At 58.0% G+C, this 57671-nt stretch carries 43 protein-coding genes and 2 pseudogenes (1 of these 45 only partly in view); 33 read left to right on the forward strand and 12 right to left on the reverse strand.

Annotation, left to right across the window (positions count from 1 at the left end; genetic code table 11):
• The first annotated feature begins 196 nt into the window (after positions 1 to 196).
• The 10 genes from EN808_RS28545 (at position 197) to EN808_RS28590 (ending at position 12586) form a co-directional block, all read left to right on the forward strand.
• Complete coding sequence (locus EN808_RS28545) at positions 197 to 1744, forward strand: ABC transporter substrate-binding protein (protein WP_135917377.1); 1548 nt, start codon at positions 197 to 199, stop codon at positions 1742 to 1744.
• A 41-nt stretch (positions 1745 to 1785) separates the two neighbouring features.
• The gene (locus EN808_RS28550; RefSeq protein WP_210235463.1) at positions 1786 to 2814 is read left to right on the forward strand and encodes an ABC transporter permease; all 1029 of its coding nucleotides are present in this window, start codon (positions 1786 to 1788) and stop codon (positions 2812 to 2814) included.
• Positions 2811 to 3671, forward strand: coding sequence for an ABC transporter permease (locus EN808_RS28555; RefSeq protein ID WP_210235464.1), 861 nt, complete (start codon positions 2811 to 2813; stop codon positions 3669 to 3671). The genes EN808_RS28550 and EN808_RS28555 overlap by 4 nt, the downstream gene beginning before the upstream one ends.
• Positions 3672 to 3673: 2 nt before the next feature.
• Positions 3674 to 5464, forward strand: a complete 1791-nt coding sequence (locus tag EN808_RS28560; RefSeq protein ID WP_135917378.1) for an ABC transporter ATP-binding protein — start codon at positions 3674 to 3676, stop codon at positions 5462 to 5464.
• 9 nt (positions 5465 to 5473) lie between these two features.
• Positions 5474 to 6847: an NAD(P)/FAD-dependent oxidoreductase gene (locus EN808_RS28565; RefSeq protein ID WP_135917380.1), complete on the forward strand. Its 1374-nt coding sequence runs from the start codon at positions 5474 to 5476 to the stop codon at positions 6845 to 6847.
• The gene (locus tag EN808_RS28570; RefSeq protein WP_135880866.1) at positions 6844 to 7269 is read left to right on the forward strand and encodes a Rid family hydrolase; all 426 of its coding nucleotides are present in this window, start codon (positions 6844 to 6846) and stop codon (positions 7267 to 7269) included. The genes EN808_RS28565 and EN808_RS28570 overlap by 4 nt, the downstream gene beginning before the upstream one ends.
• 121 nt (positions 7270 to 7390) lie before the next feature.
• Entirely contained in the window at positions 7391 to 8005 is a 615-nt protein-coding gene (locus EN808_RS28575) for a MarR family winged helix-turn-helix transcriptional regulator (protein WP_135880865.1), read from the forward strand.
• A gap of 694 nt (positions 8006 to 8699) precedes the next feature.
• Positions 8700 to 10454: a thiamine pyrophosphate-binding protein gene (locus EN808_RS28580; RefSeq protein WP_135917382.1), complete on the forward strand. Its 1755-nt coding sequence runs from the start codon at positions 8700 to 8702 to the stop codon at positions 10452 to 10454.
• Positions 10455 to 10516: 62 nt separating this feature from the next.
• Positions 10517 to 11779: a CoA transferase gene (locus EN808_RS28585; protein ID WP_135917383.1), complete on the forward strand. Its 1263-nt coding sequence runs from the start codon at positions 10517 to 10519 to the stop codon at positions 11777 to 11779.
• A 9-nt stretch (positions 11780 to 11788) separates the two neighbouring features.
• Complete coding sequence (locus tag EN808_RS28590; protein WP_135917385.1) at positions 11789 to 12586, forward strand: citryl-CoA lyase; 798 nt, start codon at positions 11789 to 11791, stop codon at positions 12584 to 12586.
• A 720-nt stretch (positions 12587 to 13306) separates the two neighbouring features.
• Here EN808_RS28590 and EN808_RS28595 read toward each other — a convergent pair.
• From EN808_RS28595 to EN808_RS28640, 7 genes and pseudogenes are all read right to left on the reverse strand, one after another.
• Positions 13307 to 14227, reverse strand: a complete 921-nt coding sequence (locus tag EN808_RS28595) for an NAD(P)-dependent oxidoreductase (RefSeq protein ID WP_135880861.1) — start codon at positions 14225 to 14227, stop codon at positions 13307 to 13309.
• Positions 14224 to 14613 (reverse strand): YciI family protein, encoded by a 390-nt coding sequence (locus EN808_RS28600; protein ID WP_167531263.1) that lies wholly within the window; start codon positions 14611 to 14613, stop codon positions 14224 to 14226. The genes EN808_RS28595 and EN808_RS28600 overlap by 4 nt, the downstream gene beginning before the upstream one ends.
• 17 nt (positions 14614 to 14630) lie before the next feature.
• Complete coding sequence (locus EN808_RS28605; RefSeq protein ID WP_135917387.1) at positions 14631 to 15029, reverse strand: hypothetical protein; 399 nt, start codon at positions 15027 to 15029, stop codon at positions 14631 to 14633.
• A 495-nt stretch (positions 15030 to 15524) separates the two neighbouring features.
• Positions 15525 to 16346, reverse strand: a pseudogene (locus tag EN808_RS37220) (IS66 family transposase); the annotation flags it as partial.
• A gap of 6 nt (positions 16347 to 16352) precedes the next feature.
• On the reverse strand, positions 16353 to 17780 hold the full coding sequence (locus EN808_RS28630) for an aldehyde dehydrogenase family protein (RefSeq protein WP_135917393.1): 1428 nt from the start codon (positions 17778 to 17780) through the stop codon (positions 16353 to 16355).
• Between the two features lie 84 nt (positions 17781 to 17864).
• Positions 17865 to 19340, reverse strand: coding sequence for an amidohydrolase family protein (locus EN808_RS28635; RefSeq protein WP_135917395.1), 1476 nt, complete (start codon positions 19338 to 19340; stop codon positions 17865 to 17867).
• A 26-nt stretch (positions 19341 to 19366) separates the two neighbouring features.
• On the reverse strand, positions 19367 to 20881 hold the full coding sequence (locus EN808_RS28640) for a UbiD family decarboxylase (protein ID WP_189522238.1): 1515 nt from the start codon (positions 20879 to 20881) through the stop codon (positions 19367 to 19369).
• 140 nt (positions 20882 to 21021) lie between these two features.
• On the opposite strand from EN808_RS28640, the gene EN808_RS28645 reads away from it, so the two are divergent.
• From EN808_RS28645 to EN808_RS28660, 4 genes are all read left to right on the forward strand, one after another.
• Entirely contained in the window at positions 21022 to 22569 is a 1548-nt protein-coding gene (locus tag EN808_RS28645; protein ID WP_135917400.1) for an ABC transporter substrate-binding protein, read from the forward strand.
• Between the two features lie 298 nt (positions 22570 to 22867).
• Positions 22868 to 23338, forward strand: a complete 471-nt coding sequence (locus EN808_RS28650) for a (2Fe-2S)-binding protein (RefSeq protein WP_135917402.1) — start codon at positions 22868 to 22870, stop codon at positions 23336 to 23338.
• A complete protein-coding gene (locus EN808_RS28655; protein ID WP_135917404.1) occupies positions 23335 to 25440 on the forward strand; it encodes a molybdopterin cofactor-binding domain-containing protein in 2106 nt (701 codons plus the stop codon). The genes EN808_RS28650 and EN808_RS28655 overlap by 4 nt, the downstream gene beginning before the upstream one ends.
• Positions 25441 to 25517: 77 nt before the next feature.
• Complete coding sequence (locus EN808_RS28660) at positions 25518 to 26471, forward strand: amidohydrolase family protein (protein ID WP_189522237.1); 954 nt, start codon at positions 25518 to 25520, stop codon at positions 26469 to 26471.
• Positions 26472 to 27190: 719 nt separating this feature from the next.
• Here the strand turns inward: EN808_RS28660 and EN808_RS28670 are convergent.
• From EN808_RS28670 to EN808_RS28680, 3 genes are all read right to left on the reverse strand, one after another.
• Positions 27191 to 28621 (reverse strand): aldehyde dehydrogenase family protein, encoded by a 1431-nt coding sequence (locus EN808_RS28670; protein ID WP_135917410.1) that lies wholly within the window; start codon positions 28619 to 28621, stop codon positions 27191 to 27193.
• A gap of 500 nt (positions 28622 to 29121) precedes the next feature.
• On the reverse strand, positions 29122 to 30156 hold the full coding sequence (locus EN808_RS28675; RefSeq protein WP_135917412.1) for a C-terminal binding protein: 1035 nt from the start codon (positions 30154 to 30156) through the stop codon (positions 29122 to 29124).
• A gap of 60 nt (positions 30157 to 30216) precedes the next feature.
• Positions 30217 to 31980, reverse strand: a complete 1764-nt coding sequence (locus EN808_RS28680; RefSeq protein WP_210235465.1) for a thiamine pyrophosphate-binding protein — start codon at positions 31978 to 31980, stop codon at positions 30217 to 30219.
• Between the two features lie 475 nt (positions 31981 to 32455).
• Here EN808_RS28680 and EN808_RS28685 point away from each other — a divergent pair, with 475 nt between their 5' ends.
• The 7 genes and pseudogenes from EN808_RS28685 to EN808_RS28715 all read left to right on the forward strand — a co-directional run bounded on the left by EN808_RS28685 (position 32456) and on the right by EN808_RS28715 (position 38842).
• Entirely contained in the window at positions 32456 to 33643 is a 1188-nt protein-coding gene (locus EN808_RS28685) for an alpha-hydroxy acid oxidase (RefSeq protein ID WP_135917414.1), read from the forward strand.
• Between the two features lie 313 nt (positions 33644 to 33956).
• A pseudogene (locus EN808_RS37225) lies at positions 33957 to 34103 on the forward strand (pseudoazurin); the annotation flags it as partial.
• Between the two features lie 25 nt (positions 34104 to 34128).
• Positions 34129 to 34998: an MBL fold metallo-hydrolase gene (locus EN808_RS28695; protein ID WP_135917415.1), complete on the forward strand. Its 870-nt coding sequence runs from the start codon at positions 34129 to 34131 to the stop codon at positions 34996 to 34998.
• A 550-nt stretch (positions 34999 to 35548) separates the two neighbouring features.
• Entirely contained in the window at positions 35549 to 36841 is a 1293-nt protein-coding gene (locus EN808_RS28700) for an amidase (protein WP_135917417.1), read from the forward strand.
• 31 nt (positions 36842 to 36872) lie between these two features.
• Positions 36873 to 37532, forward strand: coding sequence for a DUF2848 domain-containing protein (locus EN808_RS28705; protein ID WP_135917419.1), 660 nt, complete (start codon positions 36873 to 36875; stop codon positions 37530 to 37532).
• 1 nt (position 37533) lies between these two features.
• Positions 37534 to 37905: a cupin gene (locus tag EN808_RS28710; RefSeq protein ID WP_135880847.1), complete on the forward strand. Its 372-nt coding sequence runs from the start codon at positions 37534 to 37536 to the stop codon at positions 37903 to 37905.
• A gap of 10 nt (positions 37906 to 37915) precedes the next feature.
• On the forward strand, positions 37916 to 38842 hold the full coding sequence (locus EN808_RS28715) for an ABC transporter substrate-binding protein (protein WP_135880846.1): 927 nt from the start codon (positions 37916 to 37918) through the stop codon (positions 38840 to 38842).
• Positions 38843 to 38860: 18 nt separating this feature from the next.
• Here EN808_RS28715 and EN808_RS28720 read toward each other — a convergent pair whose 3' ends face one another.
• On the reverse strand, positions 38861 to 39469 hold the full coding sequence (locus tag EN808_RS28720; RefSeq protein ID WP_135917421.1) for a MarR family transcriptional regulator: 609 nt from the start codon (positions 39467 to 39469) through the stop codon (positions 38861 to 38863).
• Between the two features lie 793 nt (positions 39470 to 40262).
• Between EN808_RS28720 and EN808_RS28725 the strand changes: the two genes are divergently transcribed.
• The 12 genes from EN808_RS28725 (at position 40263) to EN808_RS28780 (ending at position 56767) form a co-directional block, all read left to right on the forward strand.
• Positions 40263 to 41774, forward strand: coding sequence for an aldehyde dehydrogenase family protein (locus EN808_RS28725; RefSeq protein WP_135880844.1), 1512 nt, complete (start codon positions 40263 to 40265; stop codon positions 41772 to 41774).
• Positions 41775 to 41777: 3 nt separating this feature from the next.
• Positions 41778 to 42203 (forward strand): RidA family protein, encoded by a 426-nt coding sequence (locus tag EN808_RS28730; protein WP_135880843.1) that lies wholly within the window; start codon positions 41778 to 41780, stop codon positions 42201 to 42203.
• 313 nt (positions 42204 to 42516) lie between these two features.
• A complete protein-coding gene (locus EN808_RS28735) occupies positions 42517 to 43956 on the forward strand; it encodes an FAD-dependent oxidoreductase (protein WP_135880842.1) in 1440 nt (479 codons plus the stop codon).
• 37 nt (positions 43957 to 43993) lie between these two features.
• Positions 43994 to 44965 carry an ABC transporter permease gene (locus EN808_RS28740; RefSeq protein WP_135880841.1) on the forward strand — a complete coding sequence of 324 codons (972 nt, stop codon included), beginning with the start codon at positions 43994 to 43996 and terminating at the stop codon, positions 44963 to 44965.
• Positions 44962 to 45864 carry an ABC transporter permease gene (locus EN808_RS28745; RefSeq protein ID WP_135880840.1) on the forward strand — a complete coding sequence of 301 codons (903 nt, stop codon included), beginning with the start codon at positions 44962 to 44964 and terminating at the stop codon, positions 45862 to 45864. The genes EN808_RS28740 and EN808_RS28745 overlap by 4 nt, the downstream gene beginning before the upstream one ends.
• Positions 45861 to 47699 carry an ABC transporter ATP-binding protein gene (locus EN808_RS28750; RefSeq protein WP_189522236.1) on the forward strand — a complete coding sequence of 613 codons (1839 nt, stop codon included), beginning with the start codon at positions 45861 to 45863 and terminating at the stop codon, positions 47697 to 47699. The genes EN808_RS28745 and EN808_RS28750 overlap by 4 nt, the downstream gene beginning before the upstream one ends.
• Positions 47700 to 47731: 32 nt before the next feature.
• Entirely contained in the window at positions 47732 to 49396 is a 1665-nt protein-coding gene (locus EN808_RS28755; RefSeq protein ID WP_281041833.1) for a thiamine pyrophosphate-binding protein, read from the forward strand.
• A 141-nt stretch (positions 49397 to 49537) separates the two neighbouring features.
• The gene (locus EN808_RS28760) at positions 49538 to 51094 is read left to right on the forward strand and encodes an ABC transporter substrate-binding protein (protein ID WP_135917425.1); all 1557 of its coding nucleotides are present in this window, start codon (positions 49538 to 49540) and stop codon (positions 51092 to 51094) included.
• A gap of 49 nt (positions 51095 to 51143) precedes the next feature.
• Positions 51144 to 52940, forward strand: a complete 1797-nt coding sequence (locus EN808_RS28765) for a thiamine pyrophosphate-binding protein (protein WP_135917427.1) — start codon at positions 51144 to 51146, stop codon at positions 52938 to 52940.
• Positions 52941 to 53075: 135 nt separating this feature from the next.
• Positions 53076 to 54572: a 4-hydroxyphenylacetate 3-hydroxylase N-terminal domain-containing protein gene (locus tag EN808_RS28770; protein ID WP_135906878.1), complete on the forward strand. Its 1497-nt coding sequence runs from the start codon at positions 53076 to 53078 to the stop codon at positions 54570 to 54572.
• Positions 54559 to 55158 (forward strand): flavin reductase family protein, encoded by a 600-nt coding sequence (locus EN808_RS28775; protein WP_272483028.1) that lies wholly within the window; start codon positions 54559 to 54561, stop codon positions 55156 to 55158. Before EN808_RS28770 ends, EN808_RS28775 begins: the two co-directional genes overlap by 14 nt.
• A 184-nt stretch (positions 55159 to 55342) precedes the next feature.
• On the forward strand, positions 55343 to 56767 hold the full coding sequence (locus EN808_RS28780) for a UbiD family decarboxylase (RefSeq protein WP_135917429.1): 1425 nt from the start codon (positions 55343 to 55345) through the stop codon (positions 56765 to 56767).
• 640 nt (positions 56768 to 57407) lie between these two features.
• Here EN808_RS28780 and EN808_RS28785 read toward each other — a convergent pair.
• Positions 57408 to 57671: the 3' portion of an aldehyde dehydrogenase family protein gene (locus EN808_RS28785; RefSeq protein ID WP_135917431.1), read on the reverse strand. It continues 1197 nt past the right edge of the window; the window shows 264 of its 1461 coding nt (coding positions 1198-1461); the start codon falls outside the window, past its right edge; its stop codon occupies positions 57408 to 57410.

Below are 57671 nucleotides of genomic sequence, written 5' to 3' on the forward strand. Positions count from 1 at the left end.
TCCATGCCCTGGTTGTCGAGCGCCTCGATGAACCCTCTCAGGTCTGCGTAACTCACGAGAAACGTCTCCTCTGTGCGCAGTTCCCCGCGGCTCGCGCTCATCGATGCGCTTCGCCCGGGAGCAATCATTGAGTGAATTAAACACACTTGACTACCTATTGTCTATAGCAATATTCTATGTGTAGGGAGGAACGCACATGTCGAAAATACGCATGCTTCGGAACACACTGGACCGCCGTCAGCTGATGGGTGGCGCGATTGCCGCGATGGCTCTTGGTTATGCGGGCTCCGCACTTGGGCAGAGCAGCCCAAACCCCCAGAAGGGTGGGTCCCTGCGCGTCGGCATCGCCGGCGGCGGCCCCATCGACTCACTTGACCCGCATTCCCCGATTACCCCGGCCGACATCGCCCGTGTTCTCAATCTCTACGACGGTTTGGGGGATGATAACGAACAGGCCGAGTATCGACCGCTTCTGGCTGAGGAGTTCGAGGTAAATCCCTCGGCAACCGAGTGGACGATTCGGATCAAGCAGGGAGCTGAATTTCACAACGGCAAGACGATCGGCGCGGATGACGTCGCCTATACGATTCGACGGATCATCGATCCGAAGAACCCTCGCAATGTAGCGCCGCTTATGCGCTCCATCGATCCAACGCAGATCGTCAAGCTGGACGACCGTACGATCCGTCTTAAGCTTCGCCGTCCCGATGCGGCACTGCGGGACGCTTTCCGCGTACTAAGCACCGGTGTCGTGCCTGTCGATTTCGACCCTAAGAGCCCCGTTGGTTCAGGCCCGTTCAAGCTCGACCAATTCGTTCCGGGTGAGCAATCGACTTTCAAGCGCTTCGAGAACTATCATGGACAAGCGCCTTACGTAGACGAACTGGTCCTCATCGATCTCCCCGACGATGTTGCGCGGGTGAATGCTCTTCTCGGAGGGCAGGTTCACGCGATCGAGGGTCTTCCCTACTCCCAGATACCGGTGGTGAGTGCCAACAGTAGCTTCAAGGTCCTGACGAGCAAAGCGGGGTCGTTTCGGCCATTCACGATGCGGGTCGACAAGCCTCCTTTCGACGACGTCAGGGTGCGGCAGGCTCTGCGGTTGCTGGTCGATCGCGAGCAGCTCGTAAAACTGGCCTTCTCCGGCCACGGGCGTGTCGCATACGACGCGTACTCGCCCAATGATCCCTGTTTCGACACATCTCTGGTTCGGGAGCGCGACGTCAAGGAGGCTCGGTCGCTGCTTGCCCGCGCGGGTCATTCCAATCTGCAGTTGGAATTGGCCACGACCGCGGCCGCACCGGGTCTGCTCGAAGCTTCACAGATCTTTGCCGAACAGGCGCGGGAAGGGGATGTGACAATCAACGTCAAGCGGCTCGACCAGGGTGGCTTCTTCGCGGAGTATACCAACTGGCCCTTCGCGGTAGATTACTGGACCCACAATCCTTACCTGAACCAGGTTGCCTTGGGGGAACTCGCCACTTCACCCCTCAACCCGACCCGGTTCTCCGACGAAGAGTTCACGCGTCTTAACGACCTTGCCCGCGCCGAACTTGATCAGAACCGCCGGTGCGAGCTTGTCCATCAGATGCAGCGGATTTCCTTTGAGCGGGGCGGGCTGATCATCTGGGGCTACCCCGACACTATCGATGCTCACTCGGCCCAGATTGGAGGCTTGGAGCCCGACCTTACGGGTTGGGGTCTGAACCGTTACAAGTTCAAGAAAGCATACTTCGTCGCCTAGTGACGCTGGCGAGGCCGACCTTCAAAATAGGAAATGACGTGATGCTGTATCGTTCCGCGATGAGCACAGAGGACGCTGATGCGGCACCGGCAGACCTGCCGGTGCCGTCCGCCCCATCGCGCTGGGCCTGGATCTTGCGGCGGTTGGGTTTCGGACTTCTGGCTCTATGGCTTGTCTCCGTCTTGGTATTTGCCGCTACTCAGGTGCTTCCAGGTGATCCGGCCCAGATTATCCTGGGCCGGGATGCGACACCTGCGCGCCTGGCCGCCCTTAGGGAGGAACTTGGCCTGAATGCCGCGCCGCTAGACCAATATATACAGTGGATGAAGGGCGTTCTCACGTTCGACCTTGGGCAGTCGTTGGCCACCCGTCAGCCCGTAGCCGATCTCATCAGCCGGCGAGCCGCGAACACGATGATCCTGGCCGGTGCGGCCGCCATTCTAAGTCTCCTGATTTCAGTAGGCCTGGGGCTGCTCGCGGCAACGAGGCAGAAGGGAGTGTTCGATGGAGTGTTCAACGTTACTGCTATGGTACTGACAGCGTTGCCGGAGTTCGTTGTCGGTATCGGCCTCGTCCTGGTCTTCTCGACCGCAGTGTTCCATCTGCTTCCTGCGATCTCGATTGTGACGCCTGGGATGAGCCCTCTCAAGGTGCCCGAGGTCCTGGTCCTCCCTGTTGCTACTCTGGTTCTGGTGACAGTTCCTTACCTGGGCCGTTTCGTACGTGCCACGATGCTGGCTGTGCTCGAAACAGATTACGTTCAGATGGCGCGCCTGAAAGGCTTGTCCGAGTGGCGCGTCATCTTCGTGCACGCGTTCCCCAATGTGCTTGTTCCCACGATCCAAGTAGCTGCCGCAACACTGGCGTATCTGGCGGGCGGTGTGGTCGTGATCGAATACCTGTTCAGCTATCCAGGGTTGGGTCAAACCCTCGTTGAAGCCGTCGCATCTCGCGACCTTCCCGTACTCCAGGCAGCCACATTGTTGCTGGCCAGCGTCTACGTGGCCCTCAACCTTATCGCAGATATACTCAGCGCGTTTGCGAACCCGCACATGAGGGGGGCATCATGACATCCAACGTTCTAACGTCACCACAGCGCCGTAAAAGGCCCAGACGTTTACCCGACGCCGGAATGGGCTTTGGAGTGGTCCTCGTCGGTTTTGTCCTCGCCCTCGTTCTGCTTGGCCCCTGGCTCGCTCCCCATACATCGACGGCGCTCTTGGCTGCGCCCTTCGAGCAGCCGTCCGGTGAGTTATGGTTTGGCGCCGATTTTCTTGGGCGCGACGTTCTCAGCCGCACTCTGTGGGGTGGTCAAACGGTGCTTGGACTGAGCTTGACGGCGACGGTTCTGGCACTCGTCGCCGGGGTAGCTGTCGGCCTCGCGGCGGGTGCGTCGAACAGCTGGGTCAGCGACGTCATTATGGCAGCGATGGATCTGATCCTCGCCTTTCCGCAGATTGTTCTTGTCGTCCTTTTCGTTTCGATGCTCGGTCCGCAACTGTGGCTGATCACCCTCGTTACGGCGATTTCGCACGCCCCGCGGATCGCACGGGTGACCCGCGGCCTAACTGCCGAGCTCATGCAGCATGAATTCATTCAAGCAGCTCAAGTGATTGGAACGCCGAGCCGGGTTGTCCTGACCCGCGAAGTTCTACCGAGCCTGCTTACGCCGCTGGCCGTGGAGTTTACGACCCGACTGACGTGGTCGGTCGGCCTCATTTCCGGCCTTAGTTTCATTGGCTTCGGACTACAACCGCCGCAAGCCGACTGGGGGCTGATGCTCAATGAAAACCGCAATGGGCTACTCATCCAGCCCTGGGCCGTCGTGCTCCCGGCGTTCATGATCGCGGTCCTGACAATCGGCGCCGGGCTCATCGCCGATTCTCTGGCGCGAAGAGCATCCGGATCGGGCCAGCAAGGACGTTGACGATGTTAGCTGCAGAAGTAGTCAAGCTAAGGGTTGAGACGATTGGTCGACGCGACGAAATCGTGGACGATATCAGTTTCACGCTCCGCCCTGGTGAAATTGTCGGCCTGGTCGGTGAGTCAGGATCCGGCAAGAGTACGGTTGCCCTCTCTCTTCTGGCATACGCGCGAAGGGGAGCGACCATTGCCAGCGGTCGGGTCATCATCGACGGAAAAGACATTCTGTCGATGCATCGGAGCTCATTGCAGGGGATCAGGGGGCGTCTCGTCGCTTATATACCTCAGGATCCCGCTGCAGCCATCAACCCCTTCCTCAGCATTGGCACCCAGCTCAGAGAGGTTTTGGCGGCTCACCGCGACAAACTGACCGGGAGCGAACGTAATGAGCTGGTCGGCACGGCGATGCGCGACGTTCAACTGCCCGGCGATGCCGCCTTTCTTTCACGCCTTCCGCATCAACTATCGGGAGGACAGCTCCAACGGGTCGCCATCGCGATGGCATTCATGTGCCAACCCAAGTTGATCGTTCTCGATGAGCCGACCACAGGGCTCGACGTGAGTACCCAGGCCTACGTCCTTCGCACCGTTGCGAGGCTCTGCCAGCAGAGCAATGCAGCTGCGCTCTACGTGACGCATGACTTGGCGGTCGTCTCATCTCTCGCTGATCGGATTTTGGTCATGTACGGAGGGCGGATCGTCGAGGCGGGTCGATGCGAGGATGTTTTCACGCGTCCGCGTCATCCGTACACCCGCAAGCTTCTTCGGGCGACTCCCGATCGCCATGCGCGTTATGCTCTCGAAACCATGCCGGGGCGAGCCCCGCGTCCGGGGTCTCGTGATCCCGGCTGTCGCTTCGCTCCGCGCTGTGCACAGGCCCAAGAGCGCTGCCATGTCGAGGAACCATCGCTCGACTTGGTCGCCGAGGCTCATCAAACCCGGTGCTTCTTCCCGACCGAAAACCTGCACCAGGCGCGTGTAACTGCACCGATTGGACCCGAGGTGATCGGCACCGAGCTCCTCAATGTGTCTGGTCTCTCGGCAAGCTATGGCAACATGCGCGTCCTGGATGGCGTGAGCTTTTCCGTTCGCGAGGGCGAGTGTGTTGCGCTCCTGGGCGGCTCAGGATCCGGCAAAACCACCCTGGCGCGGTGCATCATGGGCTTGGTCGCAGCCTCTGACGGAACGGTCCGGTTTGCAGGACAGGTTCAGGCCCGTGATGCGCGAGGTCGACCCGCCTCCGTTCGGCAGCAGCTTCAGTACATCTTTCAAAGCCCATTCCGGTCGCTCAACCCTCGCCGTACGATCGGCGACATTGTTGCTTCACCCCTTGAAACGCTCTTTAACATTCGAGGAGCGCGGGCACGTCAAGAGGTCCTGACAGCGCTCGAGAGAGTATCTTTGACCCCCGCGGTGCTCGGACAGTATCCGGGAGAACTCTCGGGCGGAGAGCGCCAACGCGTCGCGATCGCCCGTGCGCTCGTGTGTCGACCCAAGCTCCTCATTTGTGATGAGATTACGTCAGCTTTGGACGTATCGGTGCAAGCGAACGTTGTCGATCTGCTACGGCGATTGCAGCGAGAAGATCGACTCGGGCTCTTGTTCGTCACTCACGATATTGCGCTCGTGCGCAACATCGCCGACTCCGTGCTGGTGATCAACCAGGGACGGGTCGTCGAGAGTGGTCGCGCGGCAGACGTCATCGACCGGCCGAGTGACGGCTACACCAAGTTCCTCGTCAATGCCACGCCGTCGATTGAAATACCTGTTCCGGCACATGCCGGCAGCGGAATGTAGGGGGCACAGATGGACCAATCGTTTGAGGTAGATGCGGATGTCATTATCATCGGCGGCGGTTTCGCCGGTGCTGTCGCACTGCGAGAGCTTTCTTCACGGGGTGTAAACTGCATCCTGCTTGAGGCTCGCGACTGCCTCGGCGGTAGAACAAAGACGATCGAATGGCACGGGCGTGTCACGGAGGTGGGAGGACAATGGCTGCACTGGCTCCAGCCGCACGTCTGGTCCGAAGTCACGCGGTATGGTTTGGAGCTCTACGAACGTAAGCCAATTCAACGAGTTCGCTACGCTAGCGGCGGCGCTATTCGCGAGTGCTCGGTGGATGAGTTCCACGATCTTTATTCGGGAGCTTGGCAGACCCTTTATGCCGGCGCAACCGACGTTTTCCCCCGCCCGCATGACCCACTTTATGCTCGAGCAAAGCTCGCAGAGATCGATAAGTTGTCAATCCGGGACAAGCTCACCGCCGACGGCGTGGAAGGTGAGGTGCTCGACGCGGTCAGGGCGCTGGCGTCGGTCTCCTTCAACGCGCCTCCCGACGATGGAGCGCTGTCCCAGGGGATGCGCCGTCTTGCGATGGTTGGCGGAGATCCTGATCTTCTCGCTCAGACCCTCCAGCAGTTCCGATTGCGTGACGGAACGCGGCGGCTTCACTCGGCGATCCTGTCGGAAGGCAAGGGAAGCATTGAACTTAATGCAGTGGTCTCGCAAATTCGCCAGAATCCCCAGGCCGTCGAGATCCTTCTGGCCGATGGTCGTACCTTCACCTCACGCGCGGCTGTGGTTACCGTTCCGTTATCGACGCTTGGGGACATCGAGTTCTCTCCACCACTCGCGAAAGGCAAATCTGCCTTCGTGAGCGAGGGCCAGATGACACAGGGAAGCATGTTCTGGTTGAGGTTGCGGAACATGCCTCAGGAGGCCTTGCTCGCCCTGGCGCCGCCGGAGCACCCGCTGTCTTATTTGCGTGTCGACGATGAGGAGAAGGACGGCACCGTCATTGCAAATGGCTTTTCGCCATCCCGAAAGGCACTTGATCCGTCTGACCGCTCCGCGATCGAGAAAGCGGTGCGGCTCTGGGTGCCGAAGGCGCAACTTGTCGAGCATGTTTGCCATGACTGGGCGACCGACCCATTCTCGAAGCAGACGTGGACGATGCTGAAGCCTGGGCAGCTCTCAAGCTACTTTGATGATCTTCAGCGGCCCGAAGGATCTGTCTTCTTTGCCGGAGCGGACTACGCGAGTGGTTGGTTCGGTTTCATCGATGGCGCTATTCAATCGGCGCACGTGGCAAGCCGCCAGGTCGCGGCATACTTGCAGGAGAAAGGACTCGAACATTCGGGTTCGTTGAACAAGGTTGACAAACAGCAGAGGGTCGCATGAGCACAAACACAAAACGGATAGAGAAGAGAGCCCTCGGTCGGGTTCACGTCGCGGGCCAGCCGATGCCATGGCTGAAGGGCGTGGTTGCTGGCGATTTCGTGTTCTTGGCGGGTACTGCTGGCGAGACAGATGATGCGGGCCAACCCGTGAGATCGATCGAGGAGCAGACCGCTTTGGCTTTCGCGAGGGCTCAAGAAGCTTTGTTGGAAGCCGGAAGCACACTTGAACGGGCCGTTCGGATCAACCAGTACCTGTCCGACCGCACGTTGAGGACACGTTATGTGGCTGCTCGCCAATCCTGGCTCGAGGCGAATGTTCCTGCACTCATGAGGGAGCCGTCGTTCGCTTCGCTGCTCGTCATTCAGGAACTAGCGGACGAGGAAATGCTCATCGAGGTAGAGGTAACGGCGCTGGTCGGCTGATGAACCGCCGTGCTCCCGGCCCCGTGAAAACCGCGTCGATATCTGTGGGAAACCGAGTAGTGATCGCTTGCGATCCGCAGTCCTTCGTATATTGAGTATAGCAATAATAAAGGGAGCTCCGGTGGCTAGATCGTTCGATTTTGCCGATAAAAAGACGACGGTAGGACCGTCGTCCCGGGTGAAGAAGTCAAAATCTTCAAATCAGCTAAGTACACGGCCGACCCTGACTTTGCCGGAACTGCTGGAAGGAGGCGACAGTCAAGAGTTTAGGCACATGATGGCTTTGCTGTTCGCCTCCGTCAGCCGGTTGCAATCCATGCGTCGGGCTTTGGCAGGTGAACTCGGGGTAAGTTCCACCGAGTTTGCCGTCATAATGGCGCTGTACCACATAGAGGGTGAGAGCGGCGTACGCATAAAACAGATAGCGGACTACCTCCACAGTGCCGGTGCGAATGTCACAGCCACAGTCGGTCGCCTGCAATCCGAGGGTTGGGTCACCAAAGTTGAGGACAGCGAGGACAGCCGCGCAATGCTGGTGAAGCTCACCCGTAAGTCGAGAAATACACTCGATAAATCGATGCCTTCGATTTCCGCGATCAACGATGTCTGGTTCAAAGGTCTCCGAAAGGATGACGTTCGGGTTGTGACCCAGTTCCTGGAACGATTGATCGAGCAATACGGTGCTGCCGCTGCGGTTGCAAACAACCTCTCGATACTGACGGAATCCACCGACTAGATTCTGCCCCGTAGGGATGCAAGTCGTTCACCGGGCAAGATCCGGGCTGCGGCTTGGCATACGAATACGCGTCGAGTGGCCTTGACCAGCCTTGCATGGCAATTGTCACATGCTGGCGTCCAGCGCTTGTTTTATGCAATTTCCTCTATTTCTGCTGCCTGCAAGATATCCGGTGCGCTTGTCTCCATGAGAACCTGGACACGCCAAGCGTAGCATGTGTGCAGGATGCGCTACCCGGTCTTTGCATAGATCCGCCGGATCCGACTCTGGGCTAGCGATGTCCAAGCGGGCAGAGCAGCTCCTGCATTCTTCTATGCGAAGAACTGAAGCCGTCGTCAGCATTTGTCCTAGAGTTAACGGGTGAGCAGGGTCGACACCTGCTCGAAGGAGAGGCTTTGCAACGCCGACATCAACCGTGTCGCAATGCCCTGAAACGATGTGTTCGACCCAGCCCGGAAGGGCGGACGCCAACTGTCCGGATGAACCGAAGTAACACGTGTCCACCGTGCATCTCGATCATCGAAGTCTCCGGATTTGAGCTAACTCCTTGCAGGCCCTCTCTCACTCGCTCGTCACCAGTCGCGCGGAGGAAAAGTGTGCTGTCTGGTCAATGGCTCCCTTGACCAAGAAAGCTATTAAATATATGTATAAACAAATAGACACACCACTAGCGAGTTAGATCGAGGAGGAAGCTATGAACATCGAGACGCAGGTCACGAGTGCGCCGTCCGCCAAGGGCGCTGCAGGAGCACAGGAGACGGCTGCTGAGGCTATCGTCGATGCTCTGGTCAAGGAGGGGGTTCCATTCGTCTTCGGCATGACGGGGGACACGATCCTGCCGATCATCGACGGCCTCCACGCTCGATCGAGCGAAATTCGCTATATCACGACGCGGCTTGAGATGAGCGCTGTGGCTATGGCGGACGGCTATTCCCGCGTCACAGGGAAGCTCGGCGTCGTGACGATGCACGTTGGACCAGCCGTCGCGAACGCAGTTCTGGGCACCTGGACGGCTCATAAGGACAATGTGCCCGTCATGGTTCTCTCGGCCAACCTAGACCGTTTTCGGCTTGGGCGAGACATCTGGCACGAGTTCGATGTCGTGGGGGTTTTCAGCAAGTTCACGAAGTTCTCCGATCAGATGATTGAAGCGAAGGACGCGAGGCGCCTGATGCGCACTGCGATGCACGTGGCCCAGTCGGGGCTTCCGGGCTGCGTCCATCTGGACTTCCCCAAAGATCTGCTGGCCCAGCCTGCCGACACAGAAACGTTCGATCTTTCGCTTCGTGGCGGCGCCCACATGGGCTTTGTTGCCCGTGCGCCGCGGCCTGAAGAGGAGGCTGTCGAGCGTGCTTTGGACATCCTGGCCGAAGCGAAAAGTCCCGTTATCATCGCGGGGCGGGGCGTTGCTTGGTCGAAAGCCGATTCGGAACTGAGATCCCTGGCCGAAGCACTCGGAATTCCCGTGGTGGCGACTGAGATGGGCCGGGGAACATTTCCTGAGGACCACGCCCTCGCGGGCGGACTTCTCGGCCACTTTGGTCACACTGCGGCGAACACGATCGTGGCGGAAGCGGACGCGATCCTTGGGCTGGGATGCCAGTTCCATAACGTGAACACGATTAACTGGCAGCTTATCCAGCCCGAGGCCAAGATCATCCAGGTTGAGAGCGAGCCGCTCGAAATCGGTCGGCAGTATGCCGTGGCGGTAGGGGTGCATGCTGACACTGGGGCGTTCCTCCGCGATGTCCTGGATCGGTTGCGCTCTCGATCTACAACTCGGCCATCGGAGTATAGGGACGCGGCGATCGCAAGACTCTCGGAATTGAAGCGTCAGGAGAGAGAGACTTTCTACTCGGTCGACCTCGATTCGAAGCCCATCAAGCCACAGCTTGTAGCATCTCTTCTTGAGGAACTCGCCGCCGACGACGCGATCTTTGTCATCGGTTCTGGTCACAACACCCACTTCTCAAACTACATCAAGATCCTGCATCCCGGACAGTACCATTACAGCATCGGTTCAGGCTCTATGGCTTGGGCAGTTGCTGCCGGCATGGGCATGAAACTGGCGCAACCGCACCGACAGGTTATCGTTCCGATCGGCGACGGCGATTTCAGCATGAATGCCCAAGAGCTTGAAACGGCTGTTCGCGAGAACATTCCAATCACCGTGGTCATCTATAACGACGTCTCCTTCGGCGCGCTCAGGATCTTCCAGCAGAGGCAATACGGCGACCGCCAACTCGGGTCGTCCTATGGTGACACCGATTTCGTCAAGCTCGCCGAGGCGTATGGTGCGCGAGGAATTCGAGTGGAAGATCCGAAGGACCTGAAGGCAGCGCTTGAACAGGCCCTGGCGGCCGATGTCGTGACTGTAGTCGACGTGCGAATCGATCCTTGGGAGCTTGCTCACCGAACCCCTGAGTTCAAGGAGTTCCATAGGTTCTGATGGAATGCGTTGCCGCCTCCTGTTCAAAGGAGGCGGCATACTCAGAAGTAATGGAGGCGGCGATGCAGGAACGGCCCTTACAGGGAGTGCGAGTGGTCGAATGTACAACGATGATTACCGGACCACTTGCAGGCATGATGCTGGCAGACCTTGGTGCCGATGTAATCAAGGTAGAACATCCGGAAGGTGGTGACCCGTTTAGAAGTTTCCGTGGGGGATCCGTCAGCCCTTATTTCTTGGCCTACAATCGTAACAAGAGGTCAATCGCGTTGGATCTCAAATCCGAAAGCGGTCGGCGCGTTCTGGAAAAACTTCTTGAGACTGCCGACGTTCTGATCGAGAACTTTCGTCCTGGTGTCCTCGACCGCCTCGGGTTCGGCAAAGATCGGTTGCAGAAGATCAATCCCAATTTGATCCTCTGCTCGATCAGCGGCTTCGGCACGAGCGGCCCTTACCGCGATCGACCTGCCTATGATGCTGTCGCGCAAGCTGTAAGCGGCCTTTCCAGCTTGTTCTTCACGCCCGAGGAGCCTCGGATCACAGGGCCAACCATCGCTGACAACTTAACAGGTATCTACGCCTGCTACGGGTTGTTGGCCGCCCTCCATGCTCGGATGGCACACGGTCGGGTGAGCAGTGTTGAAGTGAACATGCTCGACTCCGCGATCGCGTTCACGCCCGACACGTTCCTGGCCCATACCCTCCTTGGTCTCGAGCCGGGCCCTTTCATGCGGGTGCAGGCTTCTCAGTCCTATGCTCTTCGCTGCCGGGATGGAGCAATGCTGTCGGTTCACCTGTCATCGCAGGAGAAATTCTGGCGGGCCTGCCTGGAAGCATTGATGATCCCGGAACTCGCCGATGATCAGCGATTCAGCACAAGGGCAGCGCGCGTCGATAATTATCTCGAACTCGCCCGTGAGTTGAATGCGGCGGCGCGTTCGCAGGATAGAGCGTACTGGCTTGATCGCCTGGCTGCGCTGGACGTGCCGCATGCTCCTGTCAATTCGCTCGCAGAGGTGATCGACGACGAACAGGTGAAGCACCTCGGCGTTTTCGCGCAGATGCAGCATCCGATCCTGGGACCGCACATTGCCCCGCGCCGGCCGGTTACCTTCAACGGGTCACGTGAGGATCAGCCGCTGGTGGTGGCGCCTGAGATGAATGCGCATGGTGAGGAGATCGTGCAGGAACTGGAGCTTAGCGAGGCTGACGTTCTGAGCTGGCGTGAGAACCTTACGGCTAAGGGAGTTAGTGAGGGAACTGGAGCACCTGCGGGGTCTACCGCGCCGGAACCGGCTTCAACTCCAGAACGAGTGACAGGGTAGGGGGGGTATATGAGCACTCGAACAGACCAGGTCGAGGGACCCGTCACGCGGATCGGTACATCGCCTTTCGACGTTGACCGCCTGCGCTTGCGCGGTCGGGACGTTCTGACTGAGGTTCTTGATCATGTCACGTTCTCGGAGGCGTTCTTTCTCGCTGTCACCGGGACAATACCAGACAGCGTGCAGCGCCGCGTTCTCGACGCGGCCCTCGTCATTCTGATGGATCATGGTTTAACGCCAACGGCCCTCGTTTCGCGCCTTGTCGGCGACTCTGTTGCCGATCAACCCCAGGTCGCGGTGGCGGCTGGCCTGATGATGGTCGGGGACAAGTACGCGGGTACGATGGTGGGCGTCGGCACCTTTCTCAACGCCGGCATCGACGTTGCCGATCACACTGCCTGGGCGCAAGATCTCGTGAACCAGTATCGAAGTACTGGACGACGTTTGCCGGGGTTTGGTCACCCGTTCTACCGAGGAACGGATCCACGAGCAGAGAAGCTTTTGCAAATCGCTGTGGAAGCTGGGGTGCAAGGGAAGTACATCAAGCTTCTTAGGATCGTTCAAACGGAGCTTAGCTCAAGCCTCAGCCAGCCGGCTCTCCTGAACGTAACGGGGGCACTCGGCGCAGTCCTCTGCGAGATCGGCTTTCCCGTGCGGGCGATGAGAGGTCTCGCCGTGGTCAGTCGGGCGGCAGGTTTGGCAGCTCATGTGGCCGAGGAGGCCACGCATCCGATCTCCCCGGCCCTTATAAAGTTTGCTGCAACCGTGCCCTACCATGAGGATGACGGCAACGGCATCAACGGCTAGACAGCCGGTTGAGTTCGGGCGTGCCTCTGACGATGAACGAGACCGACTGATCGAAGAGCCCCGGGGTGCCTGAGTGCGGCAAATCTTGCTGGCCGGTTCGGCAGCGGCCTGTGAGCAGGCGTCGATATCGTCTCGCGTGTGGAGAGCCACCAGCGTTGAGTAGAGGCACGTTGGCCGCATACCTGCCGCAGCTTCGACGATCTCTTCAGCCAACAGCGCCTCCTGCTCATACGTTCGTCCTCCTGATGGCACATGACCATGGATCAAACGGCCACCTCAGTGGGGTCAGGCAGATTGTCGAAGCTGTCGAGATTGAAATCGTGCCAACATGGACAAGCAAGCGAAACGTCCACGCGGCCTAGATCACCGTGTGCGGGTCGTCGTACGGGAGGGTCGGATCCATTGGGACAGGGGCATTGCGCGACCCTCCCGGAGAGCGGATGGCTATGTTGTTTGGGATGAGCTCGTGATCGATGTCACGCGCGAGGTGGAGGTTGAAGCCAATTTCCGCATGGCGAAAGATTAAACCAGCCGGGCTCACGTGGCAGCCACGCGGGGTGTTGCTGGGGTCGTTGAACAATTGAGGCCATTACGGAGTTGCGGCAGGTAGCAGATTCACCCGCTGATGCCATGATTAAGGGCAATGTGACGGCGGCCCCAAGGACTGCACGCCTGGTGGCGCCATTACGGGCTTGGCCGCGTTGGCTACGACCGTCATGACTAGTCTCCTTGTCTCTCAGGAGCGACGAGATCGATCATTCGCGCGACGTCCTCGTCTCCGTAACCACGCTCCATCGCCTCCCGATAGCGAGGAATGGCTGCGCTCAGGAGATTGGGAGAGAGCCCACCCGCCCGCGCAACCCTGTCAATGATCTCAAGATCTTTGAGCAGGATGCGCGGAGTCCCCAAGGGCTTTGTTGGCTCCCGCGCCGCCATGATCGGACCGCGTGCATCGAACTGGGCGGACGAAGCAGCGCTGCCACGTAAGGTCTTTGCGACGAAAAGTGAGTCGAGACCAAGGATTTCCGCTAGAGCAACAGCCTCCGCGGCGGCTTGAATATGGACACCGACGAGGAAATTCGCGACGTACTTCACCCGCAATCCATTGCCAAAATCTCCACAGTAAACAACGCTGTCGAGCATGTCTTCGAGAACGGAACGCCAGCGTTCGACTACAGCGAGTTCCCCGCTCGCGAGCATCAAACCCTTTCGAGCCGCGACGGCAGTCGGAATACCTGAGATCGGGCAGTCCAGCATGACGCCGCCGTGAGCGGCGTACTGGCGCGCCGTATGCATTTTCACGTCGATGTCAAGTGTGCTCATTTCGACAAGCACTGGGAGCAAGCCGCCGCGCGACAGAAATCCATTCGGACCGGCCACGACCTCGGTCAGGGCTTCAGGTGTCGGCAGGCAGGTCATGAGCACGTCCGATCCGGCGGCGGCCGCCGCCGGCGAAGCCGCAGGCGTGCCACCAATACCTGAGAGCGGCTCAAGCGACCCGCGCCGATAGCCGACGACGCGGTGACCACGTTCTATCAGGTTGCCTGCCAGTACCAAACCGAGACTGCCAAGGCCGACAAAGCCGACCTGGACAGATCGCGCGATCGGCTCGGTTGGGGCAGGTCTGTCAGAAACGCTCACGACGAGACCCCCGGAAGGGAGGCTGTCGCCGTCGACAGAGACAATCGGATGCGTAGTGCGCCTTCGTTGAGAGTCCAGATGGCAAAGTGCGCGTCGCGAAGCCCAGCTTTAAAAAAGGGCTCATCGCACCAGAGGGCTTGAGCTTCGGAGAGATCAACACCCTGAAGGATAGTCAGACCCTCATAGGGAGGCACCTCCGGGCCCGCTACAGGACCAGACCCAAACAGCACGCCGCGGCGCTCCAGTTCAATGAGGTAGGCGAAGTGATCGGGCAGGAGCCGGCGTATCGCGTCGGGATCGCGGGCATTGACATGGCGGATCACGACAAATGGTGCTGCCATCATTCGCTCTGTTAGGAGTTTGAGGTCGTTACCCTCGTTCGGCATTTCCGTCTCCCCCGTTGTCATGCCAGGTTGAACGAGCGGTCGGAGAAATGCACAGAGAGGTCCAGTGCTCCTTTATTGATCAGCCAGGGACGGACTCGGTAGGTCCGGTACTTCAAGACATGAAAGATGTCCCCTTGTGCAATTTCGTGCGCCTCCGCTTCTGAGACAACCTTTAGCAGGATCATTCCATCGGGGTGGTCTGGATCATCAACGAAAGGCCCAGCCAAGAAGACTTTGTTCTGGCGCTCCAACTCGGCATAGTACCCAATATGCTCACCAATACGTGCGATGCGCCCGCCAGCATCTTCGTTCCATAGGGGCGTCTTCTCTAGAAGGAGGGCATAGACCAGAAGCCCAAGCATGCCTTGGGTGCTCTCCTGCTCGCTGGCGCGTACCGCCTCGCGGAAGGTACTCATCGCATGCTCTCCTTAAGTGTGGTCGGCCTCGGGCACTGCCGCATAACAGCACCACAAAAGCAGGCTGGCAGACATTCATATTTTCTATAGCTATTTTTAACAGGCGTTTGCAAGGCCTGCAATCGACATTGTGAATCTGGCTTCGGCTAAACCGCCGGATGGAGATTGATGTCGTATTGGGCCCAAATAGCCCAAACGTGTCAGCAGCCCCCTGGCTCCCGGCCTCGACACAGGGCACCTCGTGCCCGACCGGAATGCGCTCGAGCTATTGCGGAGAATGGGTGACGACGGAGGCGTGAAGGCGGCGTATCGAGGCGGGTGTCCAAGCCTGTCAACCTCTCAAAGAGAGCGACACGCCATGCACACACCTACCAGCATCGTCCGACTGCGTTAGTCCGACAAGATCGACGATCACCTGACTGAGAGGCTCCGCACAGGAGTCTGCCGTCTCCTGGCCCTAGCTGTCGAGATGGAGGCTGAAGCGCATGCGGTGTTCTAAGGCCCACGGCCTTGAGCGGCTTGGCGCATAGGCAGCAGGTCGTTGATCTGGCTCTGCGGGTGGCAGGCGACGATGCGGGCGATGAGGTCGGCGAGGTAAGATTGTGGGTCAACGCCGCTGAGCTTGTAGTTTCGATGACCTAGCGATGACCGTCCAGCGCTCGCCGCCGCCGTCGCTGCGGGTAAAGGCCGCATTTTGCGATTGAGCGCGATTGGTCGGATAGCGCGTTCGATGACGTTGGAGTCGATCTCGGCGCGGCCGTCGTCGATGAAGCGACTGAGGCCTATCCATCGCGAGAGTGCGTGGCGGATGGCCTCGGCGAGTTTGCTCTTCTGGCTGATGAGGGCGAGTCGACGATGATGCGGCTTCTCGCCAGGCGGATGTCGCGGCGTTCCTCGGCCGAACCGCCGCGGATCTCACTGTCGATCCGGTAGAGTTCGGCGATCCGCGCGAGCGCTTCCGTGGCGATCGGCGCCGGACCGCTCGGCGCGAGATCGTGTAACTTGTGCCGCACGTGGCTCCCGCAGAAGGCCACGCCCACGGTATTGCGGTCGGCCAGAACCTTATAGCCTGCGTAGCCATCGACCTGCAGCGTGCCGACGAAGCCTTGAAGGTGCCGGACCGCCTGCTCGGACTTGCGATCAGGCGCGTAGAGATAAGCGACGCCCGGCGGATCGACGCCCCCAAGGTCGTTCGTCACGAACGTAGGCGAAGAGCTGGCCGGTCTTGGTTCGGCCGCGACCGGGATCGAGCACCGGCGCCGTGGTCTCGTCGGCAAAGAGCTTGGCCGACGCCTTCAAGCGCTCGATCAGACGTTCAAGCAGCTATGCCGCCGCCCAACCAAGTATCGCCTTCACTTCCAGATACTCTTCCAGTCCGAACACACCGTTCTCGCGTCCGTTGCCCGACTGCCGGTACCCTCCAAAGGGCGCGACGGTATCTGACGTTGCCATGTTGATGTAAGCGCGTCCGGCACGGAGCTTTCGCGCAACAGCCTGCGCGCGCAGGAGGTTAGCTGAATGGACGTACGCGGCTAGACCGAAAACCGTTCCATTCGCGATCTCCACGGCTTCGTCCTCGTCCTCATAGCCGATGATGGACAGAACAGGCCCAAAGATCTCCTCCTGTGCGATCCTCATTCCGGGCGCCACATCAGCGAAGATCGTGGGACGAACATAATAACCGCGATTGAGACCGTTAGGGCGACCAAGACCGCCGCCTACCAATTGAGCGCCTTCGTCGATCCCAAGCTGAATATAGGTTTGCACACGGTCGAACTGTGCCTGGCTGATAAGCGGCCCGAGTCGGGTGCCTGCGTCATCCGGGTGGCCGACCACAACCTTGTCGAGGGCACGGCGTGCGATTTCGACAACGCGAGGCATCTGATCACGTTGTACCAGCATGCGGGTCGGCGCAACGCAGGCCTGTCCGGAATTTGTGAAGGCCCGCAACACCCCAGCTGGAATTGCCTCGTCGAGATCCGCGTCAGGCAGGATGATGTTGGCTGACTTGCCACCAAGCTCCTGATGAACGCGCTTCACCGTATCGGCCGCCGTTTTGGCGATTTGAATGCCAGCACCGGTGGATCCCGTGAAGGACACCATGTCGACATCCGGGTGGGAGCAGATTGCGTGACCGACCACCGGCCCAGTCCCGTTCACGAGATTGAAAACGCCCGCCGGGACGCCGGCGTCATGTAACACCTCGGCGAGCAGTACCGAGCTCAAGGGGGCTATCTCGCTCGGCTTGAGCACGACGCAGCACCCCGCGGCCAATGCGTAGGCAAGCTTCGAGGCAACAAGTCCCAGCGGCCAGTTCCAGGCGGTGATCAACCCGCAGACGCCGATCGACTCCCTCACAATCCGACTCGTCCCAAGCGGGGCCTCGAAATCGTAGGCCTGCAAGACGCGTCGGGCTTCCCGGAAGTGGGATAACGCCATCGTCACCTGCACTTGGCGTGAGAACCAAGCCGGCGCTCCCATTTCCAAGGTGATGATCTTGGCAAACTCATCAAGACGCTGCTCGTAGATGTTTGCAATCTGGTCGAGGAGTTCTACGCGTTCAGCTACCGAGGTTGCACTGTAGGCTGGAAAAGCCCGTCGAGCAGCGAGCACGGCCTTATCAACATCCGCAGCCGCCCCCAAACTGATCTGCGCGAAAGGCTCCTCCGTCGACGGATTGATCACGTCCATCGTTTGCGGGGCGACGGGGTCAACCCATTCGCCCGAGATATAGAATTTGTGATGATGCATCTCTTCCCTCGCAGATGGCGCTCGTGTTGAGACGCCGGATGTTTCAGAATGTAAAATCTGGGTTTTGCAGGTTCAGGGTGCCTCTCATTTATTCCCCTGCCCTTGCTCGATGAGTCTCTGACCTGATTGCAAGAGACGGTCGCGCAGGCCGTGGGCTGCAGAGTTGACGAGACGCCCTTGCCATTTCTGTGCTTTGCCGTTCACGAACACCGATTCGACTTGCGCTGCCGTCGAATAGAAGACAACGCTTTCAGCAGGGTTCTGTGCCTGCCCAAGATCGCGGGGTGATTTCCTGATCAGCTGAATATCGGCAGCCTTTCCTTTTGTGATCGAGCCGATCTCCCGATCCATACCCAAAACTCTGGCGCCCTCTATGGTCGCCCATTCGAGAGCTTCGTGTGCGGTGATGGTGAGCTCCTTTGGATCCTGACCCTCTCGAAGAAGGCGATCGTTGTCGAGCGCGCGCTGCATCTGCAGCGCGATCCTGATCTGGGTAGCCATTTCCGGACCGACGTTGGTGGGGATGTCCGTCCCAACCGCAGGTCGTCCCCCGGCCAGCCGAACATGTCCGGTGGCTGGGAAGCCCATCCCCATCTGCATTTCGACCTCCGGTGTCACCGTGATCGTCGCACCCGAGTCGACGACGGCCTTATACTCGCTGGCCGTGAAGGAGTTTGCGTGAACGAGGTTGATGTCAGGGCCAAGCAGCCCCGCGTCCGCCAGCTGGCGAGCCGCTTTGTTCTTCGGTCCGACCGTGCCCCATCCTGTGTGCATCGTAACCATAACGCCAAGGCGGCGCGCCATGGCGATATCGCGCGTCGTGGCCGGCAGAGTTGATTCATCCGGCCCACGGATAGCAAGAGCCATTCGTACAAGCCCGCTGTCAGACGATAGACGCTCCTTCCGCAGCCGGGCCGCATCTTCGGGATGGTCCCGGTTAGGGTCGGCATACCAGTCCCAATCGCCAGGCGGGCCGTATCCGAAAACGCTACGGACGCCCGACTCAAGGAGAGCGTCAACGGCACGGTCCGCATGAGCCGGCGTATTGATCGCATGACAGTAATCGAACACAGTGGTGGTCCCGGCGCTCACTTGCTCGAAACAACCCGCCAAGTTCGCCAGGTACAAGTCTTCGGCGCTGATGTGGGGTCCGATTCCACCCAGAATACGCTGAACATACTGGTCCAGGCTCCAATCGCCTGCGATACCAGCCATAGCGCTTTGCCAAAGATGGATATGAGCATTCACGAAGCCTGGCAGAGCTATCAAGTCGCTTGCATCTATGACTTCGGCATCTGGCGCGTCGATGGAGTGATCGACGGCTGCGATTCGACCGGAGCGGATAAGGATGTCACCACGCTCAAAAATCGGGTTTTGCGGATCCATTGTCAGGATTGAGGCGCCGCGGATCAGAATGTCGTCCCGAGTTGGTGCCGGCCGAGATTGTGTCGGCTGGTCAGCGCTGCGCGCGCCCTGGGCGCCCGCCAGCACCGCGGCTCCGGCAAGAGCTGGCAAGATCTGTCTGCGATTCAAGTAAAACAGGTGTCTATCATTTTTCATGAGTGTTCCTCCGTTGAAAGTTTCTCTCAGAGCCCGTTCTTCGGTGCGCGCCCTGCCGTGCTGGTGGTTCCTGCCCGATTGATCGCTGGACCTTCTTCCTCGGTGCGTGTGGTCTGAGCGCGCAAGACCGTGGCCCACTTATCGCTGACGGCCTTAGCCTCTGCTGGATGAAGCGCGGTGCTGGGCGGAAAGCGCGAGGACCAGGCATAAGGCCGACAAGCATCGATGATGGCTTTGGAATGCGCTGTCACACCAAGCTCCTTCGCCTCGGGCGGGATGCGCGGGTCGAGGGCGGAACTCCAGCCATTTCTGATGATATCGATCGAGTCCGAGGGCTCGCAGCGCGTAGCGACCGCCCACAGAACATCGTCCATGTTGGACGGATCGATATCGTCATCGACGAGAATGATCAGGCGTCCCATGTAGCTATTGGCGGCCGCTATCAGGCCAGCTCGCTTCGCATGCCCATCATAGCGTTGCTTGACAGCGACAACCGTAACGAGTGACGAGACATGCTGCCAAACACCGGTGACATCGGTGACACCGGCGTTTTCGAACAGTGTCCAAAGGGTTGCAGCCTTCAATGGCAGCCCAAAATGGTGGAGCGGAGGCTTCAACGGAGGCGAGGCAAACAGGATCGGATTGTGCCTGAAATGCACCGCGTCGACCTGCATTACCGGTTGCGGTCGGCGATCTGCCGCATAGTATCCGGTGAACTCTCCGAATGGACCTTCCTCCGCCATCACCGTCTTCGGATCAAGCAGGTAACCTTCCAGAATACTTTCGGCTAGTGCCGGAACCAACAGTTGTGTCAGCGGCGCTCTTGCCAGCGGAATCGCTTCGCCCTTGACGGCTCCGGCAAAATCATACTCCGAATAACCGGCTGGGAGAGCTTCGAAACCTGCTAAGAAGAGTGACGGATCCTGGCCGTTGACGATGGCGACCGGACAGCTTTTACCCTGGTCCCAGAACTTCTTTGCAAGGATGGCTCCGTGCCGTCCCAAGTGATCGAACTGAATCGTGACCGTATTCGCTGTTTGAACCTGGACTCGGTAGATCGATGCGTTCACCCAGTCGCTGTCAGGATCGCCCATGACGACGAGGCTGCCCGATCCGATATAGCGGCCGCCGTCGTCCGCATGCCACTGCGGTACAGGAAAGCATGCGAGGTCGACTTCGTGGCCCGCCATCGTGTTCTCTAGAAACAGAGGTTCGGTGAGGCGCTGCGGCAAGGGGCCACTCCGCTGGAAGGCGGACCGTTTCTCTTTCCATCGCTTGAGAGCTTCCAGAGGGGCGAGCGATGGATCAAGGCCGAGTGCAATGGCCGCTTTGACGGAACTGTTTGTCGCGTTGGTGAAGACGCGAAAGCCCGCGGGATAGCCGTCGAACTTGTCAAACAGAAGGGCAGGGCATTCGGGTAGGTTGGCCGCGACCTCGGTAACAGCTCCAACCTCTAGATGCGGATCAGCACCGGGAACTCTTCTGAGCATGCCCTGGTTGTCGAGCGCCTCGATGAACCCTCTCAGGTCTGCGTAACTCACGAGAAACGTCTCCTCTGTGCGCAGTTCCCCGCGGCTCGCGCTCATCGATGCGCTTCGCCCGGGAGCAATCATTGAGTGAATTAAACACACTTGACTACCTATTGTCTATAGCAATATTCTATGTGTAGGGAGGAACGCACATGTCGAAAATACGCATGCTTCGGAACACACTGGACCGCCGTCAGTTGATGGGTGGCGCGATTGCCGCGATGGCTCTTGGTTATGCGGGCTCCGCACTTGGGCAGAGCAGCCCAAAACCCCAGAAGGGTGGGTCTCTGCGCGTTGGCATCGCCGGCGGCGGCCCCACCGACTCACTTGACCCGCATTCCGCGATTACCCCGGCCGACATCGCCCGTGTTCTCAATCTCTACGACGGTTTGGGGGATGATAACGAACAGGCCGAGTATCGACCGCTTCTGGCTGAGGAGTTCGAGGTAAATCCCTCGGCAACCGAGTGGACGATTCGGATCAAGCAGGGAGCTGAATTTCACAACGGCAAGACGATCGGCGCGGATGACGTCGCCTATACGATTCGACGGATCATCGATCCGAAGAACCCTCGCAATGTAGCGCCGCTTATGCGCTCCATCGATCCAACGCAGATCGTCAAGCTGGACGACCGTACGATCCGTCTTAAGCTTCGCCGTCCCGATGCGGCACTGCGGGACGCTTTCCGCGTACTAAGCACCGGTGTCGTGCCTGTCGATTTCGACCCTAAGAGCCCCGTTGGTTCAGGCCCGTTCAAGCTCGACCAATTCGTTCCGGGTGAGCAATCGACTTTCAAGCGCTTCGAGAACTATCATGGACAAGCGCCTTACGTAGACGAACTGGTCCTCATCGATCTCCCCGACGATGTTGCGCGGGTGAATGCTCTTCTCGGAGGGCAGGTTCACGCGATCGAGGGTCTTCCCTACTCCCAGATACCGGTGGTGAGTGCCAACAGTAGCTTCAAGGTCCTGACGAGCAAAGCGGGGTCGTTTCGGCCATTCACGATGCGGGTCGACAAGCCTCCTTTCGACGACGTCAGGGTGCGGCAGGCTCTGCGGTTGCTGGTCGATCGCGAGCAGCTCGTAAAACTGGCCTTCTTCGGCCACGGACGCGTGGCATACGATGCGTACTCGCCCAATGATCCCTGTTTCGACACGTCTCTGGTTCGGGAGCGCGACGTCAAAGAGGCTCGGTCGCTGCTTGCCCGCGCGGGTCATTCCAATCTGCAGTTGGAATTAGCCACGACCGCGGCCGCACCGGGTCTGCTCGAAGCTTCACAGATCTTTGCCGAACAGGCGCGGGAAGGGGATGTGACAATCAACGTCAAGCGGCTCGACCAGGGCGGCTTCTTCGCGGAGTATACCAACTGGCCCTTCGCGGTAGATTACTGGACCAACAATCCTTACCTGAACCAGGTTGCCTTGGGGGAACTCGCCACTTCACCACTCAACCCGACCCGGTTCTCCGACGAAGAGTTCACGCGTCTTAACGACCTTGCCCGCGCCGAACTTGATCAGAACCGCCGGTGCGAGCTTGTGCATCAGATGCAGCGGATTTCCTTTGAGCGGGGCGGGCTGATCATCTGGGGCTACCCCGACACTATCGATGCTCACTCGGCCCAGATTGGCGGCTTGGAACCCGACCTTACGGGGTGGGGTCTGAACCGTTACAAGTTCAAGAAAGCATACTTCGTCGCCTAGTGACGCTGGCGAGGCCGACCAGAATAGGAATGACGTGATGCTGTATCGTTCCGCGATGAGCACAGAGGACGTTGCTGCTGCACCGGCAAACCTGCCGGTGCCGTCTGCGCCATTCCGATCGTTCAACCCTCGCCGTATGATCGGCGACATCGTTGCTTCGCCCCTTGAAGCGCCAGCAGCTGATGGGCCGGGAAGCCTCTTACTGAAATGACAGTCCGGAACTTCCGAAAAGGCGAGGGTCCTGAATTGTCGAACCAAATGTCACTTTGATCAGTGGCATGGAAGTGCAGGTATTTTCATGAGCGGCCCGATCCATCTGACAGTCAATGGAACGTCCAGGATTTCAGGGGCTGCGCCGACGGTCCCGCTACTTTACGTCTTGCGAAATGAACTCAATCTGATGGGCACACGCTTCGGCTGCGGTCTGGAGGCCTGCGGGGCTTGCGTCGTTCTCGTTGATGACCAGCCTGCGTATGCTTGCACCTTGGAGGTTGCCGCCGCAGCAGGTCGGCACGTGCGAACGGTAGAGGGCTTGTCGGTCGAAGGGAGGGCCGGTCCTCTGCAACAGGCCTTTCTCGATGAGCAAGCCGGTCAATGCGGCTATTGCCTGTCTGGAATACTGATGTCGGCTCAGTCGCTGCTGGAGCGCAACGCCGCTCCGACCCGGGAGGATATCGTAGCGGCCCTCGACAAGCATCTGTGCCGCTGCGGGTCCCACCAGCGTATCGTCCGGGCGGTCGAACGGGCAGCAGAGGCGATGCGCGCATGATACCTAACGCGCTTCCGCAGAGCATTTTGGATAATCCACGCCTGAATCAGTGGATTGGCTTCACCGACGACAAGGTCATTGTCTCAACCGGCAAAGTTGAACTCGGACAAGGTATTCTGACTGCACTTTCCCAGATCGCCGCTGAGGAGCTGGAGGTCAGACCCTCCCGTATCCTGATGCAATCGGGTGAGACCAGCTGCGGTCCTGACGAAGGCGTTACGGCGGGCAGCCTCTCCATTGAGATGGGTGGCGCAGCTATAAGGCAGGTCTCTGCTGAAGTCCGTCAATTGTTCATCGAGCACATCGCATGCATGGCCAAGGTGTCGCCCGAAAGCCTCAAAATTGAAGACGGTGAATTCCATTGCGACGGGGGCGTTGTCGGAACATATTGGAGCGAGGCCAGCGTCGTCGATCTCGACTGCGAGGCGAGGGGGTCACTCAATGTTCGGCAGCGATCCAACTACCGGATTGTTGGCCATGACCTACCACGGGTAGATCTTCCTGCGAAGGTGTTAGGATCCGCTTCGTTCATTCACGATATCAGACTCCCCGACATGCTCCACGCCCGGGTGCTGCGGCGTCCGCGGCGAGGAGCACGTCTCGCAAACGAGCCTCTTCTACCTGGTCGTTTTGCAGGGATGGTGGAGATCGTTCGCGAGGGCGATTTTGTGGCCTTGCTGTCCGACGATGAGTTTGTCGTCCAAGAGTGTGCACCATTGGTTGCGGACCGGCTCATATGGGAAGACGGCCAGCCTGTCCCGGACGAGGCGGGCGAGCCTGAGTGGCTCAGACGCCAGGCTTCCGTCGACACCACGCGGGATGTGGGAACCGTGGGCAATGCTTTGCGCACATCCAGGTTCGAGGCGACTTACTGGCGCCCCTACCTAGCGCATGGATCGATCGGACCCTCTTGTGCCCTGGCTCAGGTCGTCGGCGCGCGCACACTTACGGTTTACACTCATTCTCAAGGCGTCTTTCCGCTACGTGCTGCGTTAGCCAAGGCACTTGCCCTAGACCCCGCAGACATTGATGTGCGCCATAAACATGGCGCTGGCTGCTACGGCCACAATGGAGCGGATGATGCGGCTTTCGATGCGGCCTTTTTGGCGGTACGCACTCATGGCCGGCCCGTCAGGGTCCTGTGGACACGACGTGATGAGCTCTCAGCGTCACCAGTAGGCGCTGCCATGTCCATCGACCTGGCCGCCGAACTTGATGTCGACGGTCGGCCGTCGGGCTGGACCATATCGGTTTGGAGTACCCCGCACGCGCAACGGCCGGGGACCAGCGGTGGCGTCAATTTGCTCGGGGCCGAGGCCATACCAAACGGACCGCCATTGGTGACGCCGCTTGATCTGCCGGATGCGATTGGCGCCGGCGCTATGCGCAACGCTGTCGCGCTTTACGATTTTCCGCAGAAGCTCATCAGCCATTTTGTGCCTGACGTCCCGGTCCGCACGTCCGCTCTCCGTGGGCTTGGCGCGCTAGGCAACGTCTTTGCGATCGAGAGCTTCATTGACGAACTGGCCGACAATGCTGGCCAGGATCCAATCGCATTCCGACTTTCCTTGCTTAAGGATAGGCGAGCCAGGCGAGTGCTGGAGGCCGTAGCTGAAACGTCCCAGTGGAACACACTACGCACAAACAATGCCGGCGGCGTCGGAGTCGCGTTCAGCCGCTACAAGAATTATGCCGCCTACATGGCTACGGTCGCTGAGGTCAGCGTCGGCGAGACAGTTCAGGTGCACCGAATCTGGTGTGTGGTTGATGCGGGCCTCGTCGTCAGTCCTGACGGCGCCCGCAATCAAATCGAGGGCGGTATCGTGCAGGCGACGAGCTGGGCACTGCACGAAGAAGTCCGCTTTAGCGAAGGTGAGATCGCCGCCAAGAGCTGGGAGCAGTACCCAATATTGCGGTTCTCGGAAGCTCCCGCCGTGGACACTATGATAATTGACGCGATTGATGAGCCTCCGCTCGGGGTGGGGGAAGTTGCCTTGGGCCCGACAGCGGCAGCCATTGGCAATGCCGTCGCAATGGCTCTGGGTCAGCGTGTTCGCCGGCTCCCCTTCAACCGAGTTCGCCTCGTCGAAGCGCTGACTTAGTCGCTCGCCGGCTGTGGGGCGGCTTGCCGTCCGGCTCACGAAGCGCCTTTCCCGTAACCCATTGATCGGAAATGACCATGATCAAGAACCACCGCGTCATCGCCCTGGAAGAACATTATCTTGACAGCCAGTTGGCCCAGGCCATCAAGGCTTTTCCCATGCCGAAAATTGATCCCTTGCTTACTGATTTCGCCGAGGCGCGTATCGGCTCAATGGATAGTGCCGGGGTAGACTTTCAGATCCTGTCACACTTGCCTCCTGCGTTGCAGGGCCTGCTCACCAATGATGCAGCCGAAGTTGCCATTGCTGTTAACGATCGACTGAAGAAGATCGTCGATGCCGCACCGCATCGCTTTGCGGCGTTCGCGTCAGTGCCGACTTCCAATCCGGAAGCTGCGGCGCGCGAGCTCGCGCGCACGGTCGGAGACCTTGGTTTCGTCGGCGCCATGATCCACGGCCCAACAGACGGTGTCTTTTTAGACGATCCACGCTTCGACCCTCTGTTCGACGCAGCGCAACGTCTTGATGTACCGTTGTATCTTCACCCAGCTGATCCTCTGCCGGCGGTTCGCGATGCTTACTTCGGCCCGCTCGCCGAGAAGCACCCAATGTACCTGCGGGCGGCATGGGGATACACGATAGAGACCGCCACCCAGGCGGTCCGGCTGATCCTGAATAATGTTTTTGACCGGTTCCCTAGCCTAAAGATTGTCCTCGGACACCTTGGCGAAACCCTGCCCTATGTAATGGATCGCATGGACGAGGCTCTGTCGCGGGACGCACCGGATCTGCACTTCAAGAAGCAATTCCTTGAGCACTTCTATGTCACGACAAGCGGGTTCTTTTCCGACGCTCCGTTGAAATTTTGCATCGCCGAGATGGGCATCGAACGTGTCATGTTCTCAGTCGACTGGCCCTTCGCGTCCAATGAAGTCGCCTGCAGTTGGGCTGCCAAACTCGACCTTTCAGATCCGGACAAGGATCTTCTGCTGCATGGCAACGCCGAGCGACTGTTCCGTTTGCCAACGTAATCTCTGTCCGCCTGGACTGGCGAACTCGCTGAGAAGAGCTGCCAGCACCGTTGGTTGAGCCAGCATACAGTCGTGCGGGGCCGCCAGGCTGCACCATCTAAGGCCGGCTTCTTCGCGGAGTATGCCAAATGGCCCTTCGCTGTAGATTACTGGCCCCACAATCCTTACCTGAACCACGTTGCCTTGGGTTGGAACCCGACCTTACGGGCAGGGTATGAACCGTTAGAAATTCAAGAAAGCATACTTCGTGGCCTAGTCTAGTGACGCTGCTGAACCGGACCTTTCAGAATAGCAAATGACGTGATGATGTATCGTTCCGCGATGGAGCGGCCTATGCCCGGGTTTCAGCCACCCTTTTGCGCCCTGGCCGTATCGATGGACCTTGGTGGGTGGTGACATCGACCATAATCTGGCTCATCGGGGCACGCCTCAAAAGCCGAATGAAAACATCGGCTTTGACCCTATCGCGGTATCTTTGGAAAACTGTGTTCCAGCTCCCGAAAAAGGCTGGAAGGTCGCACCACGGCTTCCTGTCCGCACGATCCAAAGCAACGCTTCGATGAAGCGGCGATTGTCGCCACCACTTCGTCACGGATCGGCTGGCTTGCCCAGACAATGCGGTTCCATCTTCGCCCATTGGGCGTCCGTTAGCACAACCGTTCCATCCAAAGCTTGAATCACAATCGAGCCAAAAGTGGAGTTCTGAATCTCAACAAGCCTTAGTCCATGATTGCCTTTGTCTCCAGGAATTCCTCGAGACCAAAAACACCAACCTCTCGGCCGTTGCCCGATTGCCTATAGCCGCCAAAAGGCGCTTCGTACTCTGTGTCGTCTTCGCTCGGTCCATTGTTAAGATATATGCGGCCGGCACGAATCCGTCGGCCAACTCTCCTGGCTTCACCGACGTCATCGGCAAAGACATGACCCGCAAGGCCGAAGATCGAATCGTTGGCGATGTCGATCGCTTCGTCTTCGTCCCGATAGGTCATCACCGAAAGGACCGGTCCGAAGATCTCCTGCTGGGCGATGGTCATTTCGCGTGTGACGCCGGCGAACACGGTCGGCCGCACAAAATAGCCCCGGTTGAGGCCTTCCGGCCGACCAAGACCACCCACGACGAGGCGAGCGCCTTCTTTTATGCCGGTCTCGATAAACGACTGCACGCGATCGAACTGCTGTTTGTTGACCAGCGGCCCATGCGTGGTCCTGTCCGCGCGCGGGTCGCCCACGACCATTGCAGCCACCGTGGACTTGGCGAGTTCAAGGCACTCATCAAGTTGGTTCTCGTGAACCAGCATGCGGGTCGGCGCCTGGCACGACTGTCCGCTGTTACGGAAAGCACGTATGACACCAGCAGGCACCGACCTGCCGAGGTGATTGCCGGGAAGCAGGATGTTGGCAGACTTGCCGCCCAACTCCTGGTGCACCCTCTTGACGGTTGCAGCAGCGTCGATGGCCACTTGGATCCCCGCGCGCGTCGAGCCCGTGAACGACACCATATCGACGTCTGGATGCGTGGAAATAGCATGCCCGACGGTAGGGCCGTCACCGTTGACAAGATTGAAGACGCCGGCCGGAGTGCCTGCTTCGTGAAGGATTTCGGCGAGAATGATCGCGCTCAAAGGCGAAAACTCGCTCGGCTTTACCACCGAGGTGCACCCTGCAGCAAGTGCGCTCGCGAGCTTCGCCATGATTTGGTTGAGCGGCCAGTTCCATGGGGTGATGAAACCGCACACACCGATCGGCTCGCGCACGATCAGCGCCTTGTCCAGCATCTGCTCGAACTCGTAGGTTTTCAGCACTTTGACTGCCGATTTTAGATGGCTGAGCGAAGAGGCTGCCTGGAGCTCGCGTGAGAAATTGATCGGAGAGCCCATCTCCAGCATCATAGCCTGCGAGACGTCCTCGAACCGGCGCCGATATTCATCGGTTATCGCATTAAGGAGATCGATGCGCTCGGCCTTGCTCCACCGCGAAAACGCTGGAAATGCCTTTTGCGCCGCCTTGACGGCTCGATCGACATCTTCGGCCGTGCCCAGATTGATGCGCGCAACTGGCTCTTCTGTCGCTGGGTCGATCACGTCAACTGCGTTGCGGGCGACCGGGTCAACCCACTTCCCGTCTATGTAGAATCTAAGATTGTTGTCCATAAAGACCTCCATTGCGCCGCCGTCGCTGCGGGCAGATCCAGCGGTGATCGACGTTTCCCTCGGTCGATATTGCTACATGTTAAACCTATCTTATCAACATATATTTTCCGGGTGCCACCGAATTCTTACGGTCTAATCCAACAACAATGAATGTGCCTGTCTTATGGATTGCCGGATCGCGATGGCTCCAGCCGCACTTCCGACGGAGGCTCATCTATGGCGCGTCAGGCGCCAGACACGCGCTCGCAATAATTGTCGAGCGTCGCGTTTTTGTTAGGGCGTGTTGGAAACGCTCGCTAAACCTGCTGGCCAGCATCCTTCTGTTTGCCCTGCCATCTAATGAGGCCAATTCATCGCGAAACGCTCTAAGCGGTTGTCGGATGCGCCCTTGCGTACGCTGAATTCTGTCGATTGTGCGCCGAGCTGATCGTTTGTCGCTCCACTACGTGGCGGAAGACAGACTCCAAGATCGAGTTTGCTTGAAAAGTGCTGCGCCTCGTTCAAGAAGCTAGCAGGTTTTCCTTAGAAAATTTTTCCCAATCTGGATTTACGTTGTTCCGCACCAGGCCATGCTCAAAAAAGTCTTTGAGCATGCCGGCTGACAGCCTACGGCGGTCACTCGTCGAGGCGTCAGAATAGGACGCGGCATGGGGCGTCAACGCCAGGCGCCCGGCAATCCAGGGCTCACGGTCCAACCATGCCTTGAACAAAGGCTGTGAAGGGTCCGGAGGCTCCGATGGCAGGACGTCGAATCCCGCAGCTCCCAGACGGCCGCTTAGCAGCGCGTCGTAAACCGCGTCGATATCGACCAGCTTGCCACGAGCAATGTTTATGAGAATGGCGCCTGGCTTCATTTCACCAAGCCGGTTGGCGTCCAGTAGTCGAAGCGTGGTATCATTGAGGGGCATGTGGAGACTGACCACATCTGATACGGAAAGCACTTCCGAAAGGGACTTGGCACGCCGAAAACCCATCCCCAGCTCATGCCCTTCGGGCAAGAGTGGATCAAAATACAGGACGCTCATGTCTAGAGCGGAAGCTCTCCTGGCCACTGCGGTTCCTATCCGGCCCAAGCCAACGGCACCGAAGATGCCGCCGCGGAGACGCCGCACGACTGGCACATTTTCACCGTTGAAGTTACCGGTTAGATCCGTCCTCAAGCGTTCGTCATACGAGCCAAGGCCCCTCGCTAAGTAGAGCAGCAGTCCAATCGCGTGGTCTGCTATTTCGGACGTACCGTAGTTCGGCACGTTGCAAACCGGAATGCCGGCTTCGGAACATGCACCTATGTCGATGTTGTCATAGCCAACACCTGCTCTGACGATGATCCGACACCTCGAAAGCTTGCCGATTGTAGAACGATCAAGGACGATGCGATTCCGCATCAGGACGGCATCGCAGTCGCCCCAATCTTCCGCACTTATGGCGCTCACATGTTGCACGCCACGAACGTCGAAAGACAAGTTTGGGCCGGCCACGTCGGCGGCAACCTCTTCGACGTCCATATCGGGCACCAGAACTTTGATAGTCGACATGTTAGGAGACTCACCCGTTAAACTTATCGGAGATAATGTGAATGACGATTGGTCGAACGTTCAGCCGCGCGACATCATCGAGGGAGGGGCGTAGGTCGCGCCAACGAGCACATCGATGAGATAAGGCCGTCCTTCTCTCACTGCATCGAGCCCTCGCGCGATCGCACTCTCGAGATCTTCGATGGTTTCAACTGGGCCTTCTGCCTGCACACCTTGGCTGCGCGCCATTGCACTGAGGTCAACGGCAGGATCATCGATGCGCTGACCAATCCAGCGGTTTGCGGTTTCACGTGACCTAACCTTCGCAACCGCCTCCTGGTGCAGCTCATCATTGAAATTCGATCGATTGTTGCTGACGATAAAGAGCGCCGGCAGCTGATAATGTGCAGCGGTCCAAAGAGCCGTAACACCTTGGAGAAAATCGCCATCGCCCAGGACGCCCACAACCAGTCTGCTCGTATCTTTCAACGCGAGCGCGGCTCCAACCGTCAGGCCGGGGCCTGCAGCCAGGCCGCCGCCTCCGTCGTGACCAAGAAAATCCAGCGGCCCACGAAGATCGAAAACGTCTCCAACCCAGCTCAGATTTGAGTGGGCCAGCGTCAATTCGCGATCACCTCGAGCACGTTGCAGGGCAACTTCGATATCGTGGGGATGTATTCCCGGGCCGGGGGAGTAGTCCCCTGATGGCGACGTGGACGCGGGATAACTGACGGAGCTTCCTCGGGTCAGGGAGCGCGTGGCGTCGAGCAGTTGCTCGACAAATCTGTCAGAGTTTGCCAGCACCGGCGCATCGACTGGGGGAAGCCCGAAATAATCCATGCTCCAGCCCCGATGTAGATGGCTATCCAGTGATACGTTAATGATCGTCGCCTGTATCTTGTGGGTTTCAGAACTTACGCCGCGCAACAGGCCGTTGAGGTCCGGCCAGTCCAAGCTCAAGATCACATCCGCGGCCGCAACCTCATCCTTGAAATTTCCACCCAAAATGGAGATTGGCGGCAAAACATGAAGCGGATGCGATGTCGGGAAAACAGCACGCTCGAGAACCGACGTCACCACCGTTGCGCCAAAGAATTCGGCGAGTTCGACACGGCGGTCCCAGTCCGCTTGAGATCGCGATCCACGTCCGATAAGGAAGAGGGGGTGTGTCGCGGCGTTCAGAAGATTCGCGATCCTGCTCACCGTAGCCGCATCCGCAACGGCAGCTGGCGCCGTACCGTAACGCGCCGGAGGAAGCTCCACCTGCTTTGTCAGACGGCTTTCCTGCATACCCGCATCGAGGCAGATGTAGACCGGCGCTTTTGGTTCAGTCTGCGTTAACTGCATGCCACGGAGAAATGCCTCGATTGTGCCGTGCGTAGACCGCGGCTCGTCGTCCCATTTCACATAATCCCGTAGGAGTGCTCCCTGATCCTTCGCCGTATGGATCCAGTCGATCCAGGGTCGCCGTTTCTCGGGTTCAATGGGGCCGGTAGCGCCCACGACGATCATGGGCATGCGGTCGCAATAGGCGTTGAAAATGCCCATGAGACCGTGCATCAGGCCGACGTTGCTATGGAGAATAGCCCCCATAGGCCTATCGCGCACTTTCGCGTAGCCGTGAGCGATTGAGATTACATGATCCTCATGCAGGCAAAGCAACATTTTCGGCCGCTCATCACCGAGGAAATTGACAAGGCTGTCGTGCAACCCCCGATAGCTGGCCCCCGGGTTCATGGTCACATACTCAATCCCGAGATGTCGCAGCATGGCAGCGGCGACATCGCTTCCCCACTCGGGGCTCGGCTCGGAAACGATCCCCGCTTGCAACTCCGACTGGCGCACCTAGTGCCCTCCCAAAAAAGCTTATTTATGAAGCTAAATTTCATATGCATTATGATAGCTTTCTATCGTCCTAATGTGCAATAGCGGTGTGCATTCCATCGATCCGCGGCCGCCGTTTGGTTGCATCGACAGGACTCGTGCTACGGATAAGCAGCATCGGAGACCTGTCGATCCAACTGTCGAACACTCCGATCCGCCGACGCTATATTCGGCATCGGCGCTGTCTTCATCGTCGCGGGGCTCCGTCCATAGCAGCGGTGCCGACGACCTCAGCACCGCACTCCCCCGGTCACATGCTGGCGTCACACGTGGCCTGGTCTGCTCCACCTATTGGCTGGTATTTATCTGCCGTTGACATGTTGCGAAATAGCATAGTTAAGTAGGTAATTAGCCAATGTCGGCTGCCCTTGCGGGGGGGCATTATTGTTATGCTCGAAGTTGCCATAAGGGTGCATAAGGGTGAGAGGAAACCGATATGCGTTTGACGGAATGCCTCTCCGTTTCGGATTTCAGGCTAGCCGCGAAGCGCCGATTGCCAAGATTTCTGTTTGAATTCATTGACTTAGGGTCCGAAGACGGGGTTGCGCTTAACGACAACATCGAATCTTTCAGAAAGATCAAGCTGCAGACTAGGTTTCTGGTCGACCTCTCCAAGCGCGATATGAGCACCCAGTTGTTTGGGATGCCACTTTCGCTACCCCTCGCCACTGCTCCAACCGGTATGGGAGGTTTTTGTTGGTACAGCGGCGAGGTTGCTATTGCGAAAGCTGCGGCAGAGGCTGGGATTCCGTTCACGCTCGCGTCGACGTCTGATGCCAGTATGGAGACCGTCGCGAGAGAAGCCGGCGGCCGACTTTGGTTTCAAATATATATGTGGAGGGAGACACACTATTGTTACGAGATGATCGCGCGCGCGCGTGACCTCGGATTCGAGGCATTGGTGGTCACTATCGATCAGGCGCTGGGGCGATCGAGAGAACATAATGAACGAAACAAATTCTCAATACCGTTCCGATTGAGCACCCGCACCAGCATTGATGCTGTTCGCCGGCCGCGCTGGTTGTTGGGCGTTGCGGCACAGCAATTAGCAAAGAAAGGAATTTGGTATCACGCCAATCATCCGCAACGGTATCAATCAATTTTAGGCAATGCAGCGATACCAGACCGACATGAGGCGATGACCTGGGATGAGATTGCTAAAATTAGAGATGTATGGCCGGGAAGACTAATTGTTAAAAGCGTTCTCAGTCGCAAGGACGCTCAAAAAGCGATTGCCTGTGGCGCCGACGCGATTGTGGTCTCCAATCATGGAGGGCGAGCTCTCGATTCAGCCGTCTCCTCAGTCGAGATGCTGCCGGAAATCGCTGCTGAAGTGGGCAAGCGTATACCTATACTTGTTGACGGCGGAGTGCGGCGTGGAAGTGATATTGCAAAGGCTTTGGGCCTTGGCGCGGCTATGGTTCTTATTGGTCGCGCTCCGCTTTACGGCGCTGCCGTTGCTGGGCAGCCCGGCGTCGCAAAAGTCTTCAGGCTCTTGGCTGACGAGTTTGAAAAAACTTTGGCCTATCTTGGATGTCGTACGCCGGCTGAGGTGGATAAATTCATTTTTGCAGATAACGCATTGCGGAATGCCCTCTCTACGGGCCAGGACCAGCATCGGTAGCGTCGCATCTCGTGGTGAATGAACACCCGGATATGGGCCGGCCAGCGTCGCACAACGCTCTCCGCGCCAATCACCCGGCCTATTGTCTGTATGCGGAGCTGCCATACGCGCGCTGCTTTCCTGGAAGATCCCGAGTAGCGGATCGAAGCTCGTTGGTTCTTTGCGCCAACGCAACGTCAAGCGATGTGAAACGAGGTTGTGCCAGCGCAGAGAGCGCCCCGCGAAGCACGCTGTCGGTCCTCTGGAACCGATAGGGCTGGCTCAAGAAAGACTGAGGGACAGATCCGATGAACAGAGCACTTTCGATCTCACCGTGGCAGCCGCATGTGGTGGCGACATGTCGGGCAAGCATCAAGTGCAGATGCTGAACAAGGGAACCACCGGGCGGGCTCAGCACTTCGAGCCGGAGTTCCTGAGGGTAGCACCCGGCGACACGGTGACATTCGGGGCAACGGACAAAAGGCCATATCTCGGAGGAAGGTAGCATGCAGACGCTTCGAATAGGGGACGTAACAATTACCAGCATAATAGAACGGGACGGCCCTTGGCGCCGACCCGAGGACATGTTCCCAGCTTATGATCCGGAGATCGGGCGGCGTCACATCGCCGAACTAGACCCGGTCGTTTTCGACAAGGCATCTGGCCGAATGGTTATCACGTATCAGAGCTTCGTCGTGCGCACGCCGAAGCACACCATTTTGGTGGACACCTGCACCGGCGACCACAAGGGCTACTCGGCTCCAATGGACTTTCCGAAACAGCCCTGGCTGGACGGGTTCCGTGCCGCGGGCCTGCGCTTCGAGGACATCGACTACGTTTTTTGCACTCATCTCGACATCGATCACTGCGGCTGGAACACCGTCCTCAAGGACGGGCGCTGGGTACCGACGTTTCCGAATGCCAAATACGTCTTCCACAAGGGCGAGTACGCCGCCAGGGAAGCTGAGACCCGGCAAGGCGACAATACGCTCGACAACGTCTGGCGTTTCAACTGTGAGCCGATCGTTGAGGCGGGGCAGGCACTTCTGGTGGACGAAAACTATGAGCTCGACAATACCGTGTCTCTGACGCTGACACCCGGCCATTCTCCTTGCCATTGCTGCGTCAATATCCGCTCGAGGGGCCAAAGTGCCGTAGTCACCGGCGACCTGTTCCACCACGCCCTGCAATGCCGCGAACCGGAATGGTCGACAAACTTCGACTGGGACCCAAAGGCTGGCATCCGCTCGCGCCGAAACTTCCTGGCATCGGTTGCCGGAACCGGCACCTTGGTTCTGCCGATCCATTTCCCAAATCCGACGGTCGGACGAATCGAGGCGGACGGCGACCGGTTTCGCTATTCTTTCGTACGTTAGAAGTGACACCGCGACCCAGCGGAACTCTGTTCCGAGCGACAGGAGGCGGAGGCATTTCAGGAGGAAAGGCTCCATGTGCATATTCGCCTAGGATGTGTGGGTTCCGATAGCGGACGCTTCCCCGAATGCCTGTAACGAGCGCACTCGAGAGTTCCTTCCTTTGATTAAGATTGGTCCCTCCTCGATGTGTAGCTCGACGTATGCGCGCACTTTGCCATCGTCAATCTGTGGTATTCCCACTCGAACGGCCTCGAGCTTCAGTCCGAGCGACGTGACGTGTGGTCGGTTATGTCTCAGCCGTGCCAGACTGTCGGATCGCCAGCGCATCACCGGGAATAGGGCAGCAGGTACCAAAGGTTGGCGCCGACGGCCTTGATTATCTGCCTAATGCGTGTCGGCCAAATCCTGCCAGCGTGCCTTCTTTATCTGAGCCTAGGACCGACGGTTAGATTGTCGCCGCCGGAAAAAGCTAGACAGACTGCCGGCAACAGGATTATGTTCATTAGGTATGTATGTTCCTATGTAAAATTTAGAGATATCGAGGTCTCCAATGGATCGGAAGTGCGCTGCGGTCGAGCGGCTAGACCGGGCGATTGCCGCCATCGGGGACCCAAATCTAGACGGCATGGTGGCTTGCCCCACCGTGTACTTTGAGGCTGCGCGCGCCGCGGCAACGGCAGCGGATGCGCGTGCAAAGGCTGGTATCAGTCTCGGGCCGCTCGACGGGGCGATCGTCACAATCAAGGATCTTTTTGATGTCGCCGGCGAGGTGACCCGCGCAGGTTCTGTGGTTCTCGCCGGCGAAGGCAAGGTTGCGACCCGTGATGCGGTTGCTGTGAACCGAATGCGGGCAGCGGGCGTGATCATCGTCGCGAAGACGAATATGAGCGAGTTCGCATTCTCGGGCGTCGGCACCAATCCGCATCTGGGAACGCCACGCAATCCACTCGACACCAGCCGGGTCCCGGGGGGCTCATCGTCAGGCGCCGCCGTGGCGGTAGCCCGCGATTTCTGCGAGATCGGGATTGGCACTGATACCGGAGGCTCGACACGGATACCGGCCGCCCTATGCCGCCTGGTCGGCTTCAAGCCGACCAGCAACCGGATTTCCACCGGAGGTGCTTTTCCTTTGTCGGAAAGTCTGGACTGTGTGGGTCCGATCGCCCGCACGGTCGACGCATGCGCTTCGGCGGACGCGGTTCTGGCCGGCGTCGAAGACGACCAGGCTGCGGTGCCGCTGGCGGGGCTGCGCGTCGGCGTCGTCCAAGGTTTGCCCTTCGAGGGCATAGATGCGGCGATTGCCGAGTCGTTCGATCGCGCCTTGCAGGCGTTGGCGGCCGCTGGTTGTCGCGTGACAGATGTCATACTGACTGAACTCGACGGCATGCGCGAGGTCAATGCCAAGGGCGGAATTGCAACCGCCGAAGCCTTCGCGTTGCACCGCCACAGGCTGAGCCAGGCTTCCCGCATAGATCCGAACATATTGGTGCGGATCGAACGCGGCAAGACGATCGGCGCCGCCGATTACATCGATATGATCCGTGGACGTGGCGCGCTTGCCGCTTCAGTCGGCCGGAGCGCGGCCGACTGCGATGTGCTCGTCATGCCAACTGTTCCGATCGTGGCACCGACGCTGGAGCAAGTAGCAAGTGCGGCAGGTTTCACGGAGCGCAATGCACTCCTGTTGCGCAACACGGCGATCGCGAATTTCTTCGATCTGCCCGCCATTTCGTTGCCTGTCGAAGGCCTGCCTGGCGCTGCTCTCATGATGATCGGGCAATCTGGCCGGGACAGGCGACTGCTGGCCATGGCCCGATCGGTCGAGGCATGTCTGGGCGAATAATGACCGCGTTGAAACAGAAGGAGGGGGTCACTTGATCCAAACGAGAACGCTCGATCCGAGGGATGTCAAAGATCTGACGATCGCCGGATGGACTGGCAGAAACCGTGATGCCGTCGAAAAACACATCCACGAACTAGAGGCGATCGGCGTTGCCAGGCCCACCTCCACGCCGATTTTCTACCGGGTTTCTGCCTCGCTCTTGACCGTCAGTCACTCGATCGAAGTGATGGGTGATGCCTCGAGCGGGGAGGTGGAGCCGGTGCTGGTCACACTCGGTGGCCAGCTTTGGGTAGGCGTCGGTTCCGATCATACCGACCGCAAGGCAGAAACAATCGGCGTGACGCTCTCGAAGCAACTTTGCGCGAAACCAGTAAGTTCGACACTCTGGCGCTTCGCGGACATCAAAGACAGATGGGATGACATCGAAATCCGCTCGCATATCAATGTCGACGGCGAACGGCGTCTCTACCAGGAGGGTACGCTTAGCACCATGCGCCCACCTGGGGAACTGGTGGTGCTTGGGTTCGGCGGTAAGGGTCTGAGCGAAGGGTCTGCCATGTTCTGCGGCACGCTCCCTGTTCGTGGCGGCTTGCAGCCGTCCCAGCGGTTCGAGATGGAGATGCGCGATCCATTAACCGGTGAGACAATCACCGCTGCCTACGACGTAATCACGCTGCCTGTGCGAGGATGAGATGACAGAAAAGCTTCACGAGGAATTTGCCATCGTCGACCTTGAAGAGGGTTGGCACACCCCGGATGGCTACCCATCGGGCATCAAGCAGAAGATTCTCTCCGGCGGACTTGACGAGGTGGCGCGCAAGGGTAATCGGACCCGGCTGCTGCGTTTCGACCCGGGCGTCTATACGACCTCGCCATTCGTCCACATTTACTGGGAGGAAGTCTTCCTCGTTTCAGGGGATCTCATTGTCGGTAACGACACGGACGGGAAGGGGGGGGAGAAATTCGAGGGCTATACTTACGCAGTTCGGCCGCCCGGCGTCTATCACGGCCCCTTCAAGTCGGATGGCGGCTGTCTCCTGCTTGAAACGCACTGGTTCCAATAAGGAGTTTGCCATGCTTAAGCTTGCCGTGCCCGACATGGTGTCGAACTCCTACTTTCCGGCGGAAGCCGCGATAGAGCTTGGCCATTTCCGCGATAACGGGTTGGATGTTTCCCTGGACCTGATGTTCCCAGTAGACCGTTCCTACAAGGCGCTGCGGGACGGTGAGATCGACATAGTCGCCGGATCCGCACATTCGGCGCTGGCCGCCTTTCCGAACTTCAAGGGGGTGAAACTCCTCTGCGCGCAAGCGCAAGGCATGTACTGGTTCCTGGTCATGCACGCCGACTATGCCGCGCAACGCGGCGACCTTTCGGTATTGAAAGGCAAAAGGATCGGCGCGGCGCCGTGGGTGGAAACCGGATTGCGTGGGTTGCTCGCTGAAGCGGGTATCGACATCGAACGCGACGGGGTAACGATCGCTCCGGTTCCATCGCAGCCCGGCCAAACCGTCAACTTCGGTCTCAATGCCGCCAAGGCGCTCGAGGCTCGCCTGATCGACGGATTCTGGGCTAATGGCATGGCAGCCGAGATCGCTACAACCAGGGGCATCGGCAAGGTCATTCTTGACGTGAGGCGGGGTGACGGTCCTTCCGAGGCCTTCGATTATACTTTCGCCTCGATCGCGGTTCGCGACGAGTTCGTCGCGGAAGACCCGAAACGCGCACAGGCGATCGTGCAGGCGATCGTCGATACCCACGCCCATCTGCATAAAAATCCGGATGTGGCGGCCCAGGTCGGCGCAGCGCTGTTCCCGGCAAACGAAGCCGGCCTCATTACAACGCTGATCAAGCGCGATCTGCCATTCTACGATCACCGCATCTCCCGCAAGACCGTCGCGGGAATGAGCAGGTTCGCACGGCACATGAATCTGGCTTCGCAGGATCTCGCCTACGAGGATGTGGTGGCGAGCCGGACAAGCGCCTTCAGCGACGTCTGACCGCTGGCGGATGGCTGCTCAGTCGATCGGGTTTTCCCGCTCCGCGACCTTGAGTTGCGCCAGCGCCAACTCGCTGTTGCGAGAAAGACGAGTGAAGAGCGATTCGGCCGAAGCAAGATCGGCCGCCGTCATTCCTTCAAACAGAACGTCGTTAACTTTGGTGACGAAAGGTGCGACAGATTTAACCGTCTTTTCGCCTTCCGCGGTCAGACTGACAAGCACGCTGCGCCTGTCGTCATCCGACGAGCGCTTCACGAGCAGGCCACCGCGAATCAAGCGGCCCACCTCGGTCGTCACGTGCGTTGGTGCCAGATGAACATACTGCGCCAGCCGCTTTATGGTGACGCCCTGCTCACCTTGTCGATAGGCCACTCCGAACAAGACGGCAAACTGGGAACCGGTCAGCCCGATCTGCCGACCGAACGCCTCTCGGCAAACAGTCAATTTTCCGAGAACTTCGGCAAACAGGTATACGACATGACGGAAGCTGTCGTCGCTGCCGTCAACGAGTAAAGTGGGATTGGAGACTGTCAACGGCGCAGAAAATTCAGTCTGCTTGATGCTGGCAACGGTCTTCGTCTTTGCCGCAACCCCGGTTGTAGCCAACTTCTGCTTGATCTCTGGCACTCATGTCCTCCGGATAAACCACCCCGAACCTTCTTGCCCAAGCGCCAACGACGGCAGACCAGAGCGAGTCAGGTTCTAGGAACTGGTACCTGAAAGGTATCTTGATATCAAATCTGGAAAGTTTTCTGGCAGCTATTCAACGGTATCCGGTGCGTGGCTTTCTGCTGTGGCAACAACGGACAACGCAACAATGCGCCCTGTATCCAACTCCCCATTCCCAGAGCTTTCGTGAAGCTTCTGAATTAATGTTAAACATTCTCCAAATTAGAAAGGTATTGAAGTCCTGGTCAAGAGGGAATCGGGCAGACGCACCGTCAGCGGCGGCGAGGGCTGCGGCAAGCAGTTGCGTCAGTGGAATTTAGTGACAACGAGCTTGGCGTCGAAGGGGGGAGGTTCCGCCCCCTTTATGCGGTCAGATCTCCTGCATTGATAGCATCGGCATTGGTTTCTTCGATCTGTCACGCTGGGGATCTGCCCGATTGGCTTGATCTGATGAACTGATGCCTCCCAGGCATAGTGTTGAGCCAAAGCCCCGTTGTGGGCTCGTGAATGTCCCAGCGCAGTCCGATTATGATCACACTGTGCCCTTCCAAAGCTCGATGCCATCTCATGTCACGTGGTGTGCAAGTCGGTCGCAATGTCATGACGCGGTGCCAGACGTGACGCAGAGGTTAAGCGCTTCACCTGTTTCAACGAGCGGCATCAGCCAGGGAAATTGCTAGTTGACAAAACATCAAAATGATATGTTAGTTATGGATATAACAGTTGGTGTTTTGGAGGAGATTTCATTCAGATGGTTCGCGATTCCGCAGCTTTTGAAGCGTCAGAACCAACGCTGTCGTCAACCACATCGATGGTCGGTGCACGAAAGTGGGGGTTGGTGATAGACGGTAAGATCACTGGCGCGTTGGAAGGGCAGGAGTTTGAGAACTTCAGTCCCGTCACCGGCGCCATGATATGCCAACTGCCCGATGCGCGTGAGCGCGATGTCGAAGCTGCGGTTGCGAGCGCGGCCAAAGCTCAGGTTGATTGGGGCCGCATGCCCGTCAAGGAGCGCTCTTCCATTGTAAGGAAGCTTGCGACGGTACTCCGGGAGCACCGCAAGGAGCTCGCTGCGCTCGACGCCATTGATGTCGGAAACGTGTATTCCTTTATGCTTGCGGACGTGGATGCCGCAGCCGACACGCTAGAGATGATGGCGAATTTCGGCCTGAGCCTGACTGGACGGACTTACCCGGTCGCGGATACGCACCTTTGCTATTCCCGGTATGAGCCCTACGGTGTGGTCGCACGCATCAACGCGTTCAATCATCCAGTGTTGTTCGCGGGTCAAAAGATCGGCGCGCCTCTGGTCGCGGGCAACGCCCTTATCATGAAGCCTTCTGAGAACGCCGCTCTTTCGGCTTTGCGTATGGGCGAATTGTTTGCAGAACATCTTCCGCCGGGATTGCTCAATGTGATCGTCGGGAAGGGGGCGGAGTGTCCGCAAGCGATTGTCCGACATCCGGCAGTCAAGAGAATTGGCTTCATCGGCAGCTCACAAGTCGGGATGGCCATTCAGCGCGACGCCGCCGCTGTTGCAGTAAAGAATATCACGTTGGAACTTGGCGGCAAGAATGCACTGATCGTTGCTCCTGACGCCGACTTCGAAGCCGCTGCAGTCGGCGTCGTAAAAGGAATGAATTTCGTGGGCTGGCAGAGCCAGTCCTGCATGTCGACGACCCGTGCAATCGTGCCCCGTTCCGAGCAGGAGCGGTTCGCCTCTCTGGTTAAGGCGGAGGTTGAATCTATTGTGATCGGGGATCCATTTGAGCCCACCACCAGGATGGGAACGCTCGCCTCTCAGGCGCAGTTCGAGAAAACACGGATGTACGTGGACATCGCCAAAAGCGAGGGCGCCGAACTCGTGACCGGTGGTGAGCCTCACACGGGCTGCGGGCCTGGCCTCTATCACAAGCCGACCGTTTTCACCAACGTTCGTCCCGAAAGTCGCCTGGCGCGCGAAGAGGTCTTTGGACCAGTTCTATCGATAATAGGTTACGACACCCTCGATGAGGCAGTCCAGATCGCCAACTCCGTCACCTTCGGGCTCACGGGTTCCGTCTGGAGTCGCGATATCGGGACCGCTCATCGGCTCGCGCACGCATTACAGGCCGGTTACGTGTGGATCAACGATTCCTCCTCGCAATTCGAAGGCGTTCCGTTCGGCGGCTACAAAAACTCCGGCATCGGACACGAGGATGGATTGGAGGAGCTGTTTAGCTATGCGCAGCTCAAGGCGCTCAACGTTCGTATCGGAGGATAGATCGTGACTGAAGTTGGTATTTTGCCCAAAGGGCTTGGACCGTTCCGCATAGGCCGCGATACGATGCCTTGGAGCAGCGGGTGCGTATCTGGCGGCTTCGTTTTTCTCTCAGGCATCGTCGGGCACGTCGACGACGATGGCAATCCAGTTCCCGGACTCGAAGAGCAGACGGAACTCGCCTTCGCCCGTCTAATCTCGGAACTCGAAAGGGCTGGAAGCTCGTTCGATAATCTGGTTCGGCTGAACCAATATATCACCAACGCCTCTGAGCGAGAACCTTACGTGGGCCGGCGGGAGGCCTTTCTAAGGAGTAAAGTAGACAAGTACCCGGAACGCCGGGCTTTTGCGTCAACTCTCCTTATCACCACCCTTGCAGACCCCGCTATCCGGTTGGAATTGGAAGCGACTGCGGCAGTCGGGGCAAAGTGAATTGACGCGAGTAAATGCTTGACAGCTACGAAATTCATATTAATATTGTATGTTAATTATCTCGTCGGAAGGGATGAGCATGCGGCGAGACGGTAGGTAGATATTGCACCTTGGCATACGACGAGCGGAGAGGTTGAGACCATGAAGGCTTCTTCGCTTGATGTTTGAAGGGGCGACTTGAGTCCTCTCCCGGCTGGATCGAGCGAGCCCAGATGTCGCCTCTGCAGGCGAAAGATGAAGTTGAGTTAGATAGGCGCCCGACAGTTACTACTACTGTGATCGTCAGTTCGATAAGATTGGAAAGTTAGTACAAATGGCAAGTCCAAACGGTCAAGCTGTAACACCATTGACGCTGCGCGCCCCTAGTGTTATCGATCTGGGAAAGCGCCGCCCGCTTTGGCTTGACCAAGCTTTTGGCGACGATTTTCCTGGCAATGCCCCTCTTAGCGGCAATCATAAAGCTGACGTTGTAATCGTAGGCGGCGGTTATGTCGGCTTGTGGACAGCTTTAGAGCTGAAGCGGCTTCAACCGTCGCTCGACGTAGCGCTTGTGGAGCGCAAGACGTGCGGCTCCGGCGCCTCGGGGCGCAATGCCGGGTTTGCCATGCCATGGTGGCTCAAGATCTTAACGCTGGAAGAGGTCCTTGGTCGGGAGGAGGCGTTAAAGCTTTGCATAGCGAGCGAAGATGCGGTGGCGCAGGTCATAAGTTTCTGTGAAACGCATTGCCCGGAGGCACAACCGCGGAAAGATGGCTGGATGTGGGCTGCGTCCACGCCAGCACATGTAGGACGTTGGGAGGCAACGGTCCGCAAGCTTGAAGAGCTCGGCAAGCAGAGGTTTACACTCTTAGGCGCGAAAGAGATTCAGGAGCGGATCGGGACCAATACCCACCTTTCTGGCGTCTATGATCCGAACGCAGCTACTCTTCACCCCGGTTATCTGGTTCGCGGACTCCGTAGACGGGCAATCGAATTGGGAGTGAGGGTATATGAAAATTCGCCCATGCTCGAGATCAGAGACGCTAACCCGGCTGTGGTCGTCACGAAAAACGGCACGATCTCGGCACCCCAGGTTGTGTTGGCCAACAATGCCTGGTCAGCAAACCACCCCGCAGTCAAGGGAAGAATCGTAGTTATTGCGGCTGACCTGCTTGCTACCAGCCCGATTCCGCAAAGGTTGGCTCAGTTGGGATGGACTAACGGCACCGGCGTTATTAACGCGCGCCAGCGCATCCAGGTTTATCGCACTACCCCGGACGGCCGAATTTACTTCGGTCGCGGCGGGGGAGGACTTGCATTCGGAGGTTGGTTCGGCGACCGCTACGACTCGTCCCCAAAACATTCTCGTGAAACCGCGGAAGCCTTCCAAAAAATATTCCCGATGTTGGCTGACGTAAAGATCTCTCACAATTGGACCGCGCCGATAGACATGACGCCGACGGGGCTTCCCTTCTTCGGCCGCTTTGGGAAGTACAAGAATGTATCCTATGGCGTTGGCTGGAGCGGCTATGGAGTCGCATTGTCCCATATTGGCGGACGCATCCTATCTTCGATGGCCTTGGAGCTAAAGAACGAGTGGTCGGAATGCGGCCTTGTAGACCGGCCGGCTGAGAAATTTCCACCCGAACCTTTCCGCTATCTCGGGGGCAAGCTCGTACAGGCGGCGGTGACGGCTAAAGAGAAATCGGACGATTCACAGAAGAAGCCCACTAAGTTTGTGTCTCTTCTGAGTCGTCTTGCGCCAAAGCATTGACGTTCCGCTCTGGGCAATCGGGACTACCGGACAGAGGATGCAGATGCGAGCATTAAGCGAAACATTGAAGCAGGTCGGTTCGGCTTTGCTTGCGCTACTTATAATCAGTATCGTGACATTTGCCGCGACCAGTATTCGTTCGCCTGAAGCAGTGGCAATGAATGCGCTGGGCCGCGAAGCGAGCACCGACGCAATCAACAATTTCATCATCCAGAACGGGCTTGACCAGCCATTGGTATTCAGGTTCCTGACGTGGCTCTGGCACTTCGTCCGCCTCGACTGGGGAATGTCCGCGGTGAACAACCGGCCGGTGAGCGAGGTTGTCATCCCTTGGATCAGCAACACCCTTGCGCTTTCAGTTGTCGCACTCGCTCTCGCCCTGCCCATATCCGTTTGGCTGGGGCTCTTGATGGCTAAGAAATGGGGTACTGCCACGGACGTGGGTCTTCTCTCCCTGACAGTGATCCTGGCCGGCATCCCAGAATTCGTCGTGGCCATTATATTGATGTTCGTATTTGCTCTGTGCCTAGGCCTGGTGCCGGTCGACAGCACGCTCGCAGACCACGGGACTGTTCTGGAGCGTATCCAAGCCTATGTTTTGCCGACTTTGACCTTGGTCGTTGTGATGGTGCCGCATATGAGTCGTATCGCGCGCGCATCCGCTGCCGAAGCTCTACGCGCGCCTTTTATCAAGGCCGCAATCCTGCGCGGCATGAGTCGCAGCATTGTCTTGTGGGACTATGCGATGCGCAGCGCGGCTGTGCCCTTCGTCAACGCCGTGGGCATCAATGTCGTCTATCTGCTTAGCGGGGTAGTCGTCATCGAGAATGTGTTCGCATTTCCTGGCATTGGGCGGCTGCTCGTCCAGGCTGTGGCTTCCGGCGACACCAACGTGGTGCAGGCGATAGCAGTCGTCATGGGCACGCTTTTCCTCGCCATCAGCTTCGTTTGCGATCTTCTGGTGATCTATTTCAATCCGAAACTGCGCAGGCGGAAGGGTAGTGCATGAGCACGATTATAGTGGGCGGCGCTGTCACGGGTTCCCTGGACGCACCAGCCAAGCCGTCTTCCATTTTCAAACACGCGCTGCTCCACACGGTGCAGGGGCGTGTTGGAATAGCATCGCTCACATTGATCTTCCTGGTTATTCTGCTTGGCCCGCTGTTCGCTCCCTATTCGTACAGCGAACTCGGCGTCGGTGCGCCGCTTGAGCGCGCGTCGTTGGCTCATCTCTTTGGGACTGATCAGTTAGGTCGGGATATCCTGAGCCGGCTCCTCTTCGGCGGCGGGACAGTTGTGCTCGTGCCTTTGGTTGCCGTCACCCTGGCGTTTTGCATTGGAGGCGGTGTCGGCACCTACGGCGCCTACAAAGGGGGCAAAACAGATCTGCTCATAACTCGCACATTTGATCTGTTTCTCGCTGTTCCGCCCCTGCTGCTAGCACTTGTTATAATTAGTGCCCTGGGAACTTCGCCAATGGTCCTCGTGGCTGTGGTGACGATTGTCTATATCCCTCGCATTGGCCGAGTGATACGCGGAGCCACACAGGGCATCATTACGAACGACTACGTTGCGGCGGCCGAGGCGCGCGGCGAATCTACTCTCGCGATTCTACTTCGTGAGGTCTTCCCAAATGTTATGGGTCTTGCCTCAGCAGAGTACGCTCTCAGACTTACCTATTCAATTCTGTTCGTGGCTACCCTGAGTTTTCTGGGCCTCGGCGCTCAACCGCCGAGCTCTGATTGGGGATTGATGGTCGCCGAATCCAGAGGGTTCATCTCCATCAATCCATGGGCAACCTTGGCCCCCAGTTTGGCTATCGCCATCCTCTCGGTCGGGTTCAACCTTGTCGCGGATGCACTGGCGAGCGTCGTCGGAGCCTCCGAAAACGGAAGAGTAGTGATTTGACAGCGGTCCTTGACGTCCGAAATTTGTCTGTTGCCTACCGGCAATCGTCGGGGACACTGAACCACGTCGTCGAGAAGGTCGACCTGAAGCTATTTGCGGGTCAAGTTCTTGGTCTCGCTGGAGAATCAGGTTCGGGCAAATCAACCACTGCACTCGCTGCTATAGGTTATAAAAGCAGCAACGTGGCAATCACGTCTGGAGAGGCACTCCTGGGCGATCGCGACCTTCTCGTGCTGCCTCGAGAGGATCTGCGCGGTATCTGGGGCAAGGAGATCGCTTACGTCTCCCAAGACTCATATGGCGCCCTCAGCCCGGCTACAACCATCGGTCACCAATTCATTCAAACGATCCGGCGGCACTTCGCGATCTCCCAGGCCGACGCTGTCGCTCGATGCATTGAGTTGTTGAGATCTGTTGCTATCCCAGATCCCGAGAGCGCTGTTGGTCGCTATTCTTATGAATTCAGCGGCGGACAACTCCAGCGCATCTGCATTGCGATGGCCATGGCCTGCAAACCACGCCTGCTGCTCCTTGATGAGCCAACGTCGGGTCTGGATGTTACGACCCAGGCTCGGATTTCGGCGCTCATCCGAGAGTTGGTCTCGGAGAATAACGTCGCCACTCTCTACGTCAGCCATGATTTAGCTTTGCTGCGCGAATGCTCTGACGAGTTGGCGGTAATGTACAACGGGCGTGTGGTTGAATATGGTCCGACTGCAGCGATCGTTGACCGTCCGCAACACCCATATACGAGCGCTTTGATCCGAGCAGTTCCAAGCGTTCGCATACCCGCAAAGATCGAAGGGATCTCAGGTCAGACACCCCCCAGCGTTGTACTGGGTCGGTGCTCATTCTCTGATCGCTGCGCCTACAAACGCGAGGCTTGCGAACAGACAGACATTCCCGATCTTTTGCGCAATGACGGCGGCGTTGTTAAATGCCTGTTCCCGCTGAAAGGCCAGCAGGCTAGGGCGCGGATCGATACTGGACGCGCAACAGGCCTGAGCGCACTTGCACCGGTCCTGAAGGTGAGTAACATTTCGTGCCATTATCTCTTCAAAAAAGAACCAGCAGTAAACAACGTCTCGCTTACGCTACGGCCAAAGGAAATCATTGGCATCGTTGGAGAGAGCGGGAGCGGAAAATCGACACTGCTGCGGGCAATCGCAGGTCTTCAACCTTTTTCCGGCTCGATCGAGTTTGATGGAGAGGTTCTTGCGGCCTCCGCCCGCAAGCGTTCGAAGATTGCCAAGTTCGGCATTCAGGTCATCTTTCAGAATCCTGATACTTCGTTGAACCCAAGGCACACCATTTTTGACTTAATCCGGCGTCCGCTGGTCCTCGCCCGAGAAGGCAAGATCAGCCGATCTGACCAGCATGACATCGTGGTGGAGACAATGCGATCGGTCTCCCTCCCAACTAGCATCCTGGATCGATACCCCTCGGAGCTTTCCGGTGGGCAGAAGCAACGTGTTGCAATCGCTAGGGCCTTCGCACCGAAGCCCAAGGTCGTCTTGTGCGATGAAATCACGTCTGCCCTGGACGTATCGGTTCAGGCCCACGTCTTGCAGCTTCTGAGAGATCTCTCGGACAAAAGCGGCACCGCCATTGTTTTTGTCAGTCACAACTTGGCTGTTATCAGATCTCTCGCTGACAAGTGCATGGTGATGCATTTGGGAAAAGATGTTGAACAGCAGCCGACAGAACAGCTGTTCAATTCCCCATTGCAGGAATACTCGCGAGAGCTATTGCGGGCTATTCCTGATCTGCAGTGTGGAGATAATGAGAATGCGTTCTCGCCAATGCGTGTATCGGTCAAAGGGGAAATAAATTGACGGGAACATCTGTTGAATATGGGTCGGATTTGGTGATGTCGCTTCTTCTTGAGGCGGGCATCGATACAATTACCTTCAATCCCGGGTTCAGTGTAAAAGGGATCACCGACTCGCTCGCCCATTTCGGGTCCGAATTCAGGGCAATCATGTGTCCCCAGGAGGGCGTCGCGGTTGCTGCCGCACACGCTTATGCGAAAGCGACGGGCAAGCCGATGGCCGTCATTCTGCATAACATCGTCGGTCTACAGAACGGGACCATGGCCATCTTCGACGCCTGGTGCGACCGAGTGCCGATGATCGTGCTTGGTGGTACCGGCCCGCTCTCGAAGGAGGAACGTAGACCATGGATCGACTGGATCCATTCAGCGCATGATCAGGGTGCGCAAATCAGAGAATACACAAAATGGGATGATCAGCCCCTCGACGTTGAGTCGGTGCCGGAGAGCTTTTGGCGGGCGTGGCAGACCTCGGTAGCCGTCCCGCAAGGTCCGGTCTACGTGTGCTTCGACACTTCCGTTCAGGACGCCCCAATCGGAAGTTCGGCGTCTACCCACTGGCGCAAGCTAAACAACGCACCGACGTCGCCGGCCCTCAGTCGGGAGCATGCGCAATCTGTTGCGAGCCGTCTTGCAAGCGCTACGCTACCTGTAATCGTTACCGATTTCGCTGGCGAGACACTTGAAGGTTTCAACTCGATTCGTGAGCTTTCTGAGTTACTGGAGTGTCCGGTAGTCGACTGCGGAGCGAGGTTCAACTTCCCGACCAATCACCGGCTCAATTTCAGCTATCTGGAAGAAAAAGTAGTGCCGCAAGCTGATCTGATCTTGGCGATCGACGTCGAAGATCGCGACGGCCGCGTTCTCCCCCATATCCGTCCCGAGACGGAAGTGATCTGGATAAGCCCGGCGCACTTACGCATCCGTTCTTGGTCGCAGGACTACCTAAAGCTCCCGCGCGCCAGCGAGCAGGTCACCTCCGCGGCTGCGCCTGCCTTGAAGGCCATCCTCCAAGAGATCGTTCACTTTCCTGATGTCGCCGAGCAATCCGGGCGCCGGCGCGCGCAGATCGAGGGCGTAGTCGATCAGGCGAGAGCGCAATGGCGCCAGGATGTGTCTACACAGACGGGCATCTCACTGTCGACTCTGGCCGCAACTATGAAAACGGTCCTCTCTGAACTCGATTGGACCCTGGTTACTGGGTCAATGTACGGGTGGGACAAAAAGCTGATCGACATGACCAAGCACCGCGCGCATCTGGGCGGCGAGGGCGGAGGGGGCTGTGGCTATATGCCAGGAGCCGCGATAGGCGGCGCTATTGGACTTAGCGACGGCAGTGTCCCAGTTGCAGTTATCTCCGACGGTGACCTTCTTTTCTGCCCGTCGGCTTTATGGACAATCGCAAATCAAAATCTTCCCATGCTGATTATCATGGACAACAACCGAGCTTACAAAAATACGCTGGCCCACGGACAGCGCGTTGCGACCCGACGAGGCCGCGCTGAAGCAAATGCGTTGCTGGGCAATGTTTTCACCGATCCGAAAATCGATTTCGCTGCTATGGCGCGATCATACGGGTTGGAGGCGTTCGGCCCGATAGAACGGCTGGAGGATCTAGAGAGCACTTTGAGAAAAGCAATGGATATCGTTCGTAGCGGACGCCCCGCTCTTGTCGATGTTGTGACAGAGCTTGTCATCTGACGCTTGTGGCCCCCGCGCGGCCAACGCGTTTCCCGACAGAATATGTACGATTTTAGGTGCTATTTTAGATGACAGAGATATGTTAATCTGGTAGATTAATATTGGCGGCGTTTCGGCCGTCCTAAAACAGGGGAACTGGTCATGAAGAAGCAGCAGGAAGCTGTCGGCTGGAACATCAGTCGACGCCACGCTATGATGCTTGCGCTAGGTGCTCTAGCGCCTTTGAGCATCGTAGATTCACTAATCTCTCAGGCGCACGCTGCCGGCAAAACAGAGATCAAACTCGCCATTGGCGATGCCCAGGTCAAAGAAACGCTTGATCCAGCGCTGTCTGAAATAACCAATTCACATGTCGTCGTCGGCGTGGTTTACGATCATCTGGTTCGTTATGATGCGACATATAAGCTAACGCCACATCTTGCGGAGCGCTGGGAGCCCAACAGCGACGCGACCGAATGGACATTCTATCTTCGAAAGGACGTCAAGTGGCATGACGGCCGCCCGTTCACCGCTGCGGATGTCGAGTATACGATCCGCCGCCTGATTGATAAAAATGTCGGCTCAGATCTTTTTGCGCGGCTTGCGCCCTCGATTGATCCCAAGCGTATCGTGGTGAAAAACGATCACGAGATCTCGATCGGCCTGTTGCGACCCGACGCGTTCCTTCCGCTTACTTTCGGCACGAGGCAGTCAGCGATCGTTCCGACCGGCTTCGAAACGCGGACAACGGACCTGAGCAAAGCCATCGGATGCGGTCCATTTAAGCTTGTCAGTTATTCGCCTGGCAAGGGCTGGGAAGCTGTAAGGAATGACGAGTATTATGGTGGAGCGTCGAAGATTGAGCGTATTCGCGTTTCTGTAATCCCGGAGCAGGCGACTAAGTTGCAGGCAGTGGTTGCCGGCGATTTCGACGCGTGTGATGCGATACAACCTTCGCTCGCTCGGACGATTGAGGGCAACAGCAAGGTAAAGCTGGCACGGCTCACCGCTGATCGAATGATGTGCATTGCCATGGATTCGACTCAGAAGCCGTTCAATGATCCGCGTGTTCAAATGGCAATCAAGCGCGCTATAGACCGCAAGAAGCTACTAGACCTTTCCTATCTAGGCTATGGCGAAGTCAGCAACGACATTCCCGTGCCTCCAACGGATCCCTTATATCCTTCAGACGTAGATCACTCGCAGGATATTGAACTGTCGAAAAGGCTGCTCGCGGAAGCCGGATATCCCAACGGTATCGATATCGAATTGGGAACGTCGGAATCGTTCGGAGGAATGGTTGATCTTGCCGTTGCCTTTGCGGGCATCGTTGCCCCGGCTGGAATTAGAGTAACCGTCAAGCAGCACCCGCCTTCGACTTATTGGGATCAAGTCTGGCTGCATGGGGCGATGTATGTGACCTACTGGACAACCCGCCACGCAGCAGACCGGCTTCCGATCACCTACGGCGAGGACTCCCATGTGAACGAATCTCGGTTCAAAAGCCCCAAGTTGCATGATCTGGTTGCCGGGGCCCTGGCTACGCTGGATGAAGCGAAGCAAAAAAGCCTTTTTCAGGAGGCTTTGCGCCTCGTCGCCGAAGAATCCGGACTGATCGTGCCGTTCTTTATCGACAAGCTGTGGGTGGCTCAGTCGGCATTCGACCTTCGTGTGTCGCTGGAAACCCAGGTTGATCTGGCAAACTCGAGCTTTAGTTAGTCATTGCTTTTTAGGTATGTAGATAGGTTTTAACGTGCAAAAAACTATAATGCTTGAGTCCGTCATCAAGTCCGGCCCGTCGAAAGACGGGCCGGAGTGGGGGTCGGATGTCGTCGCTGCAATGCTGCACCGAATGGACATCGAATACGTTGCTGTAATGCCCGGTGCATCCTTCCGGGGAATGCAAGACTCGTTCGTCAACCACATAGGGAATAAGGATCCAGGTCTTCTTCTGTGCATTCATGAGAATTCCGCCGTGGGCATCGCCCGCGGTTACGCCAGGGCCTCCGGCAAGCCCATGGGGGTCATCTTGCATAATGTCGTCGGTCTCTTGGCCGGCTCCATGGGAATTTTCGACGGTTGGATCGACCGGAGCCCTATGCTCATCATCGGCAGCACGGGACCCGTAGACGCCGCGAAGCGACGGCCGCTGATTGACGGCATGCATACGGCAAACGTTCAGGGCAATCTGGTCCGCGACTTCACGAAATGGGATGATCAGCCCGCCTCGTTCGCAGCTCTTACAGAAGCTCTTCTCAGGGCAAATCGCATTGCGCGGCAGGAACCGCCAGGCCCTGTCTATGTCTGTGTTTCCACTGATATTCAGGAGGCACCGGTCCCAAGTGATTTTGTTCTGCCGGATCAGACCCGTTTCGCGCCCGCTGCATCGCCGTTTCCACCTCCTGAACTGGTTGAACAAGCAGCCTCTTGGCTCTGCAAGAGTCGATTTCCCGTCGCTATTGCCGACCGGTCCGGACGAGACGAGACTTCGAGCAAGGCGTTGGTGGATCTTGCGGAGATGCTCGCCATGCCTGTCCTTGACCAGGGCTGGGCATGGAGGAGCTTTCCTAGTCCGCACGACCTTGATTTCACCGGAGACGAGAAGGCGATTTTGTCGAAGGCGGACGTCGTTCTTGCGCTCGATTGTACGGATTTGGCCGGCGAAACGGCCGACCTGCCCGCAGGTGTTAAGATCATCAACATCTCGAGCGATGAGCTGCTACATCGCGGCTTTACCGCCGAATATCAAGCCCTGCCAGCTGTAGACCTACCTATCCTCGCTTCTCCGGCAACGGCCCTCCCAGAGCTCCTGCGATGCTGTAAAGCCAAAATTGAAGCCGATACGTCGTCGGGAGCTCGGGTAGAGGGCCGGCGTACTCAACTAAGGGCGTTCAAGGCCGAGCTATCTGCACGACAAGCGGCGCTAATAGCCTCGAACCGTGCAGGGCAACGGCTGACCGAGACATCACTTTGGACGGGCTTGGCGGAACAGCTGGCGAATGAACCGTACTGTATCACTGTCGGCAATTCGCGTCGCCAAGCGCCTGGTGTGATGAAACTCGGGACGGGTTTGAGCCTCGACCTGTCCGGAGAAGCTGGCGGCGCCGTCGGCATGATGGTTCCCGTAGCGATCGGCAGTGCGATCGTTGTCAGCAAAAATGGCCAGCTCCCCGTCGCAGTCATAGGTGACGGAGAATTTCTTGCAGGCTCCTCGGCGATTTGGACGGCCGCCAAATACCGCATTCCAAGCCTGATTGTGGTCAACAACAACAGAAGTTTCCTCAGCGATGAGCATCATCAAGTCCGAATGGCGGAACTTCGTAATCGTCCCACGGAGAACGCCGGCGTGGCAATGAGCCTGGTGGACCCGTCATGCGAGATTGTTTCTGTTGCGAAAGGCTTCGGAGCAATAGGTATTGGACCCATTACTAGCTACGACGAGTATCTGGCAGCGCTGAGTGAGGCGATCCCAATGGTTCGCGATGGTAAATGCGTCGTGGTGGAGTGCCTTACTGAGTATCGCAAGCTCAATGTCTTCAAAGAGCGGGATTCCGGGCGAACCTGACAGGCGGGTCCTATTTGCAATCAGGGCACCCCGCAGACCGAGAGATAGGAAAGCGGGTCGCCAAAAATTCTGCTTGACCAAAATAGCTACAATATGTATGTATCTAATTAGATCAATCAAGTAGGAGTGCATTCGATGAATCCTGGTCTCCATGCCATCGACGCCGCAAAGGCTCAGTCTTCAAGGAGCATGCGAACGGGTGAGGAGTATCTAAACTCGCTTCGGGACGGTCGCGCCGTCTTCGTTGATGGCGAACGTGTTCGTGACGTCACGACGCATCCTGCTTTCGCGGAAGGGGCAAGGTCGGCTGCTCGGCTATTCGACATCGCCTCTGACCCTGCGATGGAGGAGCGGATGACTTTCGTGTCGCCGACCTCTGGCAACCGCGTGTTGCGCGCTTATCAAATTCCTAAGAGCCACGCGGATCTTAAGGCACGGCGATTGGCGTCTGAAACGTGGTCTGAGGCCTCGTTTGGGATGATCGGCAGGTCACCCGACCACGTATCTGGTTTCTTCTGCGGCTATGCGGCACTTCCGGAAGTTTTCGCAGCCGGCGGCAAGGAATACGGCGAGCGCGTGGTTTCTTTCTACGAAAAGCTGCGCGAAAATCACCTTTGGGCGACCTACGCCATTGTGCCGCCGCAGATCGACCGGTCTAAGCCGGCGCACAAACAAAGTGATCCCACTCTCTACGCAGGTGTCGTGAAGGAGAAGGATGGCGGGATCGTGATTTCCGGCGCCCAGCAATTGGCTACTGCCGGGGTTTATTCTGACTACCTTTACCTAAGCTGCATTCACCCACTTCAGGCGGGTGACGAGAACTACGCCATTGGCGTCGCCATACCCATGAACGCTCCAGGTCTGAAGCTCTATCCTCGGCGTCCCTTCGCTCTGCAAGCTACCAATACCTTCGACTATCCGCTTACGAGCCGGTTCGATGAATCTGATTGTTTTGTGGTGTTGGACAACGTGTTCGTGCCGTGGGAAGAAGTGTTCATCTATCGCAACATTGAGGTGTGTCGCGACCAGTGGTGGAAGACACCCTCGCATCTTTATGGCAACCTTCAGGCGCAGGCTCGCTACGCGACCAAGCTCCGCTTTATGGTCGGCTTGCTGCAGCGAATGAACGAAACTACCGGTAACTCAGGGCTTCCGCCTGTGATGGTACAGATGGGAGAACTGACAGCCCTGGTGTCGATCGTGGAGAAGATGCTGGAAGCGCAGGAGACCACAGCGACCTATGATGAGCGCGGTTTCATGTGGCCTGATCCAGCGGCGCTTTATTCGGTGATGGCGCTTCAATCTGAGATCAACCCCCGCATGATAGAGGTGGTGAAAGAGCTGACCGGTGCAGCGATGATCACCATGCCTTCCTCGGTGAAAGATCTCGACAGCCCGGAGACTGCCTCCGATATTGAGCGCTACATGGCGTCCGGAATAACGTCTGCTCGCGATCGCATTCGGCTAATGCGGCTGGCGTGGGACTTCGTCGGCTCTGAGTTTGGTAACCGGCATCAACAGTACGAGAAGTTCTACGGCGGCGCGTCGTTCATTGTTAAGCAGAATATGCTGCGAAGCTACGACATGCGCCGCGCAACTAACTTGGTGGACAAAGCTCTTGCCCTCGATTAGTTCACTCCAGGCCTCAGGGCCTTCGCACAAACGAAGCGGCCAGCCCGTCACGTTAGAGGACGGCCGGGAACTTCGGAATGCTTTCGCGACGTTCGCGACGGGTGTTGCGATCGTTACCACCTGCGTCGGCGACGAGATGATCGGTGCGACTGTTAGTTCGTTCAACTCGGTTTCGCTTGTCCCTCCGCTTGTGTCGTTCAGCATTGCGCGGACGGCTCGGGCATTGGAAGCCTGGAACGCGACTGACCGGTTCGGCGTAAGCATCTTGGCGCGGGCGCAGTCCGAGCTTTCTAGCCGGTTTGCCAGGAGCATGGCGGATAAATGGAGCGGAGTCGAAATCCGTGAGGCTAATGTGATCAACGTTCCCCTGATCGGGGGAGCGCTGATGTGGTTTGAATGCGAAGTCTACGCGCGCTACGATGGAGGGGACCATATTATCCTTCTCGGGCGTGTTCTTGCCGCAACTCGCAACTCCGAAGCCGGGACCGATCCCCTCCTTTTCCACGGCGGTACTTATCGGCATCTCGCGCCCCCAGTGGGTTCGGAAACAATTCCAGACAACGCGATGTGGCCGCACGGATGGTAGGTACGCGACACGCTGCCCACCATAGCCGCCAACGCGGTGTCTGCTGTGCCCCGCCAACGGGACTGCCACATCATTGTCTTTCAATGCGGCTTGGGGAGTCGACGCGTCGCCGTTGCAGGTTGACCCTGCCAAATAGGGCATCTGAACCACTGCACATGCATCATTTGTCTGATAGGGGCTCGCCATGAATGTTGCCTACCGAGATCTTCGCGAATTCATTGGGTTGGTGGACGACATAGGCGATCTCCGGCGCGTTTCAGGCGCATCCCTTATGCATGAGATAGGCGCTATCACCGAAGTCGCTGCCGGCGACGCAAGCTGTCCAGCCCTTTTGTTCAACGACATTCCCGGCCAGGCGACTGGCAACCGCGTTTTCACCAACGCAACGGTCAGTGCGCGGAGAGCAGCGCTGGCCCTTGGCATAGATTACAACCTGCCAGCACTGGAAGCACTGAAGCTTTGGAAAACTCGACGCACGAGCTTGAAGCCGATCGCGCCTGTAGAGACTAAAGACATCCCAGTTCTGGAAAACGAAGCGCGTGGCCAGGATGTTGACCTCTCTCGTTTCCCAAGCCCAGTCTGGCACAAGCTGGACGGGGGCCCCTATATCGGGTCTGGCAGCGTCGTCCTGACGCAAGACCCCGATACTGGCTGGGTCAACTGCTCGATCTACCGCGTCCAAGTCCACAGTCGAAATCGCGTCACTATTCAATTCGATCACAACGGACGTCATGGTGCGATCATTTCGAAGAAATATTGGGATCGCGGCCAGGCCTGCCCCGTGGCCGTCGTCAATGGCCAGGACCCATCACTGTTTATCGCTGGCTTTGAGTATCTCCCGGAGGGAGCATCGGAACTTGACTTTGCGGGCGCCATCCGCGGAGCGCCGGTAGAGGTGTTCAAGGGGCCGCTTACTGGCCTTCCGATCCCCGCACGGGCGGAGATAGTCCTTGAAGGGCGATTACTGCCGATGGCTGTTGAAAGCCTTCCAGAAGGGCCGTTCGGGGAGTTCACCGGCTACTACGCGGCCGATTCTCGACCAGGCCCGGTGATGGAGGTGGACGCCACTTACTTTCGCAACGATCCAATACTTTTCGGCTCTCCGCCTTTGAAGCCACCACGCTTCCATTTCGGATTGTCGTTCCGTGCTGCCAGCATCTGGAGCAACCTGGAAGCAGCTGGTGTCACCGACGTAGTAGGAGCTTGGCAGCACGTTTCGCAACTGATGACAGTCGTCGCAATCCGGCAGCGCTACGCCGGTCATGCTAAGCGCGCAGCGCTCATTGCGGCCGCGCATAGCTATATGGGGCGTCTAGTGGTCGTGGTCGATGAAGATATCGATCCCACAAGTCTCAATGACGTAATGTGGGCCATAACCACGAGAGCCGAACCGTCTGAGGATGTGGACATTATCCGGAACGCTTGGAGCTCTTCGCTCGATCCTCGCATCCCCCCAGCGCATCGGGATATTGGTTTGACCTCACATTCGAAAATGATCATCGATGCCTGCATTCCGTTTCAGCAGCTGGGCACCTACGCGCCCACCACAGCGCTTGGCATCCAAGAGGCCCAAGGAATCCGGCAGAAGTGGCCGCAGGTATTCAAGTAGAAGGGCGGCCTCCAATCTCATGCGAATGCCGGCGCCGATAACCGGAGTGAGGTCTGGGTATAATTTATTCGCACAGACCCTGAGCCGACGTGCCCTTTCCGTAGCGGTAGTTGCGGATTGGTCATCGTGCTGGTGATCGGCGCTGTTGGAGGCTCACTGCCAACTTCGCGAACTGTTCACATTCCTCGTCATTTTCCTCGGTCGCGCCTGCACGGCTCCAGCTGACCAGCAAAGCAGTCGACCGTGGCATCGGCAAATTGCACAGTACGCCAGCTTCTGAACTCGGAGGATTTGCACTGCCGTTAGGGTGCCTACATCCTACATCCATCTTGGCGCCTTCGCTCTCACCGGAGGCACCGGATCCCGGTCGGCGTCGCCTTGAACAGTGCGGCTCTCTGGCGTCCCCTGGCGAGACCGAGTGAGCAAATAGGGCCGAGTCGCTGCGGACAACAATGTCAGTTTGTATCCGAAACTTATCCAGGTCGACTGGCGACGGACATTCAACCAAGGACGCTGACATGTCGTCGCGATTTGGACCCATTGTCGAGCACCATCAAATCACCGTGGAAGTGAACGTGCGTTGATTTGTCGGCGTTCGTAGGAAGACCCGCATCCATATTGCGGGTCGCCCCCGAACCCATCAGAAAGCAATGTTGACATTCTTGAGCTGAGTGCATGCAAGAAGTTCCTCGATGGATTCCTCCCGTCCGAGGCCGGACTGCTTGTAACCACCGAATGGCGCGCCAAGGAAATGCGTGCTCGAGCCGTTGACCCAAATATACCCAGCCTCGACCCTTGCGGCCGCACGGTGGGCGGTACTCAGGTTTTCGGTCCAGATCGAGGCGGTCAACCCCAGCTCTGATTCGTTTACAGCCTGGAACAGGCTCTCTTCGTCAGACCAGCG

The sequence above is a fragment of the Mesorhizobium sp. M8A.F.Ca.ET.165.01.1.1 genome, assembly GCF_004792065.1.
In the GTDB taxonomy this organism is placed as follows: Bacteria; Pseudomonadota; Alphaproteobacteria; order Rhizobiales; family Rhizobiaceae; genus Mesorhizobium.

Coding starts and splice junctions, on each gene's coding strand:
- EN808_RS28560 (WP_135917378.1), top strand. CDS start 3,674: ATGTTAGCTGCAGAAGTAGTCAAGCTAAGGGTTGAGACGATTGGTCGA.
- EN808_RS28650 (WP_135917402.1), top strand. CDS start 22,868: ATGAGCGGCCCGATCCATCTGACAGTCAATGGAACGTCCAGGATTTCA.
- EN808_RS28585 (WP_135917383.1), top strand. CDS start 10,517: ATGCAGGAACGGCCCTTACAGGGAGTGCGAGTGGTCGAATGTACAACG.
- EN808_RS28700 (WP_135917417.1), top strand. CDS start 35,549: ATGGATCGGAAGTGCGCTGCGGTCGAGCGGCTAGACCGGGCGATTGCC.
- EN808_RS28555 (WP_210235464.1), top strand. CDS start 2,811: ATGACATCCAACGTTCTAACGTCACCACAGCGCCGTAAAAGGCCCAGA.
- EN808_RS28590 (WP_135917385.1), top strand. CDS start 11,789: ATGAGCACTCGAACAGACCAGGTCGAGGGACCCGTCACGCGGATCGGT.
- EN808_RS28735 (WP_135880842.1), top strand. CDS start 42,517: ATGGCAAGTCCAAACGGTCAAGCTGTAACACCATTGACGCTGCGCGCC.
- EN808_RS28685 (WP_135917414.1), top strand. CDS start 32,456: ATGCGTTTGACGGAATGCCTCTCCGTTTCGGATTTCAGGCTAGCCGCG.
- EN808_RS28710 (WP_135880847.1), top strand. CDS start 37,534: ATGACAGAAAAGCTTCACGAGGAATTTGCCATCGTCGACCTTGAAGAG.
- EN808_RS28770 (WP_135906878.1), top strand. CDS start 53,076: ATGAATCCTGGTCTCCATGCCATCGACGCCGCAAAGGCTCAGTCTTCA.
- EN808_RS28675 (WP_135917412.1), bottom strand. CDS start 30,156: ATGTCGACTATCAAAGTTCTGGTGCCCGATATGGACGTCGAAGAGGTT.
- EN808_RS28760 (WP_135917425.1), top strand. CDS start 49,538: ATGAAGAAGCAGCAGGAAGCTGTCGGCTGGAACATCAGTCGACGCCAC.
- EN808_RS28655 (WP_135917404.1), top strand. CDS start 23,335: ATGATACCTAACGCGCTTCCGCAGAGCATTTTGGATAATCCACGCCTG.
- EN808_RS28725 (WP_135880844.1), top strand. CDS start 40,263: ATGGTTCGCGATTCCGCAGCTTTTGAAGCGTCAGAACCAACGCTGTCG.
- EN808_RS28565 (WP_135917380.1), top strand. CDS start 5,474: ATGGACCAATCGTTTGAGGTAGATGCGGATGTCATTATCATCGGCGGC.
- EN808_RS28780 (WP_135917429.1), top strand. CDS start 55,343: ATGAATGTTGCCTACCGAGATCTTCGCGAATTCATTGGGTTGGTGGAC.
- EN808_RS28715 (WP_135880846.1), top strand. CDS start 37,916: ATGCTTAAGCTTGCCGTGCCCGACATGGTGTCGAACTCCTACTTTCCG.
- EN808_RS28550 (WP_210235463.1), top strand. CDS start 1,786: ATGCTGTATCGTTCCGCGATGAGCACAGAGGACGCTGATGCGGCACCG.
- EN808_RS28645 (WP_135917400.1), top strand. CDS start 21,022: ATGTCGAAAATACGCATGCTTCGGAACACACTGGACCGCCGTCAGTTG.
- EN808_RS28605 (WP_135917387.1), bottom strand. CDS start 15,029: ATGAGTACCTTCCGCGAGGCGGTACGCGCCAGCGAGCAGGAGAGCACC.
- EN808_RS28660 (WP_189522237.1), top strand. CDS start 25,518: ATGATCAAGAACCACCGCGTCATCGCCCTGGAAGAACATTATCTTGAC.
- EN808_RS28580 (WP_135917382.1), top strand. CDS start 8,700: ATGAACATCGAGACGCAGGTCACGAGTGCGCCGTCCGCCAAGGGCGCT.
- EN808_RS28670 (WP_135917410.1), bottom strand. CDS start 28,621: ATGGACAACAATCTTAGATTCTACATAGACGGGAAGTGGGTTGACCCG.
- EN808_RS28745 (WP_135880840.1), top strand. CDS start 44,962: ATGAGCACGATTATAGTGGGCGGCGCTGTCACGGGTTCCCTGGACGCA.
- EN808_RS28600 (WP_167531263.1), bottom strand. CDS start 14,613: ATGCCGAACGAGGGTAACGACCTCAAACTCCTAACAGAGCGAATGATG.
- EN808_RS28765 (WP_135917427.1), top strand. CDS start 51,144: ATGCTTGAGTCCGTCATCAAGTCCGGCCCGTCGAAAGACGGGCCGGAG.
- EN808_RS28740 (WP_135880841.1), top strand. CDS start 43,994: ATGCAGATGCGAGCATTAAGCGAAACATTGAAGCAGGTCGGTTCGGCT.
- EN808_RS28570 (WP_135880866.1), top strand. CDS start 6,844: ATGAGCACAAACACAAAACGGATAGAGAAGAGAGCCCTCGGTCGGGTT.
- EN808_RS28635 (WP_135917395.1), bottom strand. CDS start 19,340: ATGAAAAATGATAGACACCTGTTTTACTTGAATCGCAGACAGATCTTG.
- EN808_RS28630 (WP_135917393.1), bottom strand. CDS start 17,780: ATGCATCATCACAAATTCTATATCTCGGGCGAATGGGTTGACCCCGTC.
- EN808_RS28695 (WP_135917415.1), top strand. CDS start 34,129: ATGCAGACGCTTCGAATAGGGGACGTAACAATTACCAGCATAATAGAA.
- EN808_RS28545 (WP_135917377.1), top strand. CDS start 197: ATGTCGAAAATACGCATGCTTCGGAACACACTGGACCGCCGTCAGCTG.